This window comes from Bordetella trematum (genome assembly GCF_900078335.1).
GTDB classification, from domain to species: domain Bacteria; phylum Pseudomonadota; class Gammaproteobacteria; order Burkholderiales; family Burkholderiaceae_B; genus Bordetella; species Bordetella trematum.
Window position 1 is genome coordinate 1 of sequence record NZ_FKBR01000018.1, and the last position, 56,855, is coordinate 56,855.

Consider the following 56,855-nt stretch of genomic DNA (forward strand, 5'->3'; position numbering starts at 1 on the left):
GCTGGCCATGGCCGCATAGTTTCTACTTTTGAAACCCGTGCAAAACGGGGGCATTACCGCGCCATCCCCCGGTGTCGATGAAAAACACGTTACCCAATTGCGCCATCTTGCTCACGGTCATGTGACCATGCACGATGGCGCGAACACTGCGGACTGGCTGCTTGTACCCGGTACGGTAGCGGTCGATAGACCACAGGCAGGTATCTTCGTCCTCGGCGCTGAATTGGTGTTCGTATACGGCTTGCCAATCGTCATATGGGAAGTCGGCATGGATGATGCCTACTGGCCCATCTGCCGTGTCCACTTCAATCGCTAACGGCAACTCACGCAGACTTTGTGCAATGCGTTGGTGCGTCAGTTCATCCAGACTGTCGAGCCATTCCCCGCCGTGCGCGGCATGGTCAATATCTGGCAGTGGATCACCCGACGCCCGGCGCCATGTCATCAGGTCGTGATTGCCACAGACGGGATGAAACCAAGGTTGCGCAAGCCATTCCAGCACCAGAGCTGACTCTGGCCCCCGGTCTACCAGATCACCAACGGCAAACAGCCGATCACGTTCCGCTGAAAAGCGCACCTTACGCAGCGCAGTATCCAGCTTGCTGAAACAGCCGTGAATGTCGCCAACTGCGAAGTCTCGTCCCTGTGTATTCAGATTGAAGCGGCGCAGGCGTAACGTGTCTTGCATTGTCTATCGTCGGAGAGAACATAACAGAGCAACTTACCTAGACTGCGTGTGCCATGTCAAGGACGGGCACGGAAGCCGCAGCCCGGCTTGCCGGGACCGGGTGAGTACCCGGCGAAGCGAATCCTTGACACACCTCTGATCACACACGCTGTTGGTTGGGTTGCAGGGTGTTTTTACCCTGCAACCCTGCCAAGCGGCGAGCGTGGAGCTATCTGATGTCAAACTTTGAATTGAATCAAAGCGATACTGCTGGTATCATAGTTTTGGCCCATAAGCAGATTTTTTTGCCATTGTTTCGTGGCAAGTGACAACAACGGCAGGAGCATTGCTCCTGTACGCCCCATAATCCCTAGTAGTTGACTGGGATATATCCATTGCATACGCTTAGGAGTGCTTGTGGGCCACCCATCCCCCTCCCTTTATGACACAATTAAAAAAACTTAAAGCGGCCAAAGATATTTACGATATTTCTACCTTGTTGAATTACAAGGCAGGAAAATTGTCTTATATTTTGTATGTCATTGATGAATCTGATAAATACTCATCTTTTGAAATACCGAAGAAGGGTGGTGGCACTAGAACAATAAAATCACCAATCCCTAAGCTTAAGCGTCTACAAAAGAATCTTTCTAATTTATTGCAGAACTGCCTAGATGAACTGCGATCAGAAAATAGTTATGTTGATCCCATGTCGCATGGATTTGAGAAAAAAAGAAACATAATTACAAACGCAGAGGTTCATAGAGCGAAGCGCTATATTTTTAATATTGACATTAAAGATTTTTTTGGGTCAATAAATTTTGGTAGGGTGCGTGGGTTTTTCATAAAAGACAATCGGTTTGAACTTGATCCAAAGATAGCAACCATAATTGCACAGATATGTTGCCACGAAAACTCGTTGCCACAAGGAAGTCCTTGCTCTCCTGTTATATCTAATATAATTGGACATATTTTAGATGTGCGATTACTATCTTTAGCCATTAAAAATGGTTGCTCTTACACTCGCTATGCTGACGACATAACCTTTTCAACAAACAAAAAAAAATTTCCTTCTTCCATAGCAGCCAAAGATGATGAGGGGCATGGATGGAGTGTCGGAAAAGAATTATCTGATATATTGAAAACAAATAAGTTTTCTGAGAATAAAAATAAAACCAGAATGCAATACAAAACATCCAGACAAAGCGTTACTGGTTTGGTTGTGAATAAAAAAATAAACGTTAGATCAGAGTATAGAAAGCAAGTTCGAGCTATGGTGCATAGCCTTTTTTCAAAAGGAACCTTTTTTATCCCAAAAGCAGGGGTTGCACCAATGGACGAGTTTCCTGAGGGAACGCTGAATCAGTTGCATGGAATGCTTGGATTTATTGATAGCATCGACCAAAACAACGTTCTTAGGCAGGGACTTGAGGCAGCAAGCATCACGCAAAAAGAAAAAACATATAGAAAATTTCTTCTTTACAAGGATTTCTATCTATCTACGAGACCTATAATTCTTTGCGAAGGAAAGACAGATAATATTTATCTGAAATGTGCTATTAAAAGTCTGGCTGGTCAACATCAATTGCTTGGGGAGAGGGTTGGTGTCGATAGTTTTAAAATGAAAGTCAGGTTTTATAAATATGCTGAAACCAGTACGGGCCGGATACTGGGCTTGAGTGGTGGTACTGGAGATTTTCCGAAGTTTATTAATTCTTATTTGAGCGGAATAAGTAAATTTACAGCATTGGAACTAAATCATCCAGTTATCATGATTATAGATAATGATTCTGGTGCGAAGGGAATCTACTCTAAGTTAAGGGAAATTCTAAATAGGCAAATTTCCCCTGCTGAGGAATATATATATGCTGGGGAAAATTTATATATAGTACCTACCCCAATAGCTAAACATGGTCAACACTCCATGATTGAAGATTGTTTTGATAAAGACACAAAAAAAATTTTGGTTGATGGGAAAAAATTTAATCCAGACGATAAAGCAAGCATAGATATGTTTTATGGGAAATCTGTTTTTGCAACTCAGGTAATTGAAAGATTCTCTGAAAAAATCAACTTTAACGGATTCTCAGTTTTTTTATCTAGAATTGAATCGGCAATAAATCACTTTCATAATATGAAAGGTTAGTTGGTGTATGAGATTTTGGTGTCAACAAAGCGTCAACCGCATAGCAAAACATAGCATATGCATAGCGGTTGAAGAATGACCTAACAAATTGATTGCAAAGACAAAGCACCATCAATGCGTTGCCATCAAACTGAATCATAATCCGCAGGTCCCCTGTTCGAATCAGGGATGCGCCACCAGAGAATTCAAGGCCCTCACTTCGGTGAGGGCCTTTTGTTTTGCTCCGCAACTACCCCAGTGCTCCGCATACTATGAAGTCAGGCGGTACATCCACAAGAAGCTGAAAAATTGGGGCTGAAAAGCTCATCGTCAAAAAGAAGAAAGCTCCGCAGGCCAAGGTCGCGTACAACACCCTCACCGGCAGCGGCGAGGCAGTTCCAGAATTTGAGGCCATCATTGGCCGCTGAGACCTGACCAGTGCAATGACCAAAGCAGACAGCATGAGCAGGGCTGTATGGACCCAGCAGAACCTGCTCAGGTTGAGCAGCTAATGAAAATTGCGCTGTGCCAGTAGAGTTAGACGTTATTTGCCGACGGATCTCGGCTACGCCTTGTCACTGCCTCAGTCGAGATAGAACGTATTCTGGACATCTTGGGCAGTCAGCCCAAATAGATCGCTGCTTGCCCGGGATCTCACACACAACAGATAATGAGATGGCTGCAGCACGGGAGAACCGCAAGAAAAATCGGCATCTGAAGGAGCCAGATCAGGATGAAAAATTACTGCAATGTAGTAGCCGCAAGCCTCATCACCCTCGCAAGCTCAGGGGCGGCAGCAGAAGAAATTTTTTCTTGCACTATAGAAAAAAACAAGAAATTTCTTCAAATCACGCAAAAAAATGAAAATCTTACATATTCTTATGGGCCAAAAAAAGGAACGCCCGAGTTGAGAATCACGGTTCCAAAAAGAAATATCGAACTTTTTGCATGGGACGGTTTCGGGAGATACCACAACCATTCGTTGACATTCCCGAATGGGGAATATAAATACATAGTATCAACATCCTACGACTCTCATGAGCAGACAACGACGACAGGAGTGAATGTTCTCAAAGGGAGCCCTAGCATCGCAGAACTGACATGCAACCCGCGCTCAATTAAGGGCAGCTTAGAAGACTATGTATCGGAATTGAAGCTATCCGACGGATAGTTGTCCCGCTGCACCCCGCACACGAATCAACAAAAAAAGCCGGCCCCTCATGATTGCAGGAGCCGGCTTTTTTGAGATGCAGGATTACTTCAAGCGCGGCAACCCTGGCACACCCTTGACCAGTTTGTAATAGGTTTCGTCTTCCATTCTCAGGAAAATATATTTCCTGTTATCCGTCTTGCCATCGCCTTCAAACTGAACGGCAAGTCGCTTGCCATCCAGCATGTACATCTTGGTTTTATAGTCCTTTACCTCGTTTATTTTTTCAATCTTTTCCGGCTTTCCATTCACGACCGATTTTCTCTCGGTGGAATGCATGGTGAACACCCGGGTTTTCTCGTTGAACTTCCAGGTCAACGCCTCCGTATAGACGGATTCCGGCTTGCCATCCTTTTCATCCATGGTGAGATAAAGCACGCCCATGTGATTCGGCATGAAAACCACCAGATAGAGGAAATCGATGGGGTCTTCATCCGAGATCGCCCAGGCCCCATAGAGATCGCTGGTCTTTATCGAGTCGGCAAGCTGCATGCGTGCCACTTTCTCGTCATTAACCCCTTCGAAGGGAGAAGACAGCATCCCGCAGGCGGCGACCAGCAAGCTCAAGGAAAACATCAAAGCCTTGCCAAACAATCTCATCCCGGATTCCTTTTTAATGGATGATTGGAGAACTGCTCCCCGATTCGACCCACGATAGTGAACCTGAAAATGGGTGCCAATCGAATTAATTCGGCTTTGGCCATAAATATCCCCCCGCAGAAACGTACGATCAGGACAAGAGGGAAACTATAGCGGGACAAATACGTGCTCCGCGCTCACCCCAAGCCCTCCCCTCTCCCCGCAGGGCAATCCACGAACGACAGCCCCCCGGCTCGTATTTTCCGTGCATAGAAAAGAAGTACGACTACGCGAACGCACTGGCCGCTCGCCAGCTGGCCCGACACCCCGTTGAGCGGGCGTTCTTGCCGGCCTCATGATCTCCGGCATCACCGCTTCGGGTGATGCGCATCCCCCGCTGCGTGGCATGATGCTCGCACATCGCCATGACGCCATCGCGAGGGCGAGCCGGACATTGATAAAACGAGGGCGCGGCCTGTGTGCCGGCGCCCATGGGGGAGAAAATGAAAACCATCCTGTCGCTGCTGGGTGCAGCCGCTATCAGCGCTCTTGCCGGTTGCGCATCGGTACCGGGCACGCAAGATTCTGAAGACTTTGCCACGCTCAAGCGTGGGTACCATCCCCCCACGTCCAGCGAACAGGCCTATACCCATGCCGACACCTTGTTGCGCAAGCGAGGCACCCCGGTATACGTTGCGGTCCGCATGGGCGGCAACAGCAGCGGCATGGTCAACATCGACCCTTCACGCACACGGCCCTGGCAGGAATTCGTTGCCCTGAACACTGGCCGCGACAACGTTCGGCCCTTCACGAACAACCAGGGTTTCATCTATACCTTTTTCTACGACCATGAGCCCAATCGCGCCGCCCAGCAACAGGAGGGCATGGTTCAACGCTACTCGGCCAATCTGTATCTAAGCTATGTGCTGCCGGACGGCAAGCGCATCGACATGGGCGACACCAGGGCGCTGCTCGATACCGCCTGCCTCAACCTGGATGTGATCTATCAATACATGGGGCGGGAACTGATCGGCGTGCTCCACAAAAGACGCACGGAAAATTCCCCCTACGTCCGGGCGGACGACGGCGAGTTCTTCCCCATTCCCTGGGAATCAGAGGAATTCAAGTCACTCTGCGCCCGGCCGACCTCGCCGAACTCTCCCTTTGCGCCACGCTCCTGATCCGCAGAGCAGGCAGCCCCGAAGAGCCCCAGTTGATCCACCAGCCGCAGCAGGTCGGACTGCCGTCGGCAATGGGTCTTCTGAAAGATCGCCTTCAGCTGCGTGCGCAGCGTGTTCAAGGACAACTGCAACTGACCGGCGTGCTCCGTCAGGGGTGCGTCATGCAGCGCCAATTGCCTGAGCAACCGGGATTCCGCCGGCGTCAGGCCGAACAGCGCCCGCAACATCTCGCCCGGCACCGCCGCACGCCAGCGCACGCCCTGCACCGCCACCAGCGCCAGGGCGTCGCGCCCGGCCTGCTCACGCGGCGCCAGGGGCAAGGCCACGAGCACCTCCCCCGGGCCCAACAGCAACGTCCCCGCCGCAGCCATCTCCACCCCCTCGCCGCAAGCGCGCCGCAGCAAACCACGCAGCGCCCTGGACGGTTCGCCCTTGCCAAGGGGGCAGTCCGCCTGCGCCAGCCATTGTCTGCCCGCCGCATTGGCCATGACGATATCGCCCCGCAGGGAACAGGCCAGGACCGGGCTGCGCAGCGCATCGAGACTGCGCTCGACCCAATGCGTTCGCGCCTGCCACCGTGACAGCTGCTGACGCAGATCAAGGGCATGCCGCAAGTGCGGCTGCAGGAGCCGCATCAGGCGTCGCTCTTCGATGCTGAAGCCGCCCCGACCGGCCTCTCGCAAGACCGACACCACATGGGTGTATTGCGCATCCGCGCCGGCCGGCAATACGGCATAACGCCCCATGCCCAACGGATTCAGAAAATCGCGATAGAACGCCAGGCGCTGCAGGGCGGCCTCGCCGTGAAACTCATGATCGACATAGATGTGACCGGCCGCCAGGCTGGACGCCGCCGCACGGGCCGGATCGCTGGCGTTCATTTCCTGGAAACCTGCCATGACCCCGTCGGGCAACGTCCCCGCATCGACGATGCTCAGGCGGTCGGAGGGCCGGTGATGCGTCAGGACGGACACCGCCACACCTCCCAGCGCCACCCCGAGGCCACGCACGGCCTGCGGCCACGCCTCAGGGGAAGCCACGCCGCCATACAGGTCATCGAGCAATCTGAACGCCAAGGGAATCAATGCATCCTGGGACATGGGCGCACGAGCGAAAGGGAACCTGCCCGACATACTACAGGGTCGCCGGCAGCACGCCACTACGGATCAACGGGCAGGCTTCAGCGTATGCAGATCAAGCAGCGTGAAATGGCCGTCGTTACGCCAGCCGCCGGTGTCGATATAAAGGACGTTGCCCAGTTGCGTCATGCGCGGCAGGGTCAGATGCCCGTGCACCACGGCGCGCACATGACGAATGGGCTGATGGTATTGGCTGCGGTAGCGGGCCATGGACCAAAGACAGGTTTCCTCGTCCTCGACGCTGAATCCCCCCGTATGGGCGACGCGCCAATCGTCATAAGGGAAGTCGGCGTGCACCAACCCGACCGGCCCCAGGCGGGTCTCGACCTCGATGAGCAGCGGCAAGGCGCGCAACTGCCGGCCAAGCTCCAGCTGTTCAGGCGTATCCAGGAGATCCAGCCATTGCCCGCCATGCCTCACATGGTCGATGTCCGGCACGGGGTCGCCCAAGGCCCTGCGCCACGCCAGCTGCTCGTGGTTGCCGCTCACGGCATGAAACCACGGGTAGCGCAGCCACTCCATCACCCGATGCGATTCAGGCCCGCGATCGACCAGGTCGCCCACGGCGAACAAGCGATCCGTTTCTGCGGCAAAGCCGATCCGGCGCAAGGCGGCCTCCAGCTTGCCGAAGCAGCCATGGATATCCCCCACGGCGATATCGCGCCCTGCCTGGTTGCACGAAAACTGCTGCAGCATGGCCGGGCGACACGAAGAATCAGAATTGGAAAGAAGGTTCACAGTGGGGCAAGTTACCGAGCGCGGCGCAGACCTGTCAACCGGCATGCCGCAACGCAACAGGAAAGGCGGCTGGCAACGGCCCCATGCCGGCGCATCAGAGTGGACCTGTCCGCAAACGCGCAGTCTTTCTATCATGGCCTCTTTACCTCGCGCGCGGCGTCCCCCGCGCCTGTCCAACGCAAACCACGGATCTACCCATGAACGGTGCTGATAGTCTTTGCGATACCCTGCTTGCCAACGATGTCGATGTCTGCTTTGCCAATCCTGGCACCTCCGAGATGCATTTCGTCGCGGCACTGGATCGCAAACCGCGCATGCGCTGCGTTCTGGGCCTGTTCGAAGGCGTCGTGACCGGCGCCGCCGATGGCTATGCGCGCATGGCCGACAAACCGGCCGCCACGTTGCTGCACCTGGGCCCCGGCCTGGGCAATGGTCTGGCCAATCTGCATAATGCCAAGCGCGCGCGCACGCCCATGGTCAATGTCGTGGGCGATCACGCCACCTACCACGTTCGGTACGACGCGCCGCTCACCAGCGACGTCGAAGGCGTGGCGCAACCGATGTCGCATTGGGTGCACCGCAGCCTGACGGCGCAGGCGCTGTCGGCAGACACCGCCGAAGCGGTGCGCATTGCCCGCCAGGCGCCGGGCAACATCGCCACCCTGATCCTGCCGGCCGACGCGGCCTGGGGCGAGCTGCCCGCCAACTCCCCTGCTCCGGTCGTTGCTGCGCAAGAAGCAGCCGCTCCCGCCGATGCGGCCATGCTGCGCGCGGCCGCCCAGGCCATTCGCAGCGGCAAGCGCACGGCCTTGCTGTTGGGCGGCACGGCCCTGCGCGAGCCGGCGCTGTCGGTCGCCGGCCGTATCGCACAGGCCACCGGGGTGCGCCTGCTGTCGCCGACCTCGAACCGCCGCGTGCAGCGCGGATTGGGGCGTACGCCCGTCACCCGCATTCCCTACCCCGTCGACCAGGCGCTGGCTGCCCTGAATGACGTGCAACAACTGATCCTGGTCGGCGCCGCCGCCCCGGTCGCCTTCTTCGCCTATCCGGGCAAGCCCAGCCTGCTGGCCCCTCAGGAGCACGCCCCCATCGTGATGGCCACGCCCGAACAGGATCTGCTCCAGGCGCTGGAATGGCTGGCCGATGAACTGGGCGTGTCCCCCAGCGCGCCCGGCCTGCCCCCCGTCGAGATCGCCACCGAGATCCCGCGATCCGGTGCGCTCACCGGTGCAGCCGTATGCCTGATCACCGCCAGGCGACTGCCGGAGAACGCCATCGTTTGCGACGAATCGATCACGCAGGGGCGCGAATTCGGCATCAGCAATGCCGTTTCCGCCCCCCACGACTGGCTGCAACTGACCGGCGGCGCCATCGGTATCGGGCTGCCCATGGCCACCGGGGCCGCTGTCGCCTGCCCCGACCGCAAGGTCATCACCCTGCAGGCCGACGGCAGCGGCATGTACACCGTGCAGGCGCTCTGGACCCAGGCCCGCGAGCATCTCGACTGTCTGACCATCGTGCTGGCCAACCGCTCATACGCCACACTGCACGGCGAGATGAAAAACGTCGGCGTGCAATCGCCCGGCCACAACGCGTTGCGCATGCTGGACATCCAGGATCCCAGCCTGAACTGGGTCCATCTGGCCGCGGGCATGGGCGTCGAGGCCGTCAGGGTCGACACTGTCGAAGCCTTTACCCAGGCACTGGAGCAAGGCCTGTCCCGCAAGGGGCCATATCTGATCGAAGCGCTGATCTGAACCCGCTGCCCCGCAAGGCCCCGGGCTACCCTGCCACGCGGCAGCCCGGGCCCGCTCCGCATTGACGCCAGACTACGGGGGATTTAGGTGTTTTCTCGGCCCTTTGCGGGCCGGGACGACGCCGATAATGGGGCTTTCCCTGCACCACGACCCCCATGGCAAACACCCGCGCTCACGCTACTCCCCAATCAGATGCTTTTCTGCAATTCCTGGTAAACCTGGTCAACAACGGCGACGGCCTGCAAGGAATCGGGGTGACCCTGCAGATGGGCGGCATGTTGTTGGGCGGGACCATCATCTCGGGCGCAGATTATTTCGACCGCTTTGCCGACGGGTTCGCCAGCGCCCTGCAAGCTGACACGGATGACCGCGAAAGCGTGCGCCGCACGTTGGCCGAACTGGGCGACGTTTTCCGCCTGCCACAGCCTGTCGAGCCCCTGCCCAACTACATCCATCTGAGCGATGCGCTGTTTTTCACCACGGATGGTGAACCCATCAGCGAGCAACCGACTTTGTGGCGAGGCCGGCTGAGCGAGGTCGACGGCTTTGTATTGGGCCGCCTGCAGCCCAAGGGCTGATACCCCCTGCCGGCCCCCTCCGGGGCCGGCAGTCCGGAATACGGAAAAAATCAAATATTTACCGACAGATGAATTAATGTGAATTAATCTGAAAACAATAAAACATTAATCACGAATCATCTCTGCCGATACATGGAGATTAATAGAGGAATTAATATGGATTTGAAACAGGCCCATATTAATTTACTCCCAACTGCGGTACGATACTGCGCTGCGCGTCCCATTATCGATCCCGGAATTGTGCAACAACTAATAGGGCCAACGCCCCCGGGGCATTAATCAGGCGCAGCCCTGGCCAGAATGCCAGCTGCCTGTCCGCTCCGATCAAAGCCTCGCCATCCCCCCACGATGCGACCAGGCAGCCGTGAGATCGAGATTGACATTACCCGCGCAACGGGTTTCCGACCCGCCCAGCAAGATTCACGCATTGCCTTCTACTGACTGATGCCAGGCGCGACCGCGCGCCCTTTACAGGAGTCGTTGATGGATCGCCCGCTGTTTTCCGCGAATGCCGCTTCGGCGCCACTCGCCCTTCCCGCCCCGCAGGTCAGACCTGGCGCGGCCCCCACCATTTCCGCATAGTCCCCCAACGCAGCACCCGATCTGGCCAGGGCCGCGCCGCGCCTGGCCCATTGCCTTACTTGGCTTGCCGCCGTGATTCAGAATTTAAGCACCACGCAGGTCCTGACGCTGGGAAGCCCAGCCATTGCCATTGTCATCTCAGGCACCTTTTTCTGCCTCTGGAAGTTCCATGATCGCCGCAGCTATCTCATTCTGCTGGCAAGCGCCTTCCTGCTTTACGCAACGGGTGCGGCGATGCAGATCCTGCGCTGGCCGGCCGACCCGGGCCTGAACAACATCGTTTCAACCGCCGCCATGCTGGCCAGCATTACCAGCCTGGCAGCCGGACTCGCCGTGCGCTACGGCCGGCGCGCCAAACGCTGGCTGATCCTCGCCATGGCCGGGATCTGGCTGGTGAACAGCTACTTCTGCTATGCCTCGCCCGAGCCCGCTCTGCGCAGCTATGCCTTGAATTTCGGCATCGGGCTGGTGCTGTGCGCCGTCGCCTGGCGCATCCGCCACGCCTTGCGCGGCAGCCTCATTGACCGGGGCATCTTCTGGATCCTCCTGCTGTTCGGCCTGAGCTTCTTTGGCCGCCCCCTGCTCACCCAGGCCCTGCCAGCCTATCTGATCGTGCCGGATTGGCTGGGCAGCCAGGCCTTCGACCTCATCCTGCAGGTGTCCCTGGTTCTCATGGGCCTGGTGCTGGCGCTGCTGCTGTTTGCCGCCAGCGTGGCCGATATGTTCACCCGGATGCGCAACGATCGCGATATCGATGGCCTGACCGGCCTGTGGAACCGACGCGCGTTCGACGAAAGACTGGAAGCCCTGATCACGCGGGCCCCACGCCAGCCCTACACGCTGCTGCTCATCGACATCGATCACTTCAAGTCCTTCAATGACCGCTACGGCCACGCCGTGGGCGACACAGTATTGCGCCTGATGGGCCGCTTGATCCGGGACTGCGCGGGCGATCAGGCGCTGACCGGCCGGGTGGGCGGCGAAGAGTTCGCCGTCGTCGTGCCCGCAGAACCTGCCGAAGCCCACGAGCTTGCCCTTTGCCTGAGCCGGGCGCTGCACGACAGCAAAATCCCCGACATCCACGAAGACCACCAGATTACCGCCAGCACGGGCCTGACTATGCTACAAACTGGGGACACGGTGTCCATCTGGATGCGGCGCGCCGATATCCTGCTGTACCAGGCAAAACACGGTGGCAGAAACCGTATCGTGCGACAAGCCTCAACAACCTGAATGCCCCACCGCCAGCACTCCGAGCCTGGCCCACTTTTGACATCTCCGACGTCTTGAACTCCCCAACCGCCACGTATGTCCTGCGCTGGAAAGCCACTTGTGCCCAGTACTCCAGCGAAACCATCCATCTTGCGCACGAGCGTGTCGTCGAACACGCCAGGAGCCTCGCTGATTATTTCTATGAGTCGATGCTGGCTGATGACGCGGCCGCTTTTTTCCTTTCCGACAAACTGGTCCAGGAAAAACTGCACGCATCCCTGCAGGCATGGATGCGCTCGATCTTCGGCGCCGCGCTGACACAGGAATTCGAAGCGACCGTCGCTTTCCAGCAACGGGTGGGCGAAGTGCATGCGCGCATCAACATCCCCGTTCATCTGGTCATGCGCGGCACCCGTGCGCTTATCCGGCGCATGCAGAGCATCCTCGCCGACGACGCCAGCCTGAGCCCGGCCCAACGCTGGAGCACAGGCAACTTCATCAGCGAAATCATGCTGTTTGCGGTCGAACTGATGTCGATGGCCTACGCCGCCTCGCATGACCGCAATGCCCGCGCCGAAGAAGGCTATCGCCTGCTGAGCCTGTCGCAGAACATCGGCACCGAAAAAGAACGCCAACGCGCCGCACTGCTGGACTGGGAAAACCAGTTGCTTTTCGGTCTGTCTGTCGGGCAGAACGGCAGCTCGCTGCCGCGCCTGAGCAAATCCGAGTTCGGTCTGTGGTTCAACCACAAGGCAGCCCACGCCTTCGAAGGCACGCGCGAGGCGGAAGAGGCCAAGCAGAACATCATCGAGCTCGACCGCATGCTCGACGAAGCCGATACCGCCGACACCACCAGCCGAATTGAATTGCTGCACGCTTTGCGCGACGGCGCGAAAGCCATCGGCTATCTGGTCGATGCGCTGTTCGAGAAAGCCAGCCAGCTGGAGTCGGGTCGCGACACCCTGACCCATCTGCTCAACCGAAAATACCTGCATGTCGTGATGAGCAAGGAGGTCGCCTACGCACGCAAGACCGGCTCGCCGCTGTCGGTGCTGATGGTCGATGTCGACTTCTTCAAGCGCGTCAATGATGAGCATGGTCATGATGCCGGCGACTTCGTGCTGCAACAGGTGGCCAGCCTGATCTCGACCTATAGCCGCGGCGGCGACTATACCTTCCGCCTGGGTGGCGAAGAGTTTCTGGTGGTGCTGGTCGATGCCACCGCGCAGCAGGCCTTGCAGGTCGCCGAGAGCCTGCGCCTGCGGCTGGCCGACAAGCCCATGTCGCTGCCCGACGGTTCGCAGCAACGCGTCACCATGAGCGTCGGCGTGGCCGCCCATGACGGGCATCCCGACTACCAGCGCCTGCTCAAGCGCGCCGATCAGGCGCTCTATGCGGCCAAGGCGCGCGGTCGCAATGCCTGCGTGCTCGAAGGCATGTAACCCCTCCGCAGGGCAGGCAGGAACGCCAGCCCTGCGGCCAGCCCAGCCTGTCGCGTCATGTTCGCTCTACTGAAACTCGCCCTTCTGTTTGCCGTCACCGCCGTGGCTGAAATTGTCGGTTGCTATCTGCCGTGGCTGGTCGTGACCCAGGGGCGCAGCCCCTGGTTGCTGGTCCCGGCCGCCCTGGCGCTGGCGCTGTTCGCCGGGTTGCTGACCCTGCACCCCAGCGCGGCCGGACGCACCTACGCCGCCTATGGCGGCATGTACATCACCATCGCCTTGCTGTGGCTGTACTGGGTAGAGGGTGTGCCGCTGACCCGCTGGGACATCGCCGGCGCGCTGCTGGCGCTGGGGGGCATGGCGCTGATCGGGCTGCAGCCGCGCCACTGACGCGCCTCAGGCGGTATTCTGGGTACGCCAGTCGTGCAGCACCGACGCGTGATCGGGAATGCCGCCATAGCTCTGCAGGTATTCGGCCTGCAGGATCCCCATGCGCAAGGCGTCCCGGTAGCGCCCATTGGAGAAGAACTCCTCGCGCAGCTCCCCTTCGACCGAAAACCCGCAAGCCTGATAGATGTGCACGGCGGCGAGGTTGTCCTTGTCGACCACCAGAAAGACTTTATGCAGGTTCAGAACGCGGAAGGCATAGCCGATGGCCACCCGCGTCGCCGCCTTGGCGTAGCCATGGCCCTGAAAGGACGGCGCAATGATGATCTGGAACTCGGCCCGCCGGTGAATATGGTTGATCTCGACCAGCTCGACCAGGCCGATACGCTCGCCACCGCTGCGCTCGACGATGAAGCGCCGCTCGAACTGATCATGGATGTGCCGGTCATACAGGGCGACCAGTTCGTCGTACGCCTCGTAGGGCTCCTCGAACCAGTAACGCATGATGGCGTCATTGTTGTTCAGCACATGCACGAAGTGCAGATCGCTGCGCTCCAAGGGGCGCAGATGGATGGTGTCAGCGGCCTCGCCCATCGCGAATATCCTTTCTCAAGCCCGGGCCGGCGCCAGACACGAAGCGTCGGCGACGTTGCGCACCCCGGCCTGCGCCAGCTCGACCATCGCGCTGGCCGCGCTTTGCGGCGCAATCGCCCGGCAGGCGGCGAGATTGATCACCACATCCAGACCGGCGCGGCGCAACTGCAGCGCCGTGGTCTTGACGCAGTAATCCAGCGCCAGGCCGCCCACGATGACCGTCGTGATTCCCCGTGCGCGCAGGAACTCGATCACGCCGGTCGAACGCCGCTCTTGCAAATCGTGATAACAGGCGCCGTAGGGATGCATGTCGGGTTCCACGCCTTTCCAGACGAAGAAATCGTAGTCCACCGGCGCCGGCAGCCCATCGAGCAACTCGAAGCCCGGCGTTCCTGGCACACAATGCATATTCCAGTGCAGATCGGCCTGCGCCGCATCCAGCGGGGTCAGCATGGGTGTCTGCGCGGTGGCGCGCCAGATCGCCATGGGGCTGTGCGCATCCTTGGAGCCCAGACGGCAGGCGGCCAGACCGGCCTGAGCATTCAATTCGGCCACGATCTCGTGCCCGCCAGGCACGGGCAGCTCATCCGGGCACAGCGGCGTGAAACTCTTCTGCGCATCCACATCGAAGGCTGCGATTAGGGTCTTTTCCGGCAAAAACATGACAACCTCTCTGACGATGCCGCCGCGACGGGCCGCCTACGGCCGGGCATCCTTGTGTTTATCGTCCTTGTCCTGGGGCGGCAGGTCTGCAGGATCCGGCGGAGAGAAAAGATCCCAACAAGCCACAAAAAGCGCCGCGATCAGCGGGCCGATGACAAAGCCGTTCAGGCCGAAAATCGACATCCCGCCCAATGTCGATATCAGAATCACATAATCGGGCAGCTTGGTGTCCTTGCCCACCAGCACCGGACGCAGCACATTGTCGACCATCCCGATGACCAGCACGCCGACCAGAATCAGCACCACGCCCTGCCAGACCGCCCCCGACACCAGGAAATAGACGGCCACCGGAGCCCAGATCAGGCCCGCCCCGACCGCAGGCAGCAACGACAGAAATGCCATGACTACGCCCCAGAGCAAAGCCCCCTGGATGCCAAGCGCCCAGAAGGTCACGCCTCCCAGCGCCCCCTGCACCGCGGCCACGGCAATATTGCCTTTGACCGTGGCGCGCACCACCGTCGTGAACTTGCGAAACAGGTGCGCCTTGTAGCTGTCTTCCAGGGGAACGGCCCGGCGCAGCCGGCGCGACAGGCGCGACCCATCGCGCAACAGGAAAAACAGCAGGTACAGCATGATCCCGAAGCCGATCAGGAAGTGCGCGGTGTCCTGGCCGATATCCAGCAGCTGGGTTGCCATGAACTGGCTGGCCTGCATGGCGCCGTTGGAGAGTTTCTCCTGCACGCTACCCAGATCGGCCAGGTCAAATCGTGCCAGCAGCGAGTGGACCGCCGGCGGCATGGCTTCCATGACCTGTTGAAAATACGCGCCGAAGTTCAGCGAGCCCGACTTCATGCGCTGATACAGGGCCATGCCTTCCTGCGCCAGCGAGCCCGTAATGAGCGTCAGCGGAACGATCACCACCATCAGCACCAGCAACAGCGACAACAGGGCCGCCAGGTTGTTGCGCGGCGCCAGCCGGGCGGCCAGCTTGCGGTGCAGCGGTGAAAAGATGATGGCGAGGATGGTGCCCCAGAAAATCGCCCCATAGAAGGGCCACAATAACCAGATGAATGCCAGCGATACGGCGATCAGCAGCGCAATGAAGGTCTTGCTGTGATGAAACGGTGAATGCATCGTAAGTCCGTCGTTGGGTGGGGCACCCGGCCTGCCGATTGTAGGCCAAGCCATGCCAGGCTAAATCGTACCTGGGTCGAAGTACTTGACATAACTATCTTTACCTCTTAGTATTACCTATTGGCAAAAATCTGCCCACCTGAACTGGCTGCATTGAAAGCAGCCCGCCGTCAGAACCAAAGCTCCGGCTTTGCCTCGCAGACCCCAGCGCCGGGTTCACCCCCGACGCGCCAAGCCGAAAGCAATAAGATGACGGCAACGGCATGCGCTCCGAAGATACCTGATCGCATTCCTCCCTCCGGCTCCGAAACCGGATACTGGCGCCAGACGCCAACTGCCTGAATCCTGCGATGGCCACCCCTGGCCACTCCCCTGACGGCCCCGCCCAGGGCCAACCCGAGCCGCCACCTAATAACACCGACTTCCCGGCCCGGGTCCCGCAAGCATGCGCCTGTCTGCTGCACGCAGCCAGAACGCCTGACGCAACGGGCACGTCCGCCATTTCCCCACAGGGATCTTGCCGACATCCGTGAATCGTTCCGCCTTTGGCTTATGTCATGGCTGAACCCATAAAAATCCGGCATCGTAGCCACATGGCTCACGCCGGCAATCAGGCGCACCTTCGCGCCGACAGAAGTACGCTCTCCGGAATACCGGAACCGTGTTTCCCTAAAAACAACTCTAACGAGGAAAACATATGAATACGCAATTCAACACGCAAAACCTGGTTCGACGCCCGGCTCATTTGCAACTGGACGACACTCCCATCAATGTGGGCGATGTCGTGCATCTGAAACTCGCCGATGGCCCCGCGATCCGCGCTGCCGTCATTTACAACGCGCCCATCAACGGCACGACGACCTACACTACCGAGCTCATCCGCCCGCGTGGCGCCAGCCGCGGTGAACGCATCCGCTTTCGCCACGAGCACGTGCATTGCATCGAGCCGGTTGCTCACGCCTGCGCTTAAGCCCTTGAGGCCGCGCCCGAGGCGGCAGGCCGCAGCCATGCTAAATTCCTGGCACGCTCATTCCTGCCGGCCCCGCGCCGGTGTCTGCCTCTAGGAAACCTGCCCCCATGCCCCGTGCACTGCGTATCTGGGATCTGCCGACCCGACTCTTTCACTGGGCGCTGGTCGTCTGTGTCACAGGGGCCTTCGTCAGCGTCAAGCTCGGCGGCCTCTACATGGACTGGCATATGCGTTTCGGGCTGGCGACGCTGGGCCTGATCCTGTTCCGCCTCATCTGGGGCATTCTCGGCCCGCGCTACGCCCGGTTTACGCAATTTGTGCGTGGACCTCGCGCCCTGGCCGCCTATCTGCGGGGCACCCTCCCGACGGCCGGCCATAATCCCCTGGGTGCGCTGTCGGTCATCGCCATGCTGGCGGCGATCGGCTTTCAGGCGGTCAGCGGCCTGTTCATCAGTGATGACATCATGGTTGAAGGCCCGCTGTATGGCCGCCTGGACGGCAGCCTGACCAGCACGCTCGCCGCCCTGCACCGTGCCAACGAGGTCGTGATCCTCGCCCTGATCGGCCTGCATGTGGTGGCGCTGGCCTGGTACGGGCTGATCAGGCGCAAGCCGCTGGTACCGGCCATGATCACCGGCGACCTGGATGCCCGGCACGCCCCGGCCGACGCTCTGCCCGCCCGCGACGACCTGGCCGTCTGGATACGCGCCCTGGTGATCGCGGTCTGCTGCACGGTGTTCGTTCTGTGGGTCCAGAGCCTCGCACCCAGCTTCTACTGACACCAGGCACAGCCCCCCATGAAAAACGCCTCTTGAAGAGGCGTTTTTCATGGGGGGCTGTGGCGGCGTTACTTGCGATAGGCGTCGTGACAGGCCTTGCAGCTTGCACCCACCGCGCCGAAGGCAGCGCGGACCTTGGCCAGATCACCACTGTCGGCAGCCGCAGAGAGATTGGCCACCCCGTCCTGGAAGGCCTGTTCTTTCTGTTTGAAGCCGGCCGCATCCGACCAGATTTCCGGCTTGGCGTTGCCCCCTTCCATGCCCGGGCCGAAGGCGCCCCACGGCAGGGTCGCCAGCGTCTTCAGGATGTCGACGTTGGCCTTGATCTGGGCGGCATCGTACGGGGCCTGCCCGCGAATCACCGGCTGCATGCGACTGAAGTTCGAAGCCAGTACCGTGAATGCTGCCTGGCGGTACTTGACGGCGTCTTCCGGCTTGGCGAATTGCGCCGCGGCCGGCAGCGCCAAGGAGGTACAGGCCAACGCCAGAACGGCGGTCAATTTCTTCATGAAATGTTCTCCTGGGATGGGGAAGCCTGCCGGCAGGATCAACCTGCCGGCGGGCATCACTATACCGCCCGGGCCAGGCTGACAGCCAGCCCGACGTAGGACCTCGGCGTCATCGCCAGCAGGCGCGCCTTGGCATCGGCCGGCAACTCCAGGCCGGCGATGAACTCACGCAACGCGCTCTCGGTAATACCCTTGCCGCGCGTAAGCGCCTTGAGCTGCTCATAGGGCTGCGGCAGACCAAAACGGCGCATGACGGTCTGCACCGGCTCGGCCAGCACTTCCCAGCAGGCGTCAATGTCGGCGTCGATCGCCGCCGTATTGACTTCCAGTTTGTTCAGGCCACGCAGGCAGGCGTCCCAGGCCACCAGGCAATAACCCAGGCCGACACCCAGATTACGCAAGACGGTGGAGTCGGTCAGGTCGCGCTGCCAGCGCGAGACGGGCAGCTTTTCCGACAGGTGGCGCAGGACGGCATTGGCCAGACCCAGGTTGCCTTCCGAGTTCTCGAAGTCGATCGGATTGACCTTGTGCGGCATGGTCGAGGACCCGACCTCGCCCTCCTTGAGGCGTTGCTTGAAATAGCCCAGGGCGATGTAACCCCAGATGTCGCGGTCCAGGTCCAGCACGATGGTGTTGGCGCGGCCGATGGCATCAAAGAGCGCCGCCATCCAGTCATGCGGCTCGATCTGAATCGTATGGCGGTTCTGGGTCAGGCCCAGGCCTGCCAGCACCTGGCGGCTGAACTCGGGCCAGTCGATTTCCGGGTAGGCCGACAGGTGGGCGTTGTAGTTGCCGGTGGCGCCATTGAGCTTGGCCAGCGGCTCGACCGCCTCAATGGCGGCGATGGCGCGCGCCAGACGCGCTGCAACGTTGGCGAATTCCTTGCCCAGCGTGGTCGGGCTGGCCGGCTGACCGTGCGTGCGCGACAGCATGGGTTGCTCGGCCGTCTGCTCGGCCAGTGCCGTCAGCTTGGCCAACACTTCACGCAGACGCGGCAGCACGACGTGGTCGCGCGAGCGCGTCAGCATCAAGGCGTGCGAGGTGTTGTTGATGTCCTCGGAGGTGCAGGCAAAGTGAATGAACTCGGCAGCGCGCGCCAGTTCGGCGTCGTCGGCCACGCGCTCCTTGAGCCAGTACTCGACGGCCTTGACGTCATGGTTGGTGACGCGCTCGATTTCCTTGATGCGCTCGGCATCGGCTTCGGAGAAGTGCTGCACCAATTGCGTCAGACGAGCCCGAGCACCCGCAGAGAACGGCGCCAGTTCCGGCAGCCCGGCGTCCGACAGCGCCACCAGCCAGGCCACTTCGACCTCGACGCGGTGCGCCATGAACCCCGCCTCCGACAGCAGACCGCGCAGTGCGTCGCAGCGCGAGGCATAACGTCCGTCCAGAGGAGAAAGGGCGTTGAGTTGAGTAAGATGGTCTGCGATCTGCATAGTCGGTTGGAAAGAAAGGATTGAAATTGGCCCGGATTTTATCACCCGTGCCTTTTGTAACACCGCCACCACCGAACGGGTGCGTCGAAACGGCACCCCATCCTGCTATACTGCGGCCGCTTTCCGACTACGTCTTTCCGTGCCCACATGAAACTGATTGGTTCGCTTACCAGCCCTTATGTACGCAAAGTACGCGTGGTAATGGCCGAGAAGAAGTTGGATTACCAGCTTGAACTCGAAAACGTCTGGTCTCCCGACAGCCAAATCCAACAGTTCAACCCGCTGGGCAAGGTGCCATGCCTGATCATGGAGGATGGCGGCGCGCTGTTCGATTCGCGCGTCATCGTCGAATACCTCGATACGCTGTCGCCGGTCGCCCGGCTGATTCCGCAATCGGGTCGCGATCGGGCCGCGGTCAAATGCTGGGAAGCCATCGCCGATGGCATGCAGGACGCCTGCGTGGCCATCGTACGGGAAAATGCGCGCCCCGAGGCGCAGCGCAGCCCCGACTGGATTGAGCGTCAGTACTCCAAGATCCATGCCGCCCTGCGCGCGATGGAAGACAGCCTGGGCGAGAACGCCCACTGCATGGGCGTGAACTACACCCTGGCCGATATCGCCGTGGGCTGCGCCCTGAGCTACCTCGACCTGCGATTTGCCGCGCTCAATTGGCGCCACGACCATGCCAACCTGGCGCGCCTGGACGAAAAACTGGCCGCCCGTCCCTCCTTCATGGATACGGCGCCCCCGCCAGCCGCCTGAGCCGCCATCAAAAGCCCAAAGAAAAGCCCTGCGCATGCAGGGCTTTTCTTTGGGCGGGCCCGCCATGGCAGGCCCGGTCTTGCCGCCTACACCATGAAGGCCTGCCAGGCCTTGACCAGCATGTAGGCCGACAGCACGAACAACAGGCCGGCAAAAACGCGCTTGAGCGTACCGACCGGCAGACGATGCGCCATGGCGGCACCCACCGGCGCCGTCAGCACGCTGGCGCAGATCAGCACCAGCAGCGCCGGCCAGTAAATAAAGCCCAGCATGCCGGGGCGGTGCATGCCTTCGGCCACGCCCGAGACCACATAGCCGATACTGTTGGCCAGCGCGATCGGAAAGCCCAGCGCTGCCGAGGTCGACACCGCCGTGTGCAGGGCCACGTTGCACCACACCATGAAAGGCACCGAGAGAAAACCGCCGCCCGCGCCCACCAGACCGGAAACGAAGCCGATCCCGGCGCCGACCGTGCTGGTGCCGACCACGCCCGGCAGTTGGCGGCTGGGCTTGGGCTTCTTGTTGCGCAGCATGTTCCAGCCCGAATAGCCCACGAACAAGGCAAAGAACAACGACAGCCAGGCCGTGCTGAGCGCCGCGAAAGCCGCGCCGCCCGAAAGCAGGCCGCCGACGATGATGCCCGGGGCCATGGTCATCACGAGTTTCCAGTTGATGGTGCCCTTCTTCTGGTGCGCCCGCACGCTCGAGATCGACGTAAACAGAATGGAGGTCATGGAGGTGGCGATCGCTGCATGCACCACCAGATCGACCGGCATGCCCTGCCAGCTGAACAACATCGTCAGCAAAGGCACCAGCAGCATGCCGCCGCCGATGCCCAGCAGGCCCGCGGCAAAGCCGCCGACCGCCCCCAGCGCCAGCAGCGCTATCACCATTGGAATATCCATACCCACGTTGCAACTCCTCGAGATTGATGATTGATATTGAAATAGGAAATCACGGCAGGGCCGGCCTCCTTCCCCGGAAGGCCTGATGGCGCTGCCCGCTAATCAGATGATGATGCCGCCGCCCAGGCAGACGTCGCCGTCGTAAAGCACCGCCGACTGGCCCGGCGTGACGGCCCACTGCGGCTGAGCAAAGGTCAGTTGGAAACCCGCCTCGCAGAGCGCCAGGCGGCAGGCGGCATCGGCCTGGCGGTAGCGCGTCTTGGCGCCATAACCACCCGCTGCGGGGGCCTGACCATCGATCCAGCTGACGTCCTGCGCCTGCAATTGCTGCGACAGCAACCAGGGATGGTCATGCCCTTGCACCACGTAAAGCGTATTGTTTTCCAGATCCTTGCGAGCCGTGTACCAGGCGTCGGCGGTACCGTCGTCGCGTTGCTGGCCCTTCACGCCACCGATGCCCAGGCCCTTGCGCTGGCCCAGGGTATAGAAGGCCAGACCATGATGCTGCCCCACCCGCTGGCCTTGCGGCGTCAGCATCGGGCCGGGCGCGGTCGGCAGGTAGCGGTTGAGAAACTCGCGAAACGGCCGCTCGCCGATGAAGCAGATCCCGGTGGAGTCTTTCTTGGCGGCATTGTGCAGGCCGATCTCGTGGGCAATGCGGCGCACTTCGGTTTTATGCAGCTCGCCCAGCGGAAACAACGTACGCGCCAATTGAGCCTGATTGAGCCGATGCAGGAAGTAGCTCTGGTCCTTGGAGGCATCGAGCGCCTTGAGCAACTGGAAGCGGCGCCCGTGCGGGGCATCGACCGCACGCACGCGCGCATAGTGGCCGGTGGCAATATGCTCGGCGCCCAGCGTCATGGCATGGTCCAGGAAGGCCTTGAACTTGATCTCGGCATTGCACAGCACGTCCGGGTTCGGCGTGCGCCCGGCTGAGTATTCCCGCAGAAAGTCGGCAAACACCCGGTCCTTGTATTCGGCCGCGAAGTTCACATACTCGAACTCCACGCCGATGAGATCGGCGACGCTGGCCGCGTCCAGCAGATCCTGGCGCGTCGAACAATACTCGTCGTTGTCGTCATCCTCCCAGTTCTTCATGAACAGGCCGATGACCTCGTAGCCCTGCTGTTTCAACAGCCAGGCGGTGACCGAAGAGTCCACGCCGCCGGACATGCCGACCACGACACGGGGCTTTTTATGTGCAGTAGTTTGAACCATGATGCGGTTATTTTAGTGCTGTCGCGCCTTGGCTGCCGTCCGGGGTCGGCTCAGGCTCGGCCGCGCGCGAAACTTCCATGAGCCAGCGCCGGAATGCCTGCAGGGTCGGCTGGCCGGCTTTCTGCTCGGGATAGCACAGGTAATACCCCTGACGCGCCCGGATCGGCAGATGCAGCGGCACGATCAGTTTGGCGTCGCGCAGTTCGTCTTCGATCAGGCAACGCGGGATCAGCGCGATGCCGAAACCGGCCGCCGCCGCCTGCGAGAGCAGGGAATACTGATCGAAACGCGCCCCCTCCAGGGTGCGCCGCGTCGCGCAACCCGCCTTCTCGAACCAATCGCGCCAGCCCTCCAGGGCCGAAGTATGGTGCAGCAGCGGCAGGCGCAGCAGTGCGGCGGGATCCTCGCAGCCGCCCGGCATCAGCTTGGGGCTGCACACCGGCAGCACCTCGCGCCCGACGATATAGTCCGCGCCGCTGCCCGGCCACATCCCTTCGCCGAAACGCACCGCAGCGTCGAGTTCCGGCACCGAGAAGTCATAACCCTGCCGGTGCGGCAGGAACTCCACCTGGATATCCGGGCGCAGACGGCGGAATTCGCTCAAACGCGGGATCAGCCAGCGCGCACCGAAGGTGGGCATGCAGGTCAATTGCAGTCGCCCGCCGCGCCCCTGGTGCGCGATCAATTCCATCGTAGCCGCCTCGATCAGGCTCAGGCCGGCCTGAACCTGCTTCAGATAGCTGCGCCCGGCATCGGTCAGAACCAGGCCTTGCCTGATACGCAGGAATAGCTGCACCCCGACAAACTGTTCAAGATGCTTGATCTGCTTGCTGACCGCGCCCTGCGTGACGCACAGCTCCTGGGCCGCGCGCGTAAAACTGCTATATCTGGCAGCAACTTCGAAAGCCTGCAGATCCGTCAAAGAAGGGCAGAAGCGACGCATGGTGGCAGGAGAGCGTTAAGATGACCTGGACAGCGGCGCTGTCAGGCATGAAAAAAAGTAATAGCTTACGGAGAATCTTTCGTTTGCGCAAACCTTCCGCCACCCAGAGAATGGGTGGGTCAGTATGACGTCTTCGTGTCCAAAACTCAGCCAAACAAGGGGAATCATGCAACGTCGAAATCTCATCCTGGGCCTGTCCATGGCCGCCGCGCTGGCTTCGCCTTTTGCCGCCTGTGTGGCGCAGGCCAATGACAGCTATCCCAACAAACCGATCCGCCTGGTCGTGCCCTTCCCGCCCGGCGGCACCACCGATATCGTCGGCCGTCTGTTCGCCGACAAGCTGACCAAGGAGCTGGGCCAGGCCGTGGTGGTCGAGAACCGCGGCGGCGCCGGCGGCTCGATCGGCAGCGCCTACCTCGCGGGCAGCCCGCCCGATGGCTACACCCTGGGCATCGCCACGGTCAGCACTCACGGCATCAACCCGGCCATCTATACCAACCTGTCGTTCGATGCCGAGAAGGACTTCACGCCCATCTCCAATCTGGCCGCCGTGCCCAATGTGATGTCGGTCAACCCCAAGGTTGGGCCGAAGAACATGGAAGAGTTCGTCAAACAGGCCAAGAGCCAACCGGGCAAGATCAGTTTTGCCTCGGCCGGCAATGGCTCGGTGTCGCACATGATGGGCGAGCTCTTCAAGACGGCCTCCGGCACCGAGCTCATGCACGTGCCCTACCGCGGCGTCGGCCCGGCGCTCAACGATACGCTGGGCGGCCAGGTCGACGTGCTGTTCGACAATCTGCCTTCGTCGTTGCCGCATATCCAGTCCGGCGCGCTGATCGCGCTGGCGGTCGCCTCGCCCCAGCGTGTGGCCGCCCTGCCGGACGTGCCGACTTTCGCCGAAGCGGGCCTGGCGCCGGTCAATGACTCGTCCTGGTTCGGCCTGATCGGTCCGGCCAAGCTGCCGCAGCCGATCACCGACAAGGTCTACGCGGCCGTGCGCAAGGTCAGCGCCGATCCCGAAGTGGTGGAACGCCTGGCCGGCCTGGGCGCCGCCCCGGTGGCGAACGCCCCGGCCGATTTCGCCAAGCAGATTTCGACCGAAATCGCCAAGAACAAGCGCATCGCCAAAGAAGCCAACATCAAGATCGACTAAGCCGTTCATGGCCCCCGCGTCCCGCGGGGGCCCTACTTTTTTACCGCCGCCGCATTTTTTCATGCCTATCATCAAACCGCTGTCCTATCGGCTCGACCTGCCCCAGGACTTCCCACAAGCCAGCCCCTTGGTGCTCGACTCGCCGCATAGCGGCACCAGCTATCCACCCGATTTCGCGCCCGCCGCGTCGCTGGGTGCGCTGCGTACCGCAGAAGACACCTGGGTCGATGACCTGTGGAGCGATGCGATCGATCTGGGGGTGCCCCTGATCGCGGCAAGTTTTCCGCGTGCCTACATCGATGCCAACCGCGCTATCGACGAGGTTGACCCCGAGCTGCTGGAACAAGCCTGGCCCGGGCCCATGAGCCACTCATCCAAGGTGCGCCTGGGAAAGGGCCTGATCTGGCGCATGCTCGATGACGGCACGCCGCTCTATGACCGCAAGCTGTCGATCGAAGAGGTCCGGCACCGCATCGAGGCCTGCTGGAAGCCTTATCACGCCCGCCTGGCCCAGTTGCTGGACGACACCCACGCGCAGCACGGCAAGGTGTGGCATATCAACTGCCACTCCATGCCCAGCGTCGCCGGTGCCTACGCCACCGATCAGCCGGGTCTGGTGCACCCCGACTTCGTGCTCGGCGACCGCGACGGCACGACCAGCGATCCCGCCTTTCCGGCCTTCATCGCCGATTGGCTGCGCGCCCGGGGCTACCAGGTGCAGGTCAATGATCCGTACAAGGGCGTCGAACTGGTGCGCGCCTATGGCCGCCCCGAACAGGGCCGCCACAGCCTGCAGATCGAGATCAACCGCAAGCTGTACATGGACGAAGTCACGCTGCGTCCGCACGCCGGCTACGCCCGACTCAAATCCGATTTGCGCGACCTGACCGCCGCGCTGATCGACTGGACGCGCGCGCAAACCGTCTGACTCCGGACGTCAGCGCGCGCCTCGATCCGGGCAGCGGCATCCGCCGCCTGCCCTGTCCTCCTCCCCCGTCGACCCAAAAGATCGCCGGGGGATTTCTTTTTCCCCGGCCCCCTTCTCTTTTTGCAGACGCAGCGCGCAAGCTTCTTACTCGAGCGGGCTTCGTGTATAAACAACCCTCGCCTTCTGGAGGAGGAGCAACAATGCACATCGGGATCCCACGAGAAACCCGAGACGGGGAGACGCGCGTCGCCGCAACCCCTGAAACCGTCAAGAAGTACGTGGCCGCCGGCCACGCGGTAGTTCTCGAACGCGGCGCCGGACTGGCCGCTCATTATCGCGACGAAGATTACGAGGCGGCTGGCGCCACCCTGGGCGATGCGGCCCAGGCCCTGGGCGCCGAGCTGGTCCTCAAGGTACGCGCGCCCTCGGAACAGGAACTGCCCGCCATGAAACGCGGCGCGGTGCTGGTCGGCATGCTCGACCCCTTTGACCGCGAAGGCCTGCAACGGCTGGCCGATGCGGGCCTGACCGCCTTTGCGCTGGAAGCCGCGCCGCGCATCACGCGGGCACAAAGCCTGGACGTGCTGTCTTCGCAGGCCAACCTGGCCGGTTACAAGGCTGTGCTGCTGGCTGCCAGTCACAGCGCCCGCCTGTTCCCGATGATGATGACCGCCGCCGGCACGCTCAAGGCCACCCGGGTGGTCGTGCTCGGGGCAGGCGTGGCAGGCCTTCAGGCCATCGCCACCGCACGCCGCCTGGGCGCCGTGGTCGAGGCCTCCGATGTTCGCCCGGCCGTCAAGGAACAGATCGAGTCCCTGGGCGCGAAATTCATCGACGTGCCTTTCGAGACCGATGAAGAACGCGAGATCGCCCAGGGCGCGGGCGGCTATGCCCGGCCCATGCCGCCGGCCTGGATGGCGCGCCAGGCCGAACTGGTCGCGCAACGTTGCCGCCAGGCCGACGTGGTCATCACGACAGCGCTGATCCCCGGACGCCCGGCCCCCACACTGGTGACGGCCGAGACCGTGGCAGCGATGAAGCCGGGCTCCGTCGTGGTCGATCTGGCCATCGAGCGCGGCGGCAACTGCCCGCTGAGCGAAAAAGGCCAGGTCACCGTCAAACACGGCGTCACCCTTATCGGCCTGACCAACCTGCCCGGCATGCTGGCCACCGATGCCTCGGCGCTCTACGCCCGCAATCTGCAGGATTTCCTCAAACTCATCATCGGCGATGGCGCGGCCCTGGCGGTGCGCCGCGACGACGAAATCGTGGCGGCCTGCCTGATGTGCGAAGACGGCCAGCTCGTGCAAAGGACTTGAGATGGAAAGCATCAGCCCTACCCTGATCAACCTGATCATCTTCGTGCTGGCCATCTACGTCGGCTATCACGTGGTGTGGAACGTCACCCCGGCGCTGCACACTCCCCTCATGGCGGTCACCAACGCCATTTCCGCCATCATCATCGTCGGCGCCATGCTGGCTGCCGCGCTCACTGAAGGCGGCCTGGCTCGCGGCATGGGCGTACTGGCGGTGGCCCTGGCTGCCGTCAACGTGTTCGGCGGCTTTCTCGTCACCCGCCGCATGCTGGAAATGTTCAAGAAGAAAGAGCGCCCGGCCAAGGAGAACAGCCGATGATCTCCCTCAATCTCGTCACCCTGCTTTACCTGGTGGCTTCCGTCTGCTTCATCCAGGCGCTCAAGGGGCTGTCGCATCCTGCGACTTCGCGCCGGGGCAATGCCTTCGGCATGGTCGGCATGGCCATCGCGGTACTCACCACCGGCGCACTCATCTATGCCCTGGCACGTGAAAGCGCAGCCATCGGCCTGGGCTGGGTGGTGCTTGGCCTGCTGGTCGGCGGCGTCATCGGCACCGTCATGGCCAAGCGCGTCGAAATGACCAAGATGCCCGAACTGGTGGCCTTCATGCACAGCATGATCGGCCTGGCCGCCGTCGCCATCGCCGTCGCCGTGGTAGCCGAGCCGCAGGCCTTCGGCATCGCCGAGGCCGGCAGCCTCATCCCGGTAGGCAACCGCTTCGAGCTCTTCATCGGTACCTTCGTGGGCGCCATCACCTTCTCCGGATCGGTGATCGCCTTCGGGAAATTGTCGGGCAAGTACAAGTTCCGTCTCTTCCAGGGGGCTCCGGTCACCTTCCGCGGTCAGCACTGGCTGAACCTGGTGCTGGCGCTGGTCATGCTGGGCTGCGGCCTGTGGTTCATGGTGACGCAATCCTGGACGCCCTTCATCATCATGACGGCCCTGGCTTTCGTGCTGGGCGTGCTGATCATCATCCCGATCGGCGGGGCCGACATGCCGGTGGTGGTGTCGATGCTCAACAGCTACTCCGGCTGGGCGGCGGCGGGGATCGGCTTTTCGCTGAACAACCCCATGCTCATCATTGCCGGTTCGCTGGTCGGCTCTTCGGGCGCGATCCTTTCGTACATCATGTGCCGCGCGATGAACCGCTCGTTCTTCAATGTCATCCTGGGTGGCTTCGGCGGCCAGGCGGCAGCGGCCAGCGGCGGCGCGCAACAGGCGCAACGTCCGGTCAAGAGCGGCAGCCCCGACGATGCGGCCTTCCTGCTGGCCAACGCCGAAAGCGTCATTATCGTTCCGGGTTACGGCCTGGCCGTGGCGCGCGCGCAGCATGCGCTGAAGGAACTGACCGACAAGCTCACCGCCAATGGCGTCACCGTGAAATACGCCATCCATCCGGTGGCAGGCCGCATGCCGGGCCACATGAACGTGCTGCTGGCCGAAGCCGAAGTGTCGTACGAACAGGTCTTCGAGATGGACGAGATCAACGGCGAATTCGGTCAGACCGACGTGGTGCTGGTGCTGGGCGCCAACGACGTGGTGAACCCCGCCGCCAAGAACGATCCGGCTTCGCCGATCGCAGGCATGCCCATCCTGGAGGCCTACAAGGCACGCAACATCATCGTCAACAAGCGCTCGATGGCCGCCGGCTACGCCGGGCTGGACAACGAACTGTTCTACATGGACCGTACGTTGATGGTGTTCGGCGACGCCAAGAAGGTGGTCGAGGACATGGGCAAAGCCATCGACTAGGCCCGTGCTGGACCAGCGCTCAGGCGCTGGTCCAGCACCTCGATCCAATGCCTGACCGGCGTCTGCGTGCCGGCTTGCAAATGGCCGATGCATCCTACGTTGGCCGACAGAATCACCTGCGGCTGCGCCGCCTCGATGGCGGCCAGCTTGCGCTGGCGCAATCGCCCCGACAGGTCGGGCTGCAACAGGGCATACGCCCCTGCCGATCCGCAGCACAGATGCTCATCGCCAAACGGCTGCAACACGAATCCCAACGCCCGCAACAATTGCTCGTTGACCTCGCGCAGGCCCTGCCAGTGCTGCAGGGTGCAAGGGGGATGAAACGCCGCCACCGGCGCCTGGCCCAGGCGTGGCGCCAGCTGCGCAGCCTGCGGCGCGATCAGTTCGGCCAGATCGCGCACCCGCTCCACCACATAGGCGGCCTTGTCTGCGTAGTCGGGATCATCCCGCAGGTGACGCGCGTACTCCTTGATCATGGCGCCACAGCCCGAGGCATTGATCACCAGCGCTTCGGCGCCGCCCGCCTGCAACAGCGGCCACCAGGCATCGACATTGGCGCGCATCTGCTCGAGCGCGGCCGCCTGTGCGTCCAGATGAAAACTCAGGGCGCCGCAGCACGCCGCGCCCGGCGCCATGCTCGCCCCGATTCCCAGGGCGTCCAGCACCCGTATGGTCGCCGCATCGATCGACGGCATCATCCCGGGCTGGGCACAGCCATCGAGCAGCAGCACCTGGCGCGCATGATGTCCCACCTGAGGAAGCGCCCCGGCCGGCCGCCGCGCCGGCACCTTCGCCCGCCATGACGGCGGCAGCGCCTGGCGCAAGGCCTGCGCCAGGCGCACGGCCGGGCCGAAGGCCGGCGACGTCACGGCATGCCGCAGCAGCCAGCGCTGCAGGCGCTGCGGCCACGGACGCGCCAGCCGCTCGGCCACCGCCTGGCGCCCCAGGTCCAGCAGCTCGCCATAGGCTACACCGGACGGACAAGTGGTTTCGCAATTACGGCAGGTCAGGCAGCGATCCAGATGCTGCTGGGTGGAGGCACTGGGGCTGGCTCCCTCCATCACCTGCTTGATGAGATAGATCCGTCCGCGCGGGCTGTCGCGCTCATCGCCCAGTTCCAGATAGGTCGGGCAGGTCGCCGCACAAAAGCCGCAATGCACGCAACGGCGCAGAATGGCTTCGGCCTGTTCACCTTGCGTCGTACCGCGCGCCCAGGAGGCCAGACGGGTTTGCATTGAAAGCGCTCCTAGAGCTCCGGCACCATGCGGCCGGGGTTGAACAAGCCAGCCGGATCCAGCTCCTGCTTCAATCGTCGGGTAATGCCAGCCACTCCCGCAGACAAGGGATGAAACACGCCGTCGGCCGGTACCCCGGCGCCGTAGGCACGAAACAGCGTGGCGTGCCCCCCCGCAGCCTGGGCGGCCGCGCGCAGGGCGGCCGCATCCGCGCGCGCACTGAGCCAGCGCACGCCGCCACCCCATTCCAGCAGCATCGGCCCGACCTCCAGCGGCGGCGTGGTGGGCGCAACGGCGAGGCGCCACAGCGGCACGCCTCCCTGAAAAAACGCATGCGTCTGCTCCCGCAACGCCGACCAGATCGCCTGTCCGCTCGCTTCATCGAGCTGTTGTCCATCCAGAGCGAGGCAGGCCGCGCGAACGGCAGGCAACGAGCCGCTCAGTCGCGCCAGCCAGCGTCCACCATCACTCTGGCCGTCCTCGGGTATCCAGGCCGTGGCCGAGATCGGCAACGGCTGGCTGCGCCAGCGCGCAAAACGATGCAGGGCCTCGGCCTGGGTGCTCATGCCATAGACGGTGATCTCCACCGGCGGGCAGGGCACCACCTTCAGCGAGACCTCCAGCAAGGCGCCAAAAATCCCCAGCGAGCCCGCCATCAGACGCGAAACATCGTAGCCAGCGACGTTCTTCATCACTTCACCGCCGAAAGAGAGCACGCGGCCCTGGGCGTCCAGCAGGCGGACGCCCAGCAGGTAATCGCTGATGCCCCCGCACGCAACGCGGCGCGGCCCGGCCAGCCCGGCCGCCACGCAGCCCCCTATCGTCGCGGTGGTATCGAAGTGGGGTGGCTCGAAGGCCAGCATCTGCCCGCGTTCCGCGAGAATCTGTTGCAGTTCGCTCAAGGGCGTGCCGGCACGCGCGGTGACGACCAATTCGGAAGGCTGATAGTTGACGATGCCGCGATAGGCCGTCATGTCCAGCACATAATGGCTGTCTGCCGTCAGCGGCGCATTGCCATAGAAGCGCTTGCTGCCTCCGCCCGCAATGGTCAAGGGCTTGTGGCCGCCTCGCGCCGTCATGACCTGATCGCACAGTTCGGAAAGAACGAATTCCATGATGGGCGGCCTCAGAAACGTGCCAGGTCCGGGAAACGCAGCTCGCCGCCATGGACATGCATCTTGCCGTACTCGGCACAGCGCGCCAGCGTCGGCACCACCTTGTCGGGATTGAGCAGACCCGGCGGATCGAACGCGCGCTTGACGCCAAAGAACGTATCCAGCTCGTCGCGCGAGAACTGCACGCACATCTGATTGATCTTCTCCATGCCCACCCCGTGTTCGCCAGTGACGGTGCCGCCTACCTGGATACACAGCTCCAGGATGGCGGCGCCGAATTTCTCGGCGCGCTCGACTTCGTCGGGCTTGTTGGCGTCGAACAGAATGAGGGGGTGAAGATTGCCATCTCCGGCATGAAAGACGTTGGCACAACGCAGGCCGAACTCGTCTTCCATCTGCTCTATCGCACCCAGCACACGCGCCAGATGACGACGCGGAATGGTGCCGTCCATGCAGTAGTAGTCCGGCGATATCCGGCCGGCGGCAGGAAACGCGTTCTTGCGACCGGCCCAGAATCTGAGGCGCTCGGCCTCCGAGCCAGAGACCTGGCAGGCCGTCGCACCTGCGGCACGACAGATGGCCTCGACGCGCGCCACCTCATCGGCAACCTCCTCGGGATTGCCATCGGATTCGCACAACAGAATGGCCTGTGCGCTCAGGTCATAGCCCGCTTGCACGAAGGGCTCGACCATGTGGGTCGCCTGACGGTCCATCATTTCGAGACCGGCCGGAATGATGCCCGCACCGATGATGCGCGTGACGGCATTGCCCGCAGCCTCGACGCTGGCAAAGCTGGCCATCACCACCTGCGCGCGGACCGGCAGTGGCAGCAGCCGCACCGTGACTTCGGTGACGACCCCCAGCATGCCCTCCGAGCCGATGAACAACGGCAGCAATGCGGGCCCGGGCGCATCGGGCGCATCGCCGCCCAGTTCGACGACCTGCCCGTCGATGGTCACTACCCGCAGCTTGATCACGTTGTGCACGGTCAAGCCGTACTTAAGACAATGCACGCCGCCGGCATTCTCGGCCACGTTACCGCCGATCGAACAGGCGATCTGGCTCGACGGATCGGGCGCGTAATACAAGCCATGCGGGGCTGCCGCCTGCGAAATGGCAAGGTTCCGCACACCTGGCTCAACCACCGCCACGGCGGCCAGCGGGTCGATGTGCTTGATGCGATTCAGTTTGGACAGCCCCAGCAACACTCCCTGCGCATGTGGGAGGGCGCCCCCCGACAGGCCGGTTCCCGCGCCACGGGCCACCACCGGCACATTCAAGCGCCGGCAGACCTGCATGACCGCACAGATCTGCGCCTCGTCCTCCGGCAACACCACGGCTGCCGGCAGGCAGCGCATCAGCGTCAACCCATCGCACTCATAGGGCCGGGTATCCTCCTCGCGATACAGCACGCAATGGGCGGGCAACACCGAACGCAGGGCCTGCAGCAGATTCTGCAGGGAGAAAGACGTCGAAGAGGCGCTCAGGCCGGCGTCGGCGATGGAGGTCATCCTCAGAAGATAGCGCGCACCCTGCGATTGTTCACGCCGGTATTTACCCGGGGATGTCGACACGCCCATGCGAGCGCCTCGCGCGCCAGGCGCCAGGCATAAAAAAACACCCAGCGCCTGGCGATGCGCTGGGTGTTTCGGCCTGCCCTGCCCGGGATGGATTACCAGGCGATGATCTTGCCCGGGTTGAGAATGTTGTTCGGGTCGAAAGCATGCTTGAGACTGCGCATCAGGGCCAGCGCGTCGTCACCATGCTCCTGCTGCATGAACTGCATCTTGTGCAGACCCACGCCATGCTCGCCGGTGCAGGTGCCATCGGCCGCGATGGCGCGTCGTACCAGATTGTGATTGATGGTTTCCGACTCTTGCCATTCGGCTTCGTTGTCGCCATCCAGCAGCATCAACACGTGGAAATTGCCATCGCCCACGTGACCGACGATCGTGTACGGGAAGCTGGCCTGATCCAGTTCGTCGACGGTTTCACGCACGCAGTCGGCCAGACGCGAAATCGGCACGCAGACATCGGTCGTGCTGGCACGGCAACCCGGGCGCAGCTGCAACCCGGCAAAGTAGGCATTGTGACGCGCCGTCCAGAGGCGGTTGCGGTCCTCGGGGCGTTCGGCCCATTCAAAGTCCATGCCGCCATGCTCAGCCGTGATGGCCTGCACGGTTTCTGCCTGTTCCTGGACGCCCGCCGGGCTGCCATGAAACTCGAACACCAGCATGGGTGTCTCGCGCAGCGTCAATTTGCTGTAGAGATTGACCGCCCTGACCGCCGCCGCATCCATGAATTCCACGCGCGCAACGGGTACCCCCATCTGGATGATCTCGATCACGCTTTGTACCGCGTCATCCAGCGAGGGGAAATTGCAAACCGCCGCCGATACGGCTTCGGGCTGCGGATACAGCCGGACCGTGACTTCGGTAATGATGCCCAGCGTGCCTTCGCTGCCCACGAAAATGCGGGTGAGGTCATAGCCGGCCGAAGACTTGCGCGCCCGCCCGGCCGTGCGCACCACCCGCCCGTCGGCCGTCACCACGGTCAGCGACATGACGTTCTCGCGCATCGTGCCGTAGCGCACGGCGTTGGTGCCGGAAGCACGCGTGGCGGCCATGCCGCCCAGGCTGGCGTCGGCGCCCGGATCAATCGGGAAGAAGAGCCCGGTGCTGCGGATTTCTTCATTCAGTTGCTTGCGCGTCACGCCGGCCTGCACGGTGGCCGTGAGATCTTCCGCATTGACCGACAGCACCTGATTCATCTGCGAGAGATCCAGGCTGATGCCACCTTCGATGGCCAGCAGGTGGCCCTCCAGCGAAGAGCCTGCGCCATAGGGGATCAGGGGCACGCGGTGTTCGTTGCACAGCCGCGCCACCTGCGCCACCTCATCGGTGTTCTGGGCGAACACGACGGCATCCGGCAGCATGGGCGGATACGGCGACTCATCACGCCCATGATGCTCGCGAACCGCCGCGGACACGGACAAGCGATCGCCGAAAATGGCACCAAGCGCCTCCAGACAGGCGGGCGGCACAGGACGGCGCAGGTCAGGCAAGGGAGCATTCATGGTCAAAGGCAGAAGTGGGTTGCAAACCCGGCCATTCTACGCCCCCTGCGGCGGAAGCAGGCATCCCCCCCTGCTCCGGCCGGCCTTGCCGCGGCCGCCTACTTGCCGCTGGCCAGCGTCACGCGACGACGCTCGCGCACCCCTTGCGCCAGGCGCTCCAGGGTTTGCACCGAAGCCTCCCAGTCGATGCAGCCATCGGTGATGCTTTGCCCGTAGGTGAGCGCCTGCCCGGGCACCATGTCCTGACGCCCGGCCACCAGATGGCTTTCGATCATGATCCCGACGATGCGGCTATCGCCCTTGGCCATCTGGCCCGCCACGTCATCGGCCACCATCGGCTGGTTCTCGGGCTTTTTGCTGCTGTTGGCATGGCTGGCGTCGATCATGACGCGCTGGGCCAGGCCGGACTTGGCCAGGTCCTGGCAAGCGGCCTCGACGCTGGCGGCATCGTAGTTGGGAGCCTTGCCGCCACGCAGAATCACATGGCAGTCTTCGTTGCCGGCGGTCGAGACGATGGCCGAATGGCCGCCCTTGGTCACCGACAGGAAATGATGCGGTTGCGAGGCCGCCTTGATGGCGTCCACGGCGATCTTCACATTGCCGTCGGTGCCATTCTTGAAACCCACCGGACATGACAGGCCCGATGCCAGCTCACGATGCACCTGGCTCTCGGTCGTACGCGCGCCGATGGCGCCCCACGCCACCAGATCGGCAATGTACTGCGGCGTGATCATGTCCAGGAATTCGCACCCGGCAGGCAGGCCCATGCTGTTGATGTCCAGCAGCAGCTCGCGGGCCACGCGCACGCCCTGGTTGATATCGAAGCTGCCATCCAGGCCGGGATCGTTGATCAGGCCCTTCCAGCCGACGGTGGTACGCGGCTTCTCGAAGTAGACCCGCATGACGATTTCGAGATCGGCGCCCAGTTTGTCGCGCATCGGCTTCAGGCGCGCCGCGTAGTCCAGGGCGGCGGCTGTGTCGTGAATCGAGCAAGGGCCGATGACGACGATGAGACGATCATCCATGCCGTGCAGGATGCGGTGCATCGCGCTGCGCGCGGCGTACACGGTTTCCGATGCCTCCTTGGTGCAAGGGAATTCGCGCATGACGTGAGCGGGCGGATTCAGCTCCTTGATTTCACGGATACGAAGGTCGTCTGTATTGTGTGACACGGTAAGGCTCCTGGGATGTCTCGGATTGCAATGGCCCGGCTTGCAGGCCTGTCGGCTGTGTGATCCCGAAGGGCCCCGCCTTCACCGACGGCAACAAAAAAAGCCGCCAGTGACGCTGGCGGCTTTCTTCGGGGGGATCTTTTACTAGGTTAAGCGCGTCCCTTCCTCCGCCAGCGGCTTCAGAAAACCAAAAAAATAAAAGTAAAAAGCGGGGGACGCGAATTTCATAGTGAAAAACTCTAGCACAAAAAAGACCACGCGTCATCCACGCGATGGCAGGCGGAAGCCTTCTCAGGCCGTGCCGCCCACGGTCAGACCCTCCATGCGCAAGGTCGGCATCCCGACTCCGACCGGTACGCTCTGGCCTTCCTTGCCACACGTGCCGACGCCGGAATCCAGGCGCATGTCGTTGCCGATCATGTCGACCCGGGTCATGGCGTCCGGCCCGTTGCCAATGAGCGTGGCGCCCTTGACCGGGTAGGTCACCTTGCCATTCTCGATCATGTAGGCCTCCGATGCGGAGAACACGAACTTGCCGCTGGTGATATCGACCTGGCCACCCCCGAAATTGACGGCATACAGGCCTTTCTTGACCGATGCGATGATTTCCTCGGGAGCCTTGTCGCCACCCAGCATGTAGGTGTTGGTCATGCGCGGCATGGGCAGATGCGCGAACGATTCGCGCCGGCCATTGCCCGTGGCCTGGGTCTTCATGAGACGCGCATTGAGGGTGTCCTGCATGTAGCCGCGCAAGATACCGTCTTCGATCAGCACATTGCGCTGCGTGGCATTGCCTTCGTCATCGATGTTGAGCGAGCCCCGGCGTCCCGGCAACGTACCGTCGTCGATGACCGTCACGCCCTTGGAAGCCACCCGCTGCCCGACCCGCCCGGAGAATACGCTGGAGCCCTTGCGGTTGAAATCGCCTTCCAGACCATGCCCGACGGCCTCGTGCAGCAGAATCCCGGGCCAGCCCGAACCCAGCACCACGGTCATTTCCCCGGCGGGCGCGGGACGCGCCTCCAGGTTGACCAGGGCCTCGTGCACCGCGCGTTCGACGTAATCGCGCAACACCTCTTCGGAAAAGAACTCCAGACCGCTGCGCCCGCCGCCGCCGGCATGCCCCATTTCGCGCCGGCCATCGCGCTCGGCGATCACGGTCAGCGACAAGCGCACCAGGGGACGAACATCTGCGGCCAGCCGGCCATCGCTGCCGGCCACCAGCACCACGTCGTACTCGGCGCCCAGCCCGGCCATGACTTGTATGACATGTGGATCGCGGGCGCGCGCCATCCGCTCCAGCCGCTCCAGCAAGGCCACCTTGTCGGCGGCGCTTAGCGTGGTCAGCGGATCGATGCTCGCGTAAAGGCTGCGGCTGTCATCGACCGGACGGTGCGCGGCCACCTTCACCTTGCCTGCGCCTTGCCGGGCAATCCCGCGCACGGCCTGCGCCGAGGACAGCAAAGCCTGCGGCGAAAGCGAATCGGAATAGGCGAAGGCGGTCTTTTCGCCGCAGACCGCACGCACACCGACACCCTGCCCGATAGAGAAGCTGCCCGTCTTGACGATGCCCTCCTCCAGGCTCCAACCCTCGCTGCGCGTGTATTGGAAATACAGGTCTGCGTAATCGACCTTGTGCGTAAAAATCTCACCCAGGGCACGGGCCAGGTCAGCCTCGGTCAGCATCCAGGGGTCGAGCAGCAGCGACTTGGCCGTCGCCAGGGATTGAATCGCGGGATCGTTCAGTTTCATGGAATTCCGTTGAGATAACTCGGCGGCCCACCTGCCGATGCAGGACAAGGGCGCGGCGTTCAGCCGCTATCGTACCGCTGTTCGGGGGCTCGCTGGAACGGCGCCATTTCAGGCGACCATGACAATAGCATTCACTGCTGTATTCAATTAAGCGCACGACAACTCATCATACGACCTGACCAATACGAAAATAGAGAACGCCCTTATTAAGCAAAATAGAACACTGCGTTGCACGCATCGCAATAGCGTATTAATCGCTTTACAGACATGAATAGATCCTGAACATGGCTCGGAATCTTCCCTTTATGCGCGGCGATAACATAACCGGCAGCGCTCTTTCGCCTCCTGGCTCATGCGCAAGGCCATGCCTGAAGCGGCATGCCTATGCAGGCAAAACAAACTGCCTAGGCAAGATTCCCGGCCTGATGAAAGGGGAATCGGGAGGAAAACCACATGAGGAGAACTTTCTGATAAATACGCATGAATAGTCACTTCCGAACACTTCTGAAACAACTATCCTTTGAATGACGCGAAAGAAAATACAGACTACCGAAGACAATTTCTGTATTATTGAAAAACAACTAAAACATAACAAGTAAACCGGCGAATCCAAGTCCATAACTAGGAAACAGACATGCCCCGAGAGAGTTACGCAGCGCAGCAAGCCAAGATTGAAAAAGAGATCACCCGCCTCCAGAAGCGCGCCGAAGCCCTTCAAACGCGCCGCCGCAAACCGGTGATCGCCGACATCGTGAAGCTGATGCGCGAGTACAGCATCACGCCCGAAGAAATCGTCGCCGCCATGGGCAGCGCGGGCAAAACCACCCGCACGCCGCGCCGCAAAACCGCCGCAGAAACCCCGGCCAAGCGCGCCGTCGCCCCCAAGTACCGCCACCCCCAGACCGGCGAAACCTGGAGCGGGCGAGGCAAAGCGCCGCGCTGGCTGGCTGCCGAAGAAAGCAAGGGCGTCAGCCGCGAGGACTTCCTCATTAAGTAATCCCGTTGATTCCATAACGGCAAAAGCAACGGCGCCCAATGGGCGCCGTTGCTTTTGCGGCAGTCGTCTGCCTTCCGCAAAACAGGGACGCTATAGTCCGGCGGGCAATTCCACCTCGCGTTCGGAACCATTATTGCCCGGGAAGTTATCGAAAATGGCGCGTACCAGATACGGCATCGCACGCAGCAGGTCCTGTTGCTCGCTGACGATATAGGCACGCGATCGATATACCTCAGCTCCGCCGCGCTCCATGTCACGGATATGCAGGTCGAGGTTGTTCCTGAAAGCCACCGCAGGCACCTCCACCCAATCCGGTCCCCAGAACGGCCCCCAGGGCCCTGGCCAGCGCGGGCCGTAGCCGTAGCCCCCATAAAAATAGGGATCATAAGGACGCGGCACCATGACCTGCGTCTGCGTCACGCCATAAGTGAAACTGACGGTGAACCGTGGTTTCTGACCTTCACGCGCTTCTACCAGCCCGGTCGCCCCGATCCCCGCTCTCACCATGTCCTGAAACGACTGATATTCGAGGTTGTTCACCTGCGACGCGTCAGCGGGCTGGAAACCATAGGTCTGCCCCTGGACGCCCTGCGGCCATTGCTGAAAAGACGTCACGCGGGCGGCGACCGTAGGCGTGGCGCAACCGCTGGCAAGGGAAACCGCAGCCACGGCCAACGACATGGCCGCCACCCTGCGCCATAATGGCCGCTGCAAGGCGACACCTAATTTGTTGCTCATCTTCGCACTCCCTTGAGTTCCATCCGCGACGTAAATTCGACCGATAAGGCTGAAAAAGGTTTCTTACCACGATGGTGGATGCCTACCGTAGCAGCGCCGCCGCCTGCAACTACAATACGGCCTCACCGATTGTTTATTCGAGGGTTTTCATGCGCACTGACTCGTCGCCCACCGTCTATCGCAAGGACTATCAACCCTATCCTTTTGCGATTCCCGACATCGCCCTTGAATTCGATCTGGACCCCGACAACACACTGGTGAGCAGCACCATGCGCCTGGAGCGCCGCCCCGAAGCCGCCGCCGACGCGGTGCTGGAGCTCGATGGCGAAGCGCTGGAACTGGTTTCCCTGCGCGTCGATGGCCGCGACTGGCCGGCTTCGCAATACCAGCTGGATGACACGCGCCTGCTCGTGCACGGGCTGCCGCCGCTGTGCACGCTGCAAATTGCCAGCCGCTGCCGGCCTGCGGCCAATTCTACGCTGATGGGCCTGTACGTGTCGGGCGGCAGTTTCTTCACGCAATGCGAAGCGGAGGGGTTCCGACGCATCACCTGGTTTGCCGATCGCCCCGATGTGATGGCGCGCTACCGGGTGACGCTGCGCGCCGATGCACGCTACCCCATGCTGCTGTCCAACGGCAATCTGCTCGAAACCACACAGCTGCCAGACGGGCGCCAGCAAGCCTGCTGGGAAGACCCCCACCCCAAGCCTTCCTATCTGTTTGCGCTGGTGGCCGGCAACTTCGACCTGCGCGAGAAAACCGTGCGCACCCGCTCCGGGCGCGAAGTCCTGCTTCAGATCTACGTCGATCCGGGCGCGGCCGCGCGCAGCCAATGGGCCCTCGAATCCCTCGAACGCGCCTTGCGCTGGGACGAGACCCGCTTCGGCCTCGAACTGGACCTGGATCGCTTCATGGTGGTCGCTGTGCGCGACTTCAACATGGGTGCGATGGAAAACAAAGGCCTGAATATTTTCAACGCGGCCTATGTCCTGGCCGATCCCCAGACCGCCACTGACGCCAACTACGAAGCCATTGAATCGGTCATCGGGCACGAGTATTTCCATAATTGGACCGGCAACCGCGTCACCTGCCGCGACTGGTTCCAGCTCAGCCTCAAGGAAGGCTTGACCGTCTTCCGTGACCAGGAATTCAGCGCCGATATGATGGCGCAGGGCCTGCCGCCGGCCGCAGCCGCAAGCGCCCGCGCCGTCAAGCGCATCGACGATGTGGTGGCCCTGCGCGCCGCGCAGTTTCCCGAAGACGCCGGCCCCATGGCACACCCCATCCGGCCTGACAGCTACCAGGAGATCGGCAACTTCTACACTGCCACGGTCTACGAGAAAGGCGCCGAAGTCATCCGCATGCAGCACACCCTGCTGGGCGCAGAAGGTTTTCGCGCCGGCATGGACGAGTATTTCCGGCGCCACGACGGCCAGGCCGTCACCTGCGATGATTTCGTCAATGCCATGGAAGCGGTGTACCAGGAACTGCATCCGGGCCGCGATCTGGCCGTATTCCGCAACTGGTACCGCCAGGCCGGCACGCCGCGCGTGACCGTCACGCTCGAACATAACGCCGCCAACCGACGCCTGACTGTCACCCTGGCGCAACACTGCGCACCGGTCGGGGTGGAAAAACGCGCCGGCGAATCCCTGCAGAAGCAGCCTTTTCACATTCCGTTCGCCCTCGGCCTGCTTGACCGGCAGGGCCGTGCCCTGCCCTTGCGCCTGGCGGATGCCGCGCCCCAAGACACCGTACTGCTGGAGCTGCGCGAGGCCCGTGCCAGCTGGACGTTCGACGATATCGCCGAGCCGCCCGTCCCATCTTTGCTGCGCGGGTTCTCCGCGCCGGTGATCGTGGAGTACGACTGGCAGGACGCCGAGCTGGCGCTGTTGTCGGCCCATGACACCGATCCGTTCGCGCGCTGGGAAGCCGGCCAGGAGCTGGCCAGCAGGCAGTTGCTGGCGCTGACCGCGCAGTACCAGGCCGGACAGCCGATGCAGGTTGCGCCCGCTTTCGTGGCGGCCTGGCACGCGCTGCTGAGCGACCCGACGCTGGACGCCGGCTATCGCGCCCGCGCCCTGACGCTGCCGGCGGAAAGAACCCTTGCCGAGCGCATGACGGCCATCGACCCGTGCGCGCTGGCCCAGGCCCGCAATCATCTGCGCGCCGAACTCGGCCGGGGGCTGGCTGCGTCCTGGCAAGCCGCATTTGCCGCCAACCAGGTGAGCGGCGCCTACAGCCCCGCTCCCGGGCCGGCTGGCCAACGCGCGCTCAAGAATCTCGCGCTGGCCTATCTCATGGCCGGCGGCGTCGAAGGCGCCCAGGCACTGGCGCAGCAGCAGTATGCCCAGGCCGACAACATGACCGACAGCCTGGCTGCGCTGGGCTGCCTGGCCAACGACGCCGAGCCGGCCGCGGCAAAGGCCGCGCTGGAAGAGTTCTATACTCGCTGGCAGGAAGACCCCCTGGTGGTCGACAAGTGGTTCGCACTGCAGGCCACGGTGCGCCGCCACGGCCTGACCGAGATCCGCCAGCTGATGGCCCACCCGGCCTTCACGCTGCGCAATCCGAACCGCGCCCGCGCCCTGATTTTCCAGTTCTGCCTCAACAACCCGAGCGGCATGCACCAGCCCGACGGCAGCGGCTATGCCTTCTGGGCCGAGCAAGTGCTGGCGCTGGACGCCCTGAACCCCGAGATCGCCGCGCGCCTGACTCGCGTGCTGGACAACTGGTCGCGCTACACCCCGGTGTTGCGCCAATCCATGCGCGCCGCGCTGGAGCGGGTGCAGGCGCATGCCGGCCTGTCGCGCAACGTCGCCGAAATCGTATCCAAAGCCCTTGAGTTTTCCGCATAGGAACCCGAATGAAACGCAAAACCCTCACTCAATATCTGGTCGAACAGCAACGTTCGGCCAAAGCGATCGCGCCCGAAGTCCGGTTGCTGATCGAAGTCGTGGCGCGCGCCTGCAAGGCCATCAGCCATGCCGTCAGCAAAGGTGCGCTGGGCGGCGTGCTGGGCAGCCTGCAAAGCGAGAACGTACAGGGCGAAGTGCAGAAGAAGCTGGACGTCATGTCCAATGAAATCCTGCTCGAAGCCAATGAATGGGGCGGCCATCTGGCGGCCATGGCCTCCGAGGAAATGGAGACCATCCATCGCATTCCGAACCGCTATCCCAAAGGCGAATACCTGTTGTTGTTCGACCCGCTCGATGGCTCCTCGAACATCGACGTGAACGTGTCGATCGGTACCATCTTCTCGGTGCTGCGCGCCCCGCATCATGTGGCCGGTTCCGAAGTGACCGAAGCCGACTTCCTGCAGCCGGGACGCGATCAGGTGGTGGCCGGCTATGCCGTCTATGGCCCGCAGACCATGCTGGTGCTGACCATCGGCAATGGCGTGGTCGGCTTCACGCTCGACCGCGAGATGGGCTCCTGGGTGCTGACCCACGAAGAGATGACCATCCCTGCGGACACCAAGGAGTTCGCCATCAACATGTCGAACATGCGCCACTGGGCACCCCCGGTAAAGCGCTATATCGACGATTGCCTGGCCGGCAAGACCGGCCCCCTGGGCAAGGACTACAACATGCGCTGGATCGCCTCCATGGTGGCCGACGTGCATCGCATCCTGACCCGCGGCGGCATTTTCATGTATCCCTGGGATGCCCGCGAGCCGGGCAAGGCCGGCAAGCTGCGCCTCATGTACGAAGCCAACCCGATGAGCTTCATCGTGGAGCAGGCCGGCGGCGCCTCGATCAATGGCGATCAGCGCATCATGGACATCCAGCCCGACCAACTGCACCAGCGTGTCAGCGTGATCCTCGGCTCGCGCAACGAGGTCGAACGCGTGGCCCAGTACCACGCCCAGGCCAAGGACTGAGCGACCAGCCCTGGCCGGCGGCAAGATGCCGCCGGCCAGGGGCTTATTTCACTTCCTCGATCGACTTGACGTCGTCCTTGTTGATCTGGACCTTGCGTCCGTCGCGCTCGGTTTCGTACATCCCGGAATCTTCGTCGTACTTCGGTGTATCCGGAGTGATCACCTGACTGCCATCTTCGCGCTCGATCACCGACGGCGAAGAGCAGGCGGCCAACAGGGCAAAGCCAGCCGCAGCCGGGAGCAGAAAAATCCGTTTCATGGCATTTCCTCCTGAGTTCTACGTCCAACCACTGTAGGCCGGATCAAAATCGCAGGCCGTGACGGGTTGTCGGGAAATTGCGAACGGCTGTAATCAAAAATCGGGGCAGGCACGGTACACGTAACATGCCGAATAAAAAAACCCCGCCCATCGCTGGGCGGGGTCTTGACATGCAGAAGCGAACCGGACTTCAGACCTTGGCGTGTGCCTCGATGAAAGCGCGCACCTGTTGCAGGTCGCAATCCATCACCGTGACCCGCTGCGGCAGGGACTCCAGATCGGCCAGCTCGGCAGGCGGCGGCACCGGACGGCCCAGCGCCTCCTCGATGGTTTCGCTGAACTTTGCCGGCAGCGCCGTCTCGAGCACCAGCATGGGCACGCCCGGCTCGATGTAATCGCGCGCCACCTTCACGCCATCGGCGGTGTGGGGATCGATCAGCACGCCCGTCTCGTCGAACACGTTGCGAATGGTGCCGACACGTTCTTCGTGCGAGCTCTGCCCCGCCACGAAGCCATACTGCTCGGCAAACGAGGCCTGGTGCGCCGACAGATCGAAGCTGCCCTTGTCTGCCAGCTCGGCCCACAGGGCCCGCACACGCTCGCCATCGCGACCCACCAGATCGTAGACAAAGCGCTCGAAGTTGGAGGCGCGCGAAATGTCCATCGACGGGCTGGACGTCGCGTAGGTCTGGGCCGGGCTGCGCGGACGATACACGCCGGTACGGAAGAACTCTTCCAGGACGTTGTTCTCGTTGGTGGCCAACACCAGACGACGGATGGGCAAGCCCATGCTGCGCGCAATATGGCCCGACAGGATGTTGCCGAAGTTGCCCGAAGGCACCGCGAACGAGACTTCCTGTCCGGCCTGCGTGGTGGCGCGCAGCCAGCCGTGGAAGTAATACACCACCTGGGCTGCGATACGGGCCCAATTGATGGAGTTGACGGCTCCGATGCGATAACGACTCTTGAAGGCCAGATCGCCAGCCAGCGCCTTGACGATATCCTGCGCCTGGTCGAACACGCCCTTGACTGCCAGGTTGTGAATGTTCTCGTCCTGCAGCGAGTACATCTGGGCGCGCTGGAAGGCGCTCATGCGGCCATGCGGCGAGAGCATGAACACCCCGATCCCCTGCTTGCCACGCAGCGCGTACTCGGCGGCCGAGCCGGTGTCGCCCGAGGTGGCGCCGACAATGTTCAACGTCGTGCCGCGACGGGTCAGCACATACTCGAACACCTGGCCCAGGAACTGCATCGCCATGTCCTTGAAGGCCAACGTCGGCCCTTCGGACAGACCCAGCAGCTGCAGCCCGCCGGCCAAGGGCCGCAACGGCACGATGTCCTCGCTGGAGAACACCTGATCGTTGTAGGCCGCCTCGGTCAGGCGGGCCAGATCCTCGCGCGGGATGTCGGTGGCAAAGCGCGACAGCACTTCGCAGGCCAGCTCTGCATAGGACAGGCCGCGCCAGGACGCCAGCGTCGCGGCGTCGATCTGCGGCAATGATTCGGGCACGGCCAGCCCGCCATCGGGCGCCAGGCCCTCCAGCAGGATGTCCGAGAAGGCCTGCGGCGCCATGCCGCCACGGGTGGACACATACTTCACGTGAGATTCTCCATGCGCAGGCGCGTCACCTTCGAACGCACGAAAGGCAGCGCCTCGATGCACTCGATGGCCTGGTTCACATTGCCTTCGAGCGCTTCGTGGGTCAGGAAGATGATATCGGCGCCTTCGGTGGCCGAGGGTTCCTGGATCATCGAGCCGATAGAAATGCCGCGGTCGGCCAGGATGCGGGCGATATCGGCCAGCACGCCCGGGCGGTCTTCCACGCGCAGGCGCAAATAGTAGGAGGTGTTGACCTCCTCGATGGGCAGGATGGGGGTATCCGACATCGCGTCCGGCTGGAAGGCCAGGTGCGGCACGCGATTGCCCGGATCGGCCGTGTGCAGGCGCGTGACGTCCACCAGATCGGCCACCACGGCCGAGGCGGTCGGTTCCTCACCGGCGCCCTGGCCGTAATACAGCGTCGGGCCGACCGCGTCGCCGGAGACCAGCACCGCGTTCATCGCGCCTTCGACATTGGCCAACAGCCGCTCGGCCGGCACCAGTGCCGGATGCACGCGAAGCTCGATGCCGTTGGGGCATCGCTTGGTGATCCCCAGCAGTTTGATGCGATAGCCCAGTCGCTCGGCATGGGCAATGTCTTCCTGGGCCAGTTGCGAGATCCCTTCGATGTGGGCGCGCTCGAACTGCACCGGAATGCCAAAGGCCAGCGAAGCGAGCAGCGTCAGCTTGTGGGCGGCATCCACGCCCTCGACGTCGAACGTCGGATCGGCCTCGGCATAGCCCAGGCGTTGCGCCTCGGCCAGCACCTCGGCGAACGGCAGCCCGCGCGAACGCATTTCCGAGAGAATGAAATTGGTGGTGCCGTTGATGATGCCGGCCACCCACTGGATGCGGTTGGCCGTCAGGCCCTCGCGAATCGCCTTGATGATGGGCACGCCACCGGCCACGGCGGCCTCGAAAACCACCATCACGCCGCGCTCGGACGCCGCGGCGAAAATCTCGTTGCCATGCTTGGCCAGCAAGGCCTTGTTGGCCGTGACCACATGCTTGCCATTGGCAATCGCCTCGAGCACCAGCTCACGGGCCAGGGTATCGCCGCCGATCAACTCGACCACGATATCGACCTCGGGATCGCGCACCAGACCGTGCACGTCGGTCGAGATGTCCACGCCCTCGCCTACCCGGGCACGCGCCTTGGCCACATCGCGCACGGCGATGCGGCTGACTTCGATGCGACGCCCGGCGCGGCGCGCAATCTCCTCGGCGTTACGAGTCAGCACGCTCCACGTGCCGCCGCCCACGACGCCCAGGCCCAACAAACCTACCTTCATCGGATTCATTTCAACAAACCGTCCTTGCGGAACATATCTTTGATGCCGCGCACCGCCTGTCGGGTGCGCTGCTCGTTTTCGATAAGAGCGAAGCGGACATAATCGTCGCCATATTCGCCGAAGCCGATCCCGGGAGAGACGGCCACTTTCGCATCCGACAGGACACGCTTGGCAAACTCCAAAGAGCCCATCGCCCTGTAGGGTTCTGGGATCTGCGCCCATATGTACATGGACGCCTTCGGAATCTCCACATTCCAACCGGCTTCATGCAGGCCGCGCGCCAACACGTCGCGACGGCTCTGATACTGCTGCACGATTTCCGACACGCAATCCTGCGGGCCGTCCAGGGCGGCGATCGAAGCCACCTGGATCGGCGTGAAGGTGCCGTAGTCGTGATAACTCTTGATGCGCGCCAGCGCGCTCACCAGTTCGCGATTGCCCACCATGTAGCCGATACGCCAGCCCGCCATGTTGTAGCTCTTGCTCATGGTGAAAAACTCGACAGCCACATCGCGCGCGCCCGGCACCTGCATGATGGACGGCGCCACATAGCCGTCAAAGCAGATGTCGGCATAGGCCAGATCATGCACCACCAGGATGTCATGCTCTTTGGCCAGCGCTACCACGCGCTCGAAGAACGACAGATCGACGCACTGCGCGGTCGGGTTGCTGGGGAAGCCGAGAATCATCATCTTCGGCTTGGGAATGGACTCGCGCACGGCGCGCTCCAGTTCCTCGAAGAAATCCACGCCCGGCGTCATGCGAACCGAGCGGATATTGGCGCCGGCGATGACGGCGCCATAGATATGGATCGGATAGCTCGGATTGGGCACCAGCACGGTATCGCCCCGATCCATGGTTGCCAGCATCAGGTGCGCCAGGCCCTCCTTGGAACCGATGGTGACGATGGCTTCGGAATCGGGGTCCAGCTCGACATCATAGCGGCGCAGATACCAGTCACAGATTGCCTTGCGCAGACGCGGAATGCCGCGCGACACCGAATAGCCATGGGTGGTCGGCCGCGTGGATGCCTCGACCAGCTTGTCGACGATATGCTTGGGCGTGGGCCCGTCGGGGTTGCCCATCGACATGTCGATGATGTCCTCCCCGCGCCGCCGTGCTGCCATCTTGAGCTCACCGGTAATGTTGAAAACGTAGGGCGGCAGGCGCTCAATGCGGGAGAACTTCCTCATGATGGGATGGATCCTAAGTGGCGAGGGCGGGATGAAGGAATGGCGCGAGGCGGGGAAAATCGGCTGCCGCGCGCTTGCAGTGCAACAAAACCTTGTAATCTATCGCAAGCCCGCCTGCCCGGCAAATGCCGTAGGTTCCGTCCCCCGACTGCGAGTGGATCTGCAGCAACATGCAGAAAGTCCGATGCGCTATCATGGGACACGTCTAGCCGGAGTATTTATTGAAGCTGCATACCGACCCTGCGACGACGCTCAACACTGTCACCGCCTATGGCGAGGACTACGTTGAGGTCAACAAGATCAAGTATTCCCACTCGGTCGCCTTCGGCCCCGAGGGCGAAGTCGCCGAGTGGCCCGTGCGCGCCGCCGCCGACATCACCGCCGCCCATCTTCAGCAGGCCGCTGGCCTGGTCGCCGCCCCCGCCGATCCCCTGGCATTCCTGGACGCACCCGAAATCCCGGGCCTGCAGCGCACCGAGCGCACCCCGGAAGTCCTGATCGTCGGCACCGGCCTGCGCCAGCGTCTGCTGGCGCCCAGCCTGCTCACCCCACTGCTGATCGCCGGGGTGGGCGTCGAAGTCATGGACACCCAGGCCGCCGCCCGCACTTACAACATCCTGATGGCGGAAGGCCGGCGCGTGGTCGTCGCCCTGCTGCCCACCCACGGAGACCTCCCCGCATGACTGCCATCATCGGCAAGCCCGCGCCCCAGTTCAGCGCAGAAAGCACCATCGGCCCCATCAGCCTCGAGCAATGCCTGGGCCGTACCGTCGTGCTTTATTTCTACCCCAAGGACAACACGCCCGGCTGCACCACGGAAAGCCAGGACTTCCGCGACCTGCATGCGGACTTCCTGGCCAGTGGCGCAATCGTGATCGGCGTGTCGCGCGACTCGCTCAAGTCGCACGAGAACTTCAAGACCAAGCACGAACTGCCCTTCCCCCTGATTGCCGACACCGACGAAGCCGTGTGCAATCTGTTCGGCGTCATGAAGCAGAAGAATATGTATGGCAAACAGGTACGTGGAATCGAGCGCAGCACGTTTCTGATCGACGCCCAGGGCGTTCTGGTGCAGGCATGGCGCGGGGTCAAGGTCCCGGGTCACGCCAAGGAAGTTCTCCAGGCGGCCCAGAGCATCGGTTGATCCGCCAGCGCATCCACGTACCGCCATTTCAGCAGGCCCACACAGGAGATCGACCCTCATGCCGCTTCCGAAGATGCCGACTCGCCCCGCAGCGATTCTGAGCTTCCCCTCGGGGGAAGCCGCCGACGCTGCCGCAGCCCCCGCCGAGGCGCCCAGCGCCGCCCCGCTGCAACCGGAGCTCGACGGTATCGCGCCGGCCCAGGCCCGCCAGAAGACCGCAACGGCCAAGACCGCTGCCCCTGCGGGCGCGCCTGCGCCTGCAGCCAAGAAGACTGCGCCACGCGCAACCAAGGCCGCCCAGCCGAAAGCGGCCGCGCCCGCCAAGACGCCGGCCCCGAGCACGCGCACCAGCAAGAGCAAGCCCGCCGGCAAGACGCAGGAAGCGCCCAAGCTGTTCGTGCTCGACACCAACGTGCTGCTGCACGACCCGTCATCGCTGTTCCGCTTCGAGGAACACGACATCTTCCTGCCCATGATGACGCTGGAAGAACTCGACCATCAGAAAAAGGGCATGTCGGAAGTGGCGCGCAACGCGCGTCAGGTCAGCCGCTCGCTGGACGCGCTGGTGCAGGACACCACCCAGCTCGACGAAGGCATCCCGCTGGACAAGCTGGGCAACAAAGACGCCACCGGCCGCCTGCGCCTGCAGACGACCGCGATCCACAGCACCCTGCCCTCGGATCTGCCCATGGGCAAGGCCGACAACCAGATCCTGGGCGTGGTGCGGGCGCTGGCCGAGAAATTCCCGCAACGCGAAGTGACGTTGGTGTCCAAGGACATCAACATGCGCCTGAAGGCGCGCGCACTCGGCCTGGCCGCGGAAGATTACTTCAACGACCAGGTACTGGAAGACTCCGACCTGCTCTACAGCGGCGTGATGGCGCTGCCCGAAAGCTTCTGGAACCGGCACGGCAAGGATGTCGAATCCTGGCAGCAAGGCGGCACGACCTTCTACCGCATCCGCGGGCCGCTGTGCGCCCAGTTCGTGGTCAACCAGTTCGTGTACTTCGAAGGCCAGATGCCGCTCTACGCGCAGGTGCGCGAAGTCAGCGGCAAGACGGCCGTGCTGGCGACCCTGCGCGACTACACCCACGGCAAGAACAATGTCTGGGGCATCACGGCGCGCAACCGCGAGCAGAACTTCGCCATGAACCTGCTGATGAACCCGGAATGCGATTTCGTGTCGCTGCTCGGTCAGGCCGGCACCGGCAAGACCCTGCTGGCCCTGGCCGCCGGCATCACCCAGGTGCTGGAGACCAAGCGTTACACCGAAATCATCATGACCCGCGTGACCGTCCCGGTGGGCGAAGATATCGGCTTCCTGCCGGGCACCGAAGAAGAGAAGATGCTGCCCTGGATGGGCGCGCTCGAGGACAACCTCGACGTGCTCAACATGGGCGATGGCGAAGGCAATGCCGACTGGGGCCGCGCCGCCACCATGGAGCTGATCCGTTCGCGCATCAAGGTCAAGTCACTGAACTTCATGCGTGGGCGCACCTTCCTCAACAAGTACCTCATCATCGACGAAGCGCAGAACCTCACGCCCAAGCAGATGAAGACGCTCATTACCCGCGCCGGCCCGGGCACCAAGGTAGTCTGCCTGGGCAACATCGCCCAGATCGACACGCCCTACCTTACCGAGGGCAGCTCGGGCCTGACTTTCGTGGTCGACCGCTTCAAGGGCTGGCCGCATGCCGGTCACGTCACGCTGCAGCGTGGCGAACGCTCGCGCCTGGCCGACTACGCCGGCGACGTGCTCTGACCGCCCCTCAGCCCGCCACGACGGCCCTGCACACGCAGGGCCGTTTTTTTTTCCGGTGTAGCATCTGCCTGATCGATTGTTTTCAACCCTGACCCCGCTTCCATCATGCTGCCTGTCGGCTTCACCATGGGCGATGCCGCCGGCATCGGCCCCGAAATCATCGTCAAGGCCTTTGCTCACGGCCTGCCGGCGCCCGCAATCGTGTTCGGCGACGCAGGCGCGCTCAGGCGCGCGGCCAGGATGCTCGGCATCGCGTGCCGCGTTCGCGAAATCGCTTCCCCCGCGCAAGCCGCCTGCACACCGGGCCAGATCGAGGTGATACAGGCCGGCGCCGCCCTGCCGGCCGATCTCCCCCCGGGACGCCCGACGGCAGTCGCCGGCCAGGGCGTCTACGACTACCTTTGCCGCGCCATCGATGCGGCCCAGGCCGGCCAGATCCGTGCCATCGTCACTGCCCCCTTGAGCAAGCACTCCATGCATCTGGCCGGCATCGACCAACCCGGCCACACCGAGATCCTGGCCGAACGATCCGGCACCGAGCATTACGCCATGATGCTGGCCAACGACGAGCTGCGCGTGCTGCTGGTGACCATCCATATCGCCCTGGCCGAGGTACCTGCGCGCATTACTGCGCAGGCCGAGATGCAGGCCATCCGCCTGGCCGACCAGGCCTGCCGCCGGATGGGCGTGGCGCAGCCGCGCGTCGCCGTGGCGGGGCTGAATCCGCACGCCGGCGAGGACGGGAAATTCGGCCGCGAAGACATCGACATCATCGCACCGGCAGTGGCTGCGGCACGCGCCCAGGGCATCGACGCCAGCGGCCCCTGGCCGGGCGACACCATTTTCATGCGCGCACGGCGCGGCGAATTCGATATCGTGGTCGCGCAGTATCACGACCAGGGGCTCATCCCGGTGAAGTATCTCGGCATCGACCACGGCGTGAACGTGACCGTCGGCCTGCCTTTCGTACGCACCAGCGTGGATCACGGCACCGCCTTTGACATTGCGGGCCAAGGCCTTGCGGATGCACGGTCGCTGCAGGCGGCCTTTGATCTGGCGCTATCCATGACGCCAGCCTGACATTGCGCTGACCGCTCCGGCCGGCAGGGCCTCCTACAATACCGTTCACTTTTTCCGCAGACCGGTTTCCTGTCCCATGTCCCTTCGCTTCCTGCCTGACCGCTTCACCCTGATGCTGATCTTTACCGTCGCGCTGGCCAGCATGCTGCCGGCACACGGCCAGGGTGTGGAAATATTCAGCTGGATCACCAACCTGGCCGTGGCGCTGCTGTTCTTCCTGCACGGCGCCCGGCTGTCGCGCGAGGCCATCGTCGCCGGCGTGACCCACTGGCGCCTGCATCTGACGATCTTCTCGGCCACCTTTGTGATGTTCCCGCTGCTGGGTCTGGCGTTGCGGCCGCTGCTCGAACCGCTGGTCACCACCGAGCTGTACCTCGGGGTGCTGTTTCTCTGCTGCCTGCCGGCCACCGTGCAGTCGGCCATCGCCTTTACTTCGATGGCGCGCGGCAACGTCCCAGCCGCGGTATGCAGCGCCTCGGCCTCCAGCCTGCTGGGCATCTTCGTGACGCCCCTGCTGGTGGGCCTGGTGCTGGCCAGCGCCGCGTCGTCGGCGCCGATATCCTTCGATGCGGTCGGCAAGATCATGCTGCAGCTGCTGTTGCCTTTCGTGCTGGGCCAGGTGCTGCGTCCCTGGCTGGGGGCCTGGGTGCATCGGCGCAAGGCCCTGCTCAAATGGGTGGACCAGGGTTCGATCCTGCTGGTGGTCTATACAGCCTTCTCGGAGGCCGTCAACGAAGGGCTCTGGCACACCACCCCCATCCCCGCACTGCTGGCCCTGCTGCTGGCCTGCGCGCTGCTGCTGGCGCTGGCACTGGCCGGCTCCGAAGTGCTCGGGCGGGTGCTGGGTTTCAGCCTCGAAGATCGCATCACGCTGTTGTTCTGCGGATCCAAGAAAAGCCTGGCCAGCGGGATCCCGATGGCTCAGGTGATTTTCGCCGGCCAGGCGGTCGGCGCGATCGTGCTGCCGCTGATGCTGTTCCACCAGTTGCAACTGATGGTATGCGCCGTGCTGGCCACGCGCTACGGACGCCGCGCCGGCTGACGGCCCGGCGCAACCGCCAACGGCCTCAGTATTGCGGCGCCGCCGAGAAATTCAGGAAGCGCGTGCTCATGCCCTGGAAGGTCAGGCGCACGGTGCCGATGGGGCCGTTACGCTGCTTGCCGATGATGATCTCGGCCGTGCCCTTGTCCGGCGAATCGGGGTTGTAGACCTCGTCGCGATAGATGAACAGAATCACGTCAGCGTCCTGTTCAATGGCGCCCGATTCGCGCAGGTCGCTCATCACCGGACGTTTGTTGGGGCGTTGCTCCAGACTGCGGTTGAGCTGCGACAGCGCGATCAACGGGCAGTTCAACTCCTTGGCCAGCCCCTTGAGAGACCGGCTGATCTCGGAAATCTCCGTGGCCCGGTTCTCACCCGGAATGCTGGCCGACATCAGCTGAATATAGTCGATGATGATCAGGCCCAACTGGCCGCACTGACGTGCCAGCCGGCGTGAGCGCGCGCGCACCTCCATGGCCGACAGCGCCGGGGTTTCATCGATATAGACCTGTGCATCCTGCATCAGCTGCACGGCGTGTGTGACGCGGGGCCAGTCTTCGGCCACCAGCTTGCCGGTCCGCATGCGGTGCTGATCCAGCATCCCGACCGAGCCCAGCATACGCATGGCGAGCTGTACCGCACCCATTTCCATGGAGAACACGGCCACCGGCAGCCCCTGCTCGATCGCCACGTGCTCGCCGATGTTCATGGAGAACGAGGTTTTCCCCATCGAGGGACGCCCGGCCACGATGACCAGGTCGCCCGGCTGCAACCCGGAAGTCATCTTGTCCAGATCGGCAAAACCGGTAGGCACGCCGGTGACATCGGATTCCGAATCCCGGTGATACAGCTCATCGATGCGCTCGACCACCTGTGTGAGCAGCGGCTGGATTTCCTGAAAGCCGCCCGAACCCTTGGCGCCCTCCTGGGCAATCTTGAAAACCTTGGACTCGGCCTCGTCGAGCAGCTGGCGCGCCTCCTTGCCTTGCGGATTGAGCGCCGCCGCCGAGATCTCATCGGCAATCGACACCAGCTTGCGCAGGGTGGCGCGCTCGGCCACGATTTCCGCATAGCGGCGGATGTTGGCTGCCGAAGGCGTGTTGTGCGCCAGGGCATTCAGATAGGCCAGCCCGCCCACTTCTTCGGATTTCCCGGCACTGGCCAGCGACTCGTTGACCGTAATCACGTCAGCCGGGCGAGCCAGGGAAATCAGGCGTGCGATGTGCTGCCAGATCAGGCGGTGGTCATGGCGATAGAACTCTTCTTCGGTCAGGACATCGGCAATGCGATCCCAGGCACTGTTGTCCAGCAACAGCCCCCCCAGGACCGATTGTTCAGCCTCGATCGAGTGCGGCGGTACGCGCAGGTACTCGAGTTGGGGATCGGCGGACGTATTCATTGCAGTACTAACCTCAGCGTATCGGTCACCTGGAAAAAGGCGCGCACATCGCGCCACGGCATTTTGCCGGCCAGGGGTTTGAGCAGACGGGCCACCCCGCAGGTCACGCACGCCATGCGTTTCAAGGCGTTGCGCACGGCGGGGTCGGGATTGACCTCGAAATAGGTATCTAAGACCAGTTTACCCATCACGGGCACCTGTTCGGGCGGCATCTTGCTCAAGGACACGACGGAACTCAAGGTCTGATAGAGATCATAGGCCTGGGTCAGCGGCAGCGACAGCGCGGCGCCAATGTTCTCTTCGAAATCGATGCGCCACAGCAGGGCGTCGCGCATGGTGACGTTGCGCACCTGCGCACCGCCATGCCAGAACCCCCGCACGTGAAACGCCGCCAGATCGGCGGCCAGCATGCGGATCAGGCGCAGCCGCGACGCATCATCCGTGCGGCGCAGAAAATACGGCAGGTCGTCGCCGACATGCTCCAGCACCACCAGCCCGGGCTCCTGCCACCAGACCTCCGGCACCCGGCAACCGGCCTGCGCCAGGCGGCGCAGGCGCGCCGCCTCATAATCCAGGCCATTGCGCAACAGCACGCCCGGCCGGGGAAACTCGCCCAACGTTATTTTGCAGGCGATGGCCAGCAACAGTGCGCGCACATAGCGCAGCACATAGCTGACGCCGCGCCCGACGCCAGGTCTGCGCCGCTTGACGACACAGCGCACCCCATCGATGGTGACTTCCTTGACCGATTTCACCTGTGCGGCTTCAGGGCCTTGCAACCACTCCCGCAAACCAGGCGGCGCATTATGGTGTAACGGTCTTTGAGTCACGCAATTCCTCGACAATTCTGACGGCAATCGCGGCGCGGCGCCGCAGGCTCAACTATAAGCAATCGCAGGCGTTAAGAAAAAAGCCGGCACCCGGCCGGCTTTTTTCAACGCGGATCGCGGGCGATCAGTGCATGTCGCCTTCGACCAGCACCACCACGTCGACCACGACGTCGGCGTGCAGGGCGAGCTGGATGGGGAACTCGCCAATGGTCTTGAGCTGGCCGTTGGGCAGGCGGACCTGACCCTTTTCGATGTCGGCAAAGCCGGCGGCGCGCAGGCCTTCGGCGATGTCGGCATTGGTGACCGAGCCGAACAGACGGCCGTCAACGCCGGCCTTCTGGGCAACCTTCAGCTGATAGCCAGCCAGACGCTCACCCAGAGCCTGGGCGGCAGCCAGCTTCTCGGCCTGAACTTTTTCCAGTTCGGCACGACGGGCTTCGAATTCCTTCAGCGCGGCTTCGGTGGCGCGACGGGCCTTCTTCTGGGGGATCAGGAAGTTGCGGGCGTAGCCATCACGCACACGCACGACTTCACCGAGGTTGCCCACATTAACGACTTTTTCGAGCAGGATAACTTGCATGACGTTGCCCCGGATTAGTTGTGGTTGTCGGTGTAGGGCAGCAGAGCCAGGAAGCGCGCGCGCTTGATGGCGGAGTCCAGCTGGCGCTGGTAGATTGCCCGGGTACCGGTCAGACGAGCCGGAATGATCTTGCCGTTTTCTTGCACGAAGTCGCGCAGGGTATCGAGATCCTTGTAGTCGATCTCTTCAACGCCGGCGGCCGTGAAGCGGCAGAACTTGCGGCGCTTGAACAGCGGGTTCTGCTGCGTAAATTTGCGTTTCTCTTTGCGTTTTCCGAAGAAAGCCATGATATGTGCCTCTAAGTTTGTTTGGGACCGGGCGCTTGACGAGCCTGGCCGCCATGATCTGTCCTGGGTCGGAGCCTGTCGGGCCTCAGGCTGACACCGGATCGGCGCCACCGCTGCCGCCCGTTTTACGGGCTCGCTGCAGATGCAGCTTCAGCTTGACGGCGTCTTTGCGGACCGGGGCAAGAAACCCCGTCACCTGCAATTCCGTGCCTAGTGCCACACCGGCCAGCATCTGCGCGATATCCCCAAGCGCCACTGCATTGATGGTCAGTTCCACCCGGCGGGGCATGCCCGCCTCGATGACTTCCGACTCATGGCCCAGAAGCAATTCCAGGGCCGCGACCCCTGCCGGGGTATGCCGCAGCGGCTCGCATTCAAGTACGCGCACGCTGAGCTGCAGTTGATTCATGGTTTTCCGCGCATCGGGCGCCGCACTGCCGCGCCCGCTTGCCGATTCAGCTTCGACGATTCCGACCTTATCCTTTATTCAGCCTGGGCAGCGGCGGCTTCTGCCGACGCCTTGCGGGCTTCTTCACGCTCGACCGACTTCATCATGACCGAAGCGCCGGCGGGGGCCTTCTTGGTCTTGATGACGAGGTGACGCAGCACGGCGTCGTTGTAGCGGAAGGAATGCTCCAGTTCGTCCAGAGTGCTTTGGTTGCACTCGATGTTCATGCACACGTAGTGTGCCTTGACGAGCTTCTGGATCGGATAGGCCAGTTGACGACGGCCCCAGTCTTCCAGACGATGCACCGTGCCTTCCTGGCCGGTGACGAGACCTTGGTAGCGCTCGACCATGGCGGGCACTTGCTCGCTCTGATCGGGGTGCACGATGAACACTACTTCGTAGTGACGCATGTATTACTCCTTGTGGATGTCTCGCGCAGGAACATGTAAAACCCACGCAAGGGGCAGCCCGCCATGAAAATGGTGCGAGCAAGAAAGCCCTCGATTATCACTCATGCGCTTTCTTTACGCAAGCGGATAAAAGAGGGTCAACGCGCCGGGGCCATCCGGACGATGGCGCCCGAATATCGTTGGGGCCGGTTCACCAGGCACACCAGGGTATAGCTGATGATCATCAGCAGGAACCAGGAGCCCAGCTTCGCCAGCGACACCAGCTGCCAGCCGTCGGCCTGGTTGGGATAGCGCCAGGCCTGCGCAAACGTGCCGATATTCTCTGCCAGCCAGATGAAAAGCGCCACCAGAACAAATCCCAGCAGCAAAGGCATGCGCCGGTGGACACGCCAGATGCGGAAATGCACCCAGGTGCGACGGAACATCCAGGCCGTCCAGCCAAAGAGCAGGTAACGCAGATCCGGGATGTAATGATGCGAAAAGAAATTGAGGTAAATCGCCCCCGAAAGCAACAACAGCATCCCCATCGGAGGATGCTGGCTGAACCGGAAATCGAACAGCCGCCAGACGCGCGCCAGATAGCTGCCGACGGCCGCATACATGAAACCGGTAAAAAGCGGCACGCCGCCGACACGCAACAGACTGGCCTCAGGGTAGAGCCACGAACCGGCAGCGGTTTTGAACAGCTCCATGGCCGTGCCGGTGAGGTGAAACAGCAGGATGACCTTGGCTTCGTCCCAGGTCTCCAGCCGCGCCATGATGAGCGCCCCCTGCAGGCCGATGGCTGCCAGGGTCAGGAAATCGTAGCGGGCCAGCTCCGCCTGCGCCGGATACCACCAATGGGTGGCCAGCAGCAAGGCGCACATCAGCCCGCCGAACAGACAGGCCCAGGCTTGCTTGAG

The 56,855-nt window shown here is 62.5% G+C and carries 54 protein-coding genes (1 of these 54 running past the window's edge); 24 read left to right on the forward strand and 30 right to left on the reverse strand.

From position 1 onward, the window contains the following. Positions 1-22: 22 nt before the first annotated feature. Entirely contained in the window at positions 23-688 is a 666-nt protein-coding gene (locus tag A7V84_RS08370; RefSeq protein ID WP_063492359.1) for a metallophosphoesterase, read from the reverse strand. 394 nt (positions 689-1,082) lie between these two features. On the opposite strand from A7V84_RS08370, the gene A7V84_RS20650 reads away from it, so the two are divergent. Both A7V84_RS20650 and A7V84_RS21080 read left to right on the forward strand, forming a co-directional pair. Next, a complete protein-coding gene (locus tag A7V84_RS20650; protein ID WP_127070827.1) occupies positions 1,083-2,813 on the forward strand; it encodes a retron Ec67 family RNA-directed DNA polymerase/endonuclease in 1,731 nt (576 codons plus the stop codon). Positions 2,814-3,525: 712 nt separating this feature from the next. Continuing rightward, entirely contained in the window at positions 3,526-3,963 is a 438-nt protein-coding gene (locus A7V84_RS21080) for a hypothetical protein (protein ID WP_127070829.1), read from the forward strand. A gap of 84 nt (positions 3,964-4,047) precedes the next feature. On the opposite strand, the gene A7V84_RS08375 is transcribed toward A7V84_RS21080, so the two are convergent. Continuing rightward, a complete protein-coding gene (locus A7V84_RS08375) occupies positions 4,048-4,602 on the reverse strand; it encodes an HAD family hydrolase (RefSeq protein ID WP_033534879.1) in 555 nt (184 codons plus the stop codon). A gap of 482 nt (positions 4,603-5,084) precedes the next feature. Here A7V84_RS08375 and A7V84_RS21085 point away from each other — a divergent pair, with 482 nt between their 5' ends. After that, positions 5,085-5,762, forward strand: coding sequence for a hypothetical protein (locus A7V84_RS21085; protein WP_127070833.1), 678 nt, complete (start codon positions 5,085-5,087; stop codon positions 5,760-5,762). Here A7V84_RS21085 and A7V84_RS08380 read toward each other — a convergent pair. Together A7V84_RS08380 and A7V84_RS08385 are read right to left on the reverse strand one after the other, a co-directional pair. Next, positions 5,648-6,862: a helix-turn-helix transcriptional regulator gene (locus A7V84_RS08380; RefSeq protein ID WP_127070835.1), complete on the reverse strand. Its 1,215-nt coding sequence runs from the start codon at positions 6,860-6,862 to the stop codon at positions 5,648-5,650. The genes A7V84_RS21085 and A7V84_RS08380 overlap by 115 nt on opposite strands. A 66-nt stretch (positions 6,863-6,928) precedes the next feature. After that, on the reverse strand, positions 6,929-7,597 hold the full coding sequence (locus tag A7V84_RS08385; protein ID WP_025514587.1) for a metallophosphoesterase: 669 nt from the start codon (positions 7,595-7,597) through the stop codon (positions 6,929-6,931). Between the two features lie 239 nt (positions 7,598-7,836). Here A7V84_RS08385 and A7V84_RS08390 point away from each other — a divergent pair, with 239 nt between their 5' ends. The 5 genes from A7V84_RS08390 to A7V84_RS08410 all read left to right on the forward strand — a co-directional run bounded on the left by A7V84_RS08390 (position 7,837) and on the right by A7V84_RS08410 (position 13,600). Further along, entirely contained in the window at positions 7,837-9,396 is a 1,560-nt protein-coding gene (locus A7V84_RS08390; RefSeq protein ID WP_063492360.1) for an acetolactate synthase large subunit, read from the forward strand. Positions 9,397-9,551: 155 nt separating this feature from the next. Beyond that, the gene (gene gvpU, locus A7V84_RS21655; RefSeq protein ID WP_212760488.1) at positions 9,552-9,974 is read left to right on the forward strand and encodes a gas vesicle accessory protein GvpU; all 423 of its coding nucleotides are present in this window, start codon (positions 9,552-9,554) and stop codon (positions 9,972-9,974) included. Positions 9,975-10,628: 654 nt separating this feature from the next. After that, positions 10,629-11,789 (forward strand): GGDEF domain-containing protein, encoded by a 1,161-nt coding sequence (locus A7V84_RS08400; protein ID WP_025514582.1) that lies wholly within the window; start codon positions 10,629-10,631, stop codon positions 11,787-11,789. Between the two features lie 53 nt (positions 11,790-11,842). Further along, complete coding sequence (locus tag A7V84_RS08405; protein ID WP_025514580.1) at positions 11,843-13,210, forward strand: diguanylate cyclase; 1,368 nt, start codon at positions 11,843-11,845, stop codon at positions 13,208-13,210. Positions 13,211-13,267: 57 nt separating this feature from the next. Then, positions 13,268-13,600, forward strand: coding sequence for a YnfA family protein (locus tag A7V84_RS08410; RefSeq protein WP_025514578.1), 333 nt, complete (start codon positions 13,268-13,270; stop codon positions 13,598-13,600). Between the two features lie 6 nt (positions 13,601-13,606). Here the strand turns inward: A7V84_RS08410 and speG are convergent, their stop codons facing one another. From speG to A7V84_RS08425, 3 genes are read right to left on the reverse strand one after another with little or no spacing between them, the layout of a single operon-like run. Next, positions 13,607-14,191 carry a spermidine N1-acetyltransferase gene (gene speG / locus A7V84_RS08415; protein ID WP_063492361.1) on the reverse strand — a complete coding sequence of 195 codons (585 nt, stop codon included), beginning with the start codon at positions 14,189-14,191 and terminating at the stop codon, positions 13,607-13,609. A 15-nt stretch (positions 14,192-14,206) separates the two neighbouring features. Further along, positions 14,207-14,854: an isochorismatase family protein gene (locus A7V84_RS08420; RefSeq protein ID WP_033534882.1), complete on the reverse strand. Its 648-nt coding sequence runs from the start codon at positions 14,852-14,854 to the stop codon at positions 14,207-14,209. Between the two features lie 36 nt (positions 14,855-14,890). Continuing rightward, positions 14,891-15,988 carry an AI-2E family transporter gene (locus A7V84_RS08425; RefSeq protein ID WP_025514567.1) on the reverse strand — a complete coding sequence of 366 codons (1,098 nt, stop codon included), beginning with the start codon at positions 15,986-15,988 and terminating at the stop codon, positions 14,891-14,893. 697 nt (positions 15,989-16,685) lie between these two features. Between A7V84_RS08425 and A7V84_RS08430 the strand changes: the two genes are divergently transcribed. Further along, positions 16,686-16,958 carry a hypothetical protein gene (locus A7V84_RS08430; protein WP_025514565.1) on the forward strand — a complete coding sequence of 91 codons (273 nt, stop codon included), beginning with the start codon at positions 16,686-16,688 and terminating at the stop codon, positions 16,956-16,958. 107 nt (positions 16,959-17,065) lie between these two features. Continuing rightward, complete coding sequence (locus A7V84_RS08435; protein ID WP_025514564.1) at positions 17,066-17,737, forward strand: cytochrome b/b6 domain-containing protein; 672 nt, start codon at positions 17,066-17,068, stop codon at positions 17,735-17,737. 68 nt (positions 17,738-17,805) lie between these two features. Here the strand turns inward: A7V84_RS08435 and A7V84_RS08440 are convergent, their stop codons facing one another. Both A7V84_RS08440 and purB read right to left on the reverse strand, forming a co-directional pair. Next, positions 17,806-18,246: a c-type cytochrome gene (locus A7V84_RS08440; RefSeq protein ID WP_025514563.1), complete on the reverse strand. Its 441-nt coding sequence runs from the start codon at positions 18,244-18,246 to the stop codon at positions 17,806-17,808. Between the two features lie 59 nt (positions 18,247-18,305). Then, positions 18,306-19,682 (reverse strand): adenylosuccinate lyase, encoded by a 1,377-nt coding sequence (purB, locus tag A7V84_RS08445; protein ID WP_025514561.1) that lies wholly within the window; start codon positions 19,680-19,682, stop codon positions 18,306-18,308. Between the two features lie 147 nt (positions 19,683-19,829). Here purB and A7V84_RS08450 point away from each other — a divergent pair, with 147 nt between their 5' ends. After that, positions 19,830-20,444: a glutathione S-transferase gene (locus tag A7V84_RS08450; RefSeq protein WP_063492362.1), complete on the forward strand. Its 615-nt coding sequence runs from the start codon at positions 19,830-19,832 to the stop codon at positions 20,442-20,444. 86 nt (positions 20,445-20,530) lie between these two features. Here the strand turns inward: A7V84_RS08450 and A7V84_RS08455 are convergent, their stop codons facing one another. From A7V84_RS08455 to A7V84_RS08465, 3 genes are all read right to left on the reverse strand, one after another. Continuing rightward, positions 20,531-21,349, reverse strand: coding sequence for a sulfite exporter TauE/SafE family protein (locus A7V84_RS08455; protein WP_025514557.1), 819 nt, complete (start codon positions 21,347-21,349; stop codon positions 20,531-20,533). A gap of 102 nt (positions 21,350-21,451) precedes the next feature. After that, positions 21,452-22,567 (reverse strand): tRNA 2-thiouridine(34) synthase MnmA, encoded by a 1,116-nt coding sequence (gene mnmA, locus A7V84_RS08460; protein WP_025514555.1) that lies wholly within the window; start codon positions 22,565-22,567, stop codon positions 21,452-21,454. A gap of 7 nt (positions 22,568-22,574) precedes the next feature. Continuing rightward, complete coding sequence (locus A7V84_RS08465) at positions 22,575-23,510, reverse strand: LysR substrate-binding domain-containing protein (RefSeq protein ID WP_025514553.1); 936 nt, start codon at positions 23,508-23,510, stop codon at positions 22,575-22,577. Between the two features lie 166 nt (positions 23,511-23,676). Here A7V84_RS08465 and A7V84_RS08470 point away from each other — a divergent pair, with 166 nt between their 5' ends. From A7V84_RS08470 to A7V84_RS08490, 5 genes are all read left to right on the forward strand, one after another. Beyond that, positions 23,677-24,663, forward strand: coding sequence for a Bug family tripartite tricarboxylate transporter substrate binding protein (locus A7V84_RS08470; RefSeq protein ID WP_025514551.1), 987 nt, complete (start codon positions 23,677-23,679; stop codon positions 24,661-24,663). Positions 24,664-24,724: 61 nt separating this feature from the next. Further along, entirely contained in the window at positions 24,725-25,591 is an 867-nt protein-coding gene (locus tag A7V84_RS08475) for an N-formylglutamate amidohydrolase (protein ID WP_025514549.1), read from the forward strand. A gap of 200 nt (positions 25,592-25,791) precedes the next feature. Further along, a complete protein-coding gene (locus A7V84_RS08480) occupies positions 25,792-26,910 on the forward strand; it encodes a Re/Si-specific NAD(P)(+) transhydrogenase subunit alpha (protein ID WP_025514548.1) in 1,119 nt (372 codons plus the stop codon). Position 26,911: 1 nt separating this feature from the next. Then, complete coding sequence (locus A7V84_RS08485) at positions 26,912-27,226, forward strand: NAD(P) transhydrogenase subunit alpha part 2 (RefSeq protein ID WP_025514546.1); 315 nt, start codon at positions 26,912-26,914, stop codon at positions 27,224-27,226. After that, positions 27,223-28,659 (forward strand): NAD(P)(+) transhydrogenase (Re/Si-specific) subunit beta, encoded by a 1,437-nt coding sequence (locus tag A7V84_RS08490; RefSeq protein WP_063492363.1) that lies wholly within the window; start codon positions 27,223-27,225, stop codon positions 28,657-28,659. The genes A7V84_RS08485 and A7V84_RS08490 overlap by 4 nt, the downstream gene beginning before the upstream one ends. On the opposite strand, the gene glcF is transcribed toward A7V84_RS08490, so the two are convergent. The 6 genes from glcF to tldD all read right to left on the reverse strand — a co-directional run bounded on the left by glcF (position 28,656) and on the right by tldD (position 37,009). After that, entirely contained in the window at positions 28,656-29,894 is a 1,239-nt protein-coding gene (glcF, locus tag A7V84_RS08495) for a glycolate oxidase subunit GlcF (RefSeq protein ID WP_063492364.1), read from the reverse strand. The genes A7V84_RS08490 and glcF overlap by 4 nt on opposite strands. Before the next feature lie 11 nt (positions 29,895-29,905). Continuing rightward, positions 29,906-31,009 carry a glycolate oxidase subunit GlcE gene (gene glcE, locus A7V84_RS08500; RefSeq protein ID WP_033534884.1) on the reverse strand — a complete coding sequence of 368 codons (1,104 nt, stop codon included), beginning with the start codon at positions 31,007-31,009 and terminating at the stop codon, positions 29,906-29,908. Between the two features lie 11 nt (positions 31,010-31,020). Then, positions 31,021-32,520 carry an FAD-linked oxidase C-terminal domain-containing protein gene (locus tag A7V84_RS08505; protein WP_025514538.1) on the reverse strand — a complete coding sequence of 500 codons (1,500 nt, stop codon included), beginning with the start codon at positions 32,518-32,520 and terminating at the stop codon, positions 31,021-31,023. A 161-nt stretch (positions 32,521-32,681) separates the two neighbouring features. Beyond that, positions 32,682-34,085, reverse strand: coding sequence for an FAD-binding oxidoreductase (locus A7V84_RS08510; protein ID WP_025514536.1), 1,404 nt, complete (start codon positions 34,083-34,085; stop codon positions 32,682-32,684). Between the two features lie 98 nt (positions 34,086-34,183). After that, positions 34,184-35,257 carry a 3-deoxy-7-phosphoheptulonate synthase AroG gene (aroG, locus tag A7V84_RS08515; RefSeq protein WP_025514534.1) on the reverse strand — a complete coding sequence of 358 codons (1,074 nt, stop codon included), beginning with the start codon at positions 35,255-35,257 and terminating at the stop codon, positions 34,184-34,186. Positions 35,258-35,548: 291 nt separating this feature from the next. Continuing rightward, the gene (gene tldD / locus A7V84_RS08520; protein ID WP_025514532.1) at positions 35,549-37,009 is read right to left on the reverse strand and encodes a metalloprotease TldD; all 1,461 of its coding nucleotides are present in this window, start codon (positions 37,007-37,009) and stop codon (positions 35,549-35,551) included. Between the two features lie 634 nt (positions 37,010-37,643). Here tldD and A7V84_RS08525 point away from each other — a divergent pair. Next, positions 37,644-38,006: an H-NS histone family protein gene (locus tag A7V84_RS08525; RefSeq protein WP_025514530.1), complete on the forward strand. Its 363-nt coding sequence runs from the start codon at positions 37,644-37,646 to the stop codon at positions 38,004-38,006. Positions 38,007-38,096: 90 nt separating this feature from the next. Here the strand turns inward: A7V84_RS08525 and A7V84_RS08530 are convergent, their stop codons facing one another. After that, a complete protein-coding gene (locus A7V84_RS08530) occupies positions 38,097-38,687 on the reverse strand; it encodes a DUF4136 domain-containing protein (protein ID WP_051348219.1) in 591 nt (196 codons plus the stop codon). A 206-nt stretch (positions 38,688-38,893) separates the two neighbouring features. On the opposite strand from A7V84_RS08530, the gene pepN reads away from it, so the two are divergent. Together pepN and A7V84_RS08540 are read left to right on the forward strand one after the other, a co-directional pair. Then, on the forward strand, positions 38,894-41,602 hold the full coding sequence (pepN, locus tag A7V84_RS08535; protein WP_033534929.1) for an aminopeptidase N: 2,709 nt from the start codon (positions 38,894-38,896) through the stop codon (positions 41,600-41,602). Between the two features lie 8 nt (positions 41,603-41,610). After that, complete coding sequence (locus tag A7V84_RS08540) at positions 41,611-42,627, forward strand: class 1 fructose-bisphosphatase (RefSeq protein ID WP_025514527.1); 1,017 nt, start codon at positions 41,611-41,613, stop codon at positions 42,625-42,627. A gap of 43 nt (positions 42,628-42,670) precedes the next feature. Here the strand turns inward: A7V84_RS08540 and A7V84_RS08545 are convergent, their stop codons facing one another. From A7V84_RS08545 to alaC, 4 genes are all read right to left on the reverse strand, one after another. Continuing rightward, positions 42,671-42,886: a YgdI/YgdR family lipoprotein gene (locus tag A7V84_RS08545; RefSeq protein ID WP_025514525.1), complete on the reverse strand. Its 216-nt coding sequence runs from the start codon at positions 42,884-42,886 to the stop codon at positions 42,671-42,673. Positions 42,887-43,076: 190 nt separating this feature from the next. Next, the gene (gene thrC, locus A7V84_RS08550) at positions 43,077-44,486 is read right to left on the reverse strand and encodes a threonine synthase (RefSeq protein ID WP_063492365.1); all 1,410 of its coding nucleotides are present in this window, start codon (positions 44,484-44,486) and stop codon (positions 43,077-43,079) included. After that, positions 44,483-45,787, reverse strand: a complete 1,305-nt coding sequence (locus A7V84_RS08555) for a homoserine dehydrogenase (RefSeq protein WP_025514521.1) — start codon at positions 45,785-45,787, stop codon at positions 44,483-44,485. Before A7V84_RS08555 ends, thrC begins: the two co-directional genes overlap by 4 nt. Further along, positions 45,784-46,971: an alanine transaminase gene (gene alaC / locus A7V84_RS08560; RefSeq protein WP_025514519.1), complete on the reverse strand. Its 1,188-nt coding sequence runs from the start codon at positions 46,969-46,971 to the stop codon at positions 45,784-45,786. Before alaC ends, A7V84_RS08555 begins: the two co-directional genes overlap by 4 nt. A 221-nt stretch (positions 46,972-47,192) precedes the next feature. Here alaC and A7V84_RS08565 point away from each other — a divergent pair, with 221 nt between their 5' ends. From A7V84_RS08565 to A7V84_RS08585, 5 genes are all read left to right on the forward strand, one after another. Beyond that, positions 47,193-47,654 (forward strand): Mth938-like domain-containing protein, encoded by a 462-nt coding sequence (locus A7V84_RS08565; protein WP_033534885.1) that lies wholly within the window; start codon positions 47,193-47,195, stop codon positions 47,652-47,654. Next, positions 47,651-48,115 (forward strand): peroxiredoxin, encoded by a 465-nt coding sequence (locus A7V84_RS08570; RefSeq protein ID WP_025514516.1) that lies wholly within the window; start codon positions 47,651-47,653, stop codon positions 48,113-48,115. Before A7V84_RS08565 ends, A7V84_RS08570 begins: the two co-directional genes overlap by 4 nt. Positions 48,116-48,173: 58 nt before the next feature. After that, entirely contained in the window at positions 48,174-49,877 is a 1,704-nt protein-coding gene (locus A7V84_RS08575) for a PhoH family protein (RefSeq protein ID WP_025514514.1), read from the forward strand. A 105-nt stretch (positions 49,878-49,982) separates the two neighbouring features. Then, a complete protein-coding gene (gene pdxA, locus A7V84_RS08580; protein ID WP_063492366.1) occupies positions 49,983-50,957 on the forward strand; it encodes a 4-hydroxythreonine-4-phosphate dehydrogenase PdxA in 975 nt (324 codons plus the stop codon). Positions 50,958-51,033: 76 nt separating this feature from the next. Then, positions 51,034-51,999: a bile acid:sodium symporter family protein gene (locus tag A7V84_RS08585; protein WP_025514510.1), complete on the forward strand. Its 966-nt coding sequence runs from the start codon at positions 51,034-51,036 to the stop codon at positions 51,997-51,999. Between the two features lie 25 nt (positions 52,000-52,024). Here the strand turns inward: A7V84_RS08585 and A7V84_RS08590 are convergent, their stop codons facing one another. The 7 genes from A7V84_RS08590 to A7V84_RS08620 all read right to left on the reverse strand — a co-directional run. Further along, positions 52,025-53,398, reverse strand: a complete 1,374-nt coding sequence (locus A7V84_RS08590) for a replicative DNA helicase (RefSeq protein ID WP_025514509.1) — start codon at positions 53,396-53,398, stop codon at positions 52,025-52,027. Then, entirely contained in the window at positions 53,395-54,228 is an 834-nt protein-coding gene (locus A7V84_RS08595) for a BUD32 family EKC/KEOPS complex subunit (RefSeq protein WP_063492367.1), read from the reverse strand. The genes A7V84_RS08590 and A7V84_RS08595 overlap by 4 nt, the downstream gene beginning before the upstream one ends. A 124-nt stretch (positions 54,229-54,352) precedes the next feature. Then, positions 54,353-54,808: a 50S ribosomal protein L9 gene (rplI, locus tag A7V84_RS08600; protein ID WP_025514505.1), complete on the reverse strand. Its 456-nt coding sequence runs from the start codon at positions 54,806-54,808 to the stop codon at positions 54,353-54,355. Positions 54,809-54,822: 14 nt separating this feature from the next. Beyond that, positions 54,823-55,095: a 30S ribosomal protein S18 gene (gene rpsR / locus A7V84_RS08605; protein ID WP_005012641.1), complete on the reverse strand. Its 273-nt coding sequence runs from the start codon at positions 55,093-55,095 to the stop codon at positions 54,823-54,825. An 85-nt stretch (positions 55,096-55,180) separates the two neighbouring features. Continuing rightward, the gene (gene priB / locus A7V84_RS08610) at positions 55,181-55,504 is read right to left on the reverse strand and encodes a primosomal replication protein N (protein WP_025514495.1); all 324 of its coding nucleotides are present in this window, start codon (positions 55,502-55,504) and stop codon (positions 55,181-55,183) included. Positions 55,505-55,578: 74 nt separating this feature from the next. Then, positions 55,579-55,953: a 30S ribosomal protein S6 gene (gene rpsF, locus A7V84_RS08615; protein WP_025514494.1), complete on the reverse strand. Its 375-nt coding sequence runs from the start codon at positions 55,951-55,953 to the stop codon at positions 55,579-55,581. 137 nt (positions 55,954-56,090) lie between these two features. Then, on the reverse strand, positions 56,091-56,855 hold the 3' portion of the coding sequence (locus tag A7V84_RS08620) for a DUF817 domain-containing protein (protein WP_231886810.1). Its footprint extends 69 nt past the window's final position; 765 of the gene's 834 nt are visible here — the last part of the coding sequence; the start codon falls outside the window, past its right edge; the stop codon is at positions 56,091-56,093.

Bases quoted from the DNA above. Each gene is read 5' to 3' on its own strand.
- A7V84_RS08370 (WP_063492359.1), bottom strand. From the start codon at position 688: ATGCAAGACACGTTACGCCTGCGCCGCTTCAATCTGAATACACAGGGA.
- A7V84_RS21080 (WP_127070829.1), top strand. From the start codon at position 3,526: ATGAAAAATTACTGCAATGTAGTAGCCGCAAGCCTCATCACCCTCGCA.
- A7V84_RS08375 (WP_033534879.1), bottom strand. From the start codon at position 4,602: ATGAGATTGTTTGGCAAGGCTTTGATGTTTTCCTTGAGCTTGCTGGTC.
- A7V84_RS21085 (WP_127070833.1), top strand. From the start codon at position 5,085: ATGAAAACCATCCTGTCGCTGCTGGGTGCAGCCGCTATCAGCGCTCTT.
- A7V84_RS08380 (WP_127070835.1), bottom strand. From the start codon at position 6,862: ATGTCCCAGGATGCATTGATTCCCTTGGCGTTCAGATTGCTCGATGAC.
- A7V84_RS08385 (WP_025514587.1), bottom strand. From the start codon at position 7,597: ATGCTGCAGCAGTTTTCGTGCAACCAGGCAGGGCGCGATATCGCCGTG.
- A7V84_RS08390 (WP_063492360.1), top strand. From the start codon at position 7,837: ATGAACGGTGCTGATAGTCTTTGCGATACCCTGCTTGCCAACGATGTC.
- gvpU (WP_212760488.1), top strand. From the start codon at position 9,552: ATGGCAAACACCCGCGCTCACGCTACTCCCCAATCAGATGCTTTTCTG.
- A7V84_RS08410 (WP_025514578.1), top strand. From the start codon at position 13,268: ATGTTCGCTCTACTGAAACTCGCCCTTCTGTTTGCCGTCACCGCCGTG.
- speG (WP_063492361.1), bottom strand. From the start codon at position 14,191: ATGGGCGAGGCCGCTGACACCATCCATCTGCGCCCCTTGGAGCGCAGC.
- A7V84_RS08420 (WP_033534882.1), bottom strand. From the start codon at position 14,854: ATGTTTTTGCCGGAAAAGACCCTAATCGCAGCCTTCGATGTGGATGCG.
- A7V84_RS08425 (WP_025514567.1), bottom strand. From the start codon at position 15,988: ATGCATTCACCGTTTCATCACAGCAAGACCTTCATTGCGCTGCTGATC.
- A7V84_RS08430 (WP_025514565.1), top strand. From the start codon at position 16,686: ATGAATACGCAATTCAACACGCAAAACCTGGTTCGACGCCCGGCTCAT.
- A7V84_RS08435 (WP_025514564.1), top strand. From the start codon at position 17,066: ATGCCCCGTGCACTGCGTATCTGGGATCTGCCGACCCGACTCTTTCAC.
- A7V84_RS08440 (WP_025514563.1), bottom strand. From the start codon at position 18,246: ATGAAGAAATTGACCGCCGTTCTGGCGTTGGCCTGTACCTCCTTGGCG.
- purB (WP_025514561.1), bottom strand. From the start codon at position 19,682: ATGCAGATCGCAGACCATCTTACTCAACTCAACGCCCTTTCTCCTCTG.
- A7V84_RS08450 (WP_063492362.1), top strand. From the start codon at position 19,830: ATGAAACTGATTGGTTCGCTTACCAGCCCTTATGTACGCAAAGTACGC.
- A7V84_RS08455 (WP_025514557.1), bottom strand. From the start codon at position 21,349: ATGGATATTCCAATGGTGATAGCGCTGCTGGCGCTGGGGGCGGTCGGC.
- mnmA (WP_025514555.1), bottom strand. From the start codon at position 22,567: ATGGTTCAAACTACTGCACATAAAAAGCCCCGTGTCGTGGTCGGCATG.
- A7V84_RS08465 (WP_025514553.1), bottom strand. From the start codon at position 23,510: ATGCGTCGCTTCTGCCCTTCTTTGACGGATCTGCAGGCTTTCGAAGTT.
- A7V84_RS08470 (WP_025514551.1), top strand. From the start codon at position 23,677: ATGCAACGTCGAAATCTCATCCTGGGCCTGTCCATGGCCGCCGCGCTG.
- A7V84_RS08475 (WP_025514549.1), top strand. From the start codon at position 24,725: ATGCCTATCATCAAACCGCTGTCCTATCGGCTCGACCTGCCCCAGGAC.
- A7V84_RS08480 (WP_025514548.1), top strand. From the start codon at position 25,792: ATGCACATCGGGATCCCACGAGAAACCCGAGACGGGGAGACGCGCGTC.
- A7V84_RS08485 (WP_025514546.1), top strand. From the start codon at position 26,912: ATGGAAAGCATCAGCCCTACCCTGATCAACCTGATCATCTTCGTGCTG.
- A7V84_RS08490 (WP_063492363.1), top strand. From the start codon at position 27,223: ATGATCTCCCTCAATCTCGTCACCCTGCTTTACCTGGTGGCTTCCGTC.
- glcF (WP_063492364.1), bottom strand. From the start codon at position 29,894: ATGCAAACCCGTCTGGCCTCCTGGGCGCGCGGTACGACGCAAGGTGAA.
- glcE (WP_033534884.1), bottom strand. From the start codon at position 31,009: ATGGAATTCGTTCTTTCCGAACTGTGCGATCAGGTCATGACGGCGCGA.
- A7V84_RS08505 (WP_025514538.1), bottom strand. From the start codon at position 32,520: ATGACCTCCATCGCCGACGCCGGCCTGAGCGCCTCTTCGACGTCTTTC.
- A7V84_RS08510 (WP_025514536.1), bottom strand. From the start codon at position 34,085: ATGAATGCTCCCTTGCCTGACCTGCGCCGTCCTGTGCCGCCCGCCTGT.
- tldD (WP_025514532.1), bottom strand. From the start codon at position 37,009: ATGAAACTGAACGATCCCGCGATTCAATCCCTGGCGACGGCCAAGTCG.
- A7V84_RS08525 (WP_025514530.1), top strand. From the start codon at position 37,644: ATGCCCCGAGAGAGTTACGCAGCGCAGCAAGCCAAGATTGAAAAAGAG.
- A7V84_RS08530 (WP_051348219.1), bottom strand. From the start codon at position 38,687: ATGTCGTTGGCCGTGGCTGCGGTTTCCCTTGCCAGCGGTTGCGCCACG.
- pepN (WP_033534929.1), top strand. From the start codon at position 38,894: ATGCGCACTGACTCGTCGCCCACCGTCTATCGCAAGGACTATCAACCC.
- A7V84_RS08540 (WP_025514527.1), top strand. From the start codon at position 41,611: ATGAAACGCAAAACCCTCACTCAATATCTGGTCGAACAGCAACGTTCG.
- A7V84_RS08545 (WP_025514525.1), bottom strand. From the start codon at position 42,886: ATGAAACGGATTTTTCTGCTCCCGGCTGCGGCTGGCTTTGCCCTGTTG.
- A7V84_RS08555 (WP_025514521.1), bottom strand. From the start codon at position 45,787: ATGAATCCGATGAAGGTAGGTTTGTTGGGCCTGGGCGTCGTGGGCGGC.
- alaC (WP_025514519.1), bottom strand. From the start codon at position 46,971: ATGAGGAAGTTCTCCCGCATTGAGCGCCTGCCGCCCTACGTTTTCAAC.
- A7V84_RS08570 (WP_025514516.1), top strand. From the start codon at position 47,651: ATGACTGCCATCATCGGCAAGCCCGCGCCCCAGTTCAGCGCAGAAAGC.
- A7V84_RS08575 (WP_025514514.1), top strand. From the start codon at position 48,174: ATGCCGCTTCCGAAGATGCCGACTCGCCCCGCAGCGATTCTGAGCTTC.
- pdxA (WP_063492366.1), top strand. From the start codon at position 49,983: ATGCTGCCTGTCGGCTTCACCATGGGCGATGCCGCCGGCATCGGCCCC.
- A7V84_RS08585 (WP_025514510.1), top strand. From the start codon at position 51,034: ATGTCCCTTCGCTTCCTGCCTGACCGCTTCACCCTGATGCTGATCTTT.
- A7V84_RS08590 (WP_025514509.1), bottom strand. From the start codon at position 53,398: ATGAATACGTCCGCCGATCCCCAACTCGAGTACCTGCGCGTACCGCCG.
- rplI (WP_025514505.1), bottom strand. From the start codon at position 54,808: ATGCAAGTTATCCTGCTCGAAAAAGTCGTTAATGTGGGCAACCTCGGT.
- rpsR (WP_005012641.1), bottom strand. From the start codon at position 55,095: ATGGCTTTCTTCGGAAAACGCAAAGAGAAACGCAAATTTACGCAGCAG.
- priB (WP_025514495.1), bottom strand. From the start codon at position 55,504: ATGAATCAACTGCAGCTCAGCGTGCGCGTACTTGAATGCGAGCCGCTG.
- rpsF (WP_025514494.1), bottom strand. From the start codon at position 55,953: ATGCGTCACTACGAAGTAGTGTTCATCGTGCACCCCGATCAGAGCGAG.